At 53.1% G+C, this 57,671-nt stretch carries 53 protein-coding genes and 7 tRNA genes (1 of these 60 running past the window's edge); 37 read left to right on the top strand and 23 right to left on the bottom strand.

Going from position 1 to position 57,671, the window contains the following annotated elements; genetic code table 11:
• The 5 genes from lnt to miaB all read right to left on the bottom strand — a co-directional run.
• A protein-coding gene (gene lnt, locus J5067_RS08310; protein ID WP_264650882.1) for an apolipoprotein N-acyltransferase crosses the window boundary here: on the bottom strand, positions 1 to 857 show its 5' portion. The gene continues 673 nt to the left of window position 1, outside the view; 857 of the gene's 1,530 nt are visible here — the first part of the coding sequence; its start codon is at positions 855 to 857; its stop codon lies beyond the left edge, outside the window.
• Positions 858 to 864: 7 nt separating this feature from the next.
• Positions 865 to 1,743 (bottom strand): CNNM family magnesium/cobalt transport protein CorC, encoded by an 879-nt coding sequence (corC, locus tag J5067_RS08305; RefSeq protein ID WP_264645029.1) that lies wholly within the window; start codon positions 1,741 to 1,743, stop codon positions 865 to 867.
• Positions 1,744 to 2,033: 290 nt separating this feature from the next.
• Positions 2,034 to 2,501 carry an rRNA maturation RNase YbeY gene (gene ybeY, locus J5067_RS08300; protein WP_264645030.1) on the bottom strand — a complete coding sequence of 156 codons (468 nt, stop codon included), beginning with the start codon at positions 2,499 to 2,501 and terminating at the stop codon, positions 2,034 to 2,036.
• Complete coding sequence (locus J5067_RS08295) at positions 2,498 to 3,580, bottom strand: PhoH family protein (protein WP_264650881.1); 1,083 nt, start codon at positions 3,578 to 3,580, stop codon at positions 2,498 to 2,500. The genes ybeY and J5067_RS08295 overlap by 4 nt, the downstream gene beginning before the upstream one ends.
• A gap of 174 nt (positions 3,581 to 3,754) precedes the next feature.
• Positions 3,755 to 5,179: a tRNA (N6-isopentenyl adenosine(37)-C2)-methylthiotransferase MiaB gene (gene miaB, locus J5067_RS08290; RefSeq protein WP_264645032.1), complete on the bottom strand. Its 1,425-nt coding sequence runs from the start codon at positions 5,177 to 5,179 to the stop codon at positions 3,755 to 3,757.
• A 209-nt stretch (positions 5,180 to 5,388) separates the two neighbouring features.
• On the opposite strand from miaB, the gene ubiF reads away from it, so the two are divergent.
• The 3 genes from ubiF to dinQ all read left to right on the top strand — a co-directional run bounded on the left by ubiF (position 5,389) and on the right by dinQ (position 7,528).
• A complete protein-coding gene (gene ubiF / locus J5067_RS08285; RefSeq protein ID WP_264650880.1) occupies positions 5,389 to 6,570 on the top strand; it encodes a 3-demethoxyubiquinol 3-hydroxylase in 1,182 nt (393 codons plus the stop codon).
• An 82-nt stretch (positions 6,571 to 6,652) separates the two neighbouring features.
• Complete coding sequence (locus J5067_RS08280; RefSeq protein WP_264645034.1) at positions 6,653 to 6,982, top strand: SMR family transporter; 330 nt, start codon at positions 6,653 to 6,655, stop codon at positions 6,980 to 6,982.
• 306 nt (positions 6,983 to 7,288) lie between these two features.
• Positions 7,289 to 7,528, top strand: coding sequence for a damage-inducible type I toxin DinQ (dinQ, locus tag J5067_RS23285; protein WP_369076100.1), 240 nt, complete (start codon positions 7,289 to 7,291; stop codon positions 7,526 to 7,528).
• Between the two features lie 134 nt (positions 7,529 to 7,662).
• On the opposite strand, the gene J5067_RS08275 is transcribed toward dinQ, so the two are convergent.
• The 10 genes from J5067_RS08275 to nagB all read right to left on the bottom strand — a co-directional run bounded on the left by J5067_RS08275 (position 7,663) and on the right by nagB (position 13,738).
• Positions 7,663 to 7,737, bottom strand: a tRNA-Gln gene (locus J5067_RS08275).
• A 6-nt stretch (positions 7,738 to 7,743) separates the two neighbouring features.
• Positions 7,744 to 7,820 (bottom strand) — tRNA-Met (locus J5067_RS08270).
• Between the two features lie 69 nt (positions 7,821 to 7,889).
• Positions 7,890 to 7,964 (bottom strand) — tRNA-Gln (locus J5067_RS08265).
• 29 nt (positions 7,965 to 7,993) lie between these two features.
• Positions 7,994 to 8,068, bottom strand: a tRNA-Gln gene (locus J5067_RS08260).
• A 40-nt stretch (positions 8,069 to 8,108) separates the two neighbouring features.
• A tRNA-Leu gene (locus J5067_RS08255) sits at positions 8,109 to 8,193 on the bottom strand.
• A 9-nt stretch (positions 8,194 to 8,202) separates the two neighbouring features.
• Positions 8,203 to 8,279, bottom strand: a tRNA-Met gene (locus J5067_RS08250).
• A 244-nt stretch (positions 8,280 to 8,523) separates the two neighbouring features.
• On the bottom strand, positions 8,524 to 10,185 hold the full coding sequence (gene asnB, locus J5067_RS08245; RefSeq protein ID WP_264645036.1) for an asparagine synthase B: 1,662 nt from the start codon (positions 10,183 to 10,185) through the stop codon (positions 8,524 to 8,526).
• A gap of 280 nt (positions 10,186 to 10,465) precedes the next feature.
• Positions 10,466 to 11,689 (bottom strand): N-acetylglucosamine repressor, encoded by a 1,224-nt coding sequence (locus J5067_RS08240; RefSeq protein ID WP_264650879.1) that lies wholly within the window; start codon positions 11,687 to 11,689, stop codon positions 10,466 to 10,468.
• A gap of 78 nt (positions 11,690 to 11,767) precedes the next feature.
• Entirely contained in the window at positions 11,768 to 12,916 is a 1,149-nt protein-coding gene (nagA, locus tag J5067_RS08235) for an N-acetylglucosamine-6-phosphate deacetylase (protein WP_264650878.1), read from the bottom strand.
• 21 nt (positions 12,917 to 12,937) lie between these two features.
• Complete coding sequence (gene nagB, locus J5067_RS08230) at positions 12,938 to 13,738, bottom strand: glucosamine-6-phosphate deaminase (RefSeq protein WP_264650877.1); 801 nt, start codon at positions 13,736 to 13,738, stop codon at positions 12,938 to 12,940.
• A gap of 304 nt (positions 13,739 to 14,042) precedes the next feature.
• On the opposite strand from nagB, the gene nagE reads away from it, so the two are divergent.
• Positions 14,043 to 15,539, top strand: a complete 1,497-nt coding sequence (gene nagE / locus J5067_RS08225) for an N-acetylglucosamine-specific PTS transporter subunit IIBC (protein WP_264651098.1) — start codon at positions 14,043 to 14,045, stop codon at positions 15,537 to 15,539.
• Positions 15,540 to 15,766: 227 nt separating this feature from the next.
• Positions 15,767 to 17,425 carry a glutamine--tRNA ligase gene (gene glnS, locus J5067_RS08220; protein WP_264645040.1) on the top strand — a complete coding sequence of 553 codons (1,659 nt, stop codon included), beginning with the start codon at positions 15,767 to 15,769 and terminating at the stop codon, positions 17,423 to 17,425.
• Between the two features lie 76 nt (positions 17,426 to 17,501).
• On the opposite strand, the gene fur is transcribed toward glnS, so the two are convergent.
• Both fur and fldA read right to left on the bottom strand, forming a co-directional pair.
• Complete coding sequence (gene fur, locus J5067_RS08215) at positions 17,502 to 17,948, bottom strand: ferric iron uptake transcriptional regulator (RefSeq protein WP_264650876.1); 447 nt, start codon at positions 17,946 to 17,948, stop codon at positions 17,502 to 17,504.
• Between the two features lie 335 nt (positions 17,949 to 18,283).
• Positions 18,284 to 18,811: a flavodoxin FldA gene (gene fldA / locus J5067_RS08210; protein ID WP_264645042.1), complete on the bottom strand. Its 528-nt coding sequence runs from the start codon at positions 18,809 to 18,811 to the stop codon at positions 18,284 to 18,286.
• A gap of 454 nt (positions 18,812 to 19,265) precedes the next feature.
• On the opposite strand from fldA, the gene J5067_RS08205 reads away from it, so the two are divergent.
• Positions 19,266 to 20,942, top strand: coding sequence for a methyl-accepting chemotaxis protein (locus J5067_RS08205; protein WP_264650875.1), 1,677 nt, complete (start codon positions 19,266 to 19,268; stop codon positions 20,940 to 20,942).
• Between the two features lie 75 nt (positions 20,943 to 21,017).
• On the opposite strand, the gene ybfE is transcribed toward J5067_RS08205, so the two are convergent.
• Both ybfE and ybfF read right to left on the bottom strand, forming a co-directional pair.
• Positions 21,018 to 21,305 carry a LexA regulated protein gene (ybfE, locus tag J5067_RS08200; protein ID WP_222160012.1) on the bottom strand — a complete coding sequence of 96 codons (288 nt, stop codon included), beginning with the start codon at positions 21,303 to 21,305 and terminating at the stop codon, positions 21,018 to 21,020.
• A 174-nt stretch (positions 21,306 to 21,479) separates the two neighbouring features.
• Positions 21,480 to 22,253, bottom strand: coding sequence for an esterase (gene ybfF, locus J5067_RS08195; protein WP_264650874.1), 774 nt, complete (start codon positions 22,251 to 22,253; stop codon positions 21,480 to 21,482).
• Between the two features lie 233 nt (positions 22,254 to 22,486).
• Between ybfF and seqA the strand changes: the two genes are divergently transcribed.
• Positions 22,487 to 23,020: a replication initiation negative regulator SeqA gene (gene seqA / locus J5067_RS08190; protein ID WP_264645045.1), complete on the top strand. Its 534-nt coding sequence runs from the start codon at positions 22,487 to 22,489 to the stop codon at positions 23,018 to 23,020.
• Between the two features lie 39 nt (positions 23,021 to 23,059).
• The gene (pgm, locus tag J5067_RS08185; RefSeq protein ID WP_264645046.1) at positions 23,060 to 24,703 is read left to right on the top strand and encodes a phosphoglucomutase (alpha-D-glucose-1,6-bisphosphate-dependent); all 1,644 of its coding nucleotides are present in this window, start codon (positions 23,060 to 23,062) and stop codon (positions 24,701 to 24,703) included.
• Positions 24,704 to 24,864: 161 nt separating this feature from the next.
• Here the strand turns inward: pgm and J5067_RS08180 are convergent, their stop codons facing one another.
• The 3 genes from J5067_RS08180 to kdpE form a co-directional block, all read right to left on the bottom strand.
• The gene (locus J5067_RS08180; RefSeq protein WP_264645047.1) at positions 24,865 to 25,491 is read right to left on the bottom strand and encodes a response regulator transcription factor; all 627 of its coding nucleotides are present in this window, start codon (positions 25,489 to 25,491) and stop codon (positions 24,865 to 24,867) included.
• A 1,129-nt stretch (positions 25,492 to 26,620) separates the two neighbouring features.
• The gene (locus tag J5067_RS08175) at positions 26,621 to 27,049 is read right to left on the bottom strand and encodes an EamA family transporter (protein ID WP_264628601.1); all 429 of its coding nucleotides are present in this window, start codon (positions 27,047 to 27,049) and stop codon (positions 26,621 to 26,623) included.
• A gap of 111 nt (positions 27,050 to 27,160) precedes the next feature.
• Positions 27,161 to 27,844 (bottom strand): two-component system response regulator KdpE, encoded by a 684-nt coding sequence (gene kdpE / locus J5067_RS08170; RefSeq protein ID WP_264645094.1) that lies wholly within the window; start codon positions 27,842 to 27,844, stop codon positions 27,161 to 27,163.
• 380 nt (positions 27,845 to 28,224) lie between these two features.
• Here kdpE and J5067_RS08165 point away from each other — a divergent pair, with 380 nt between their 5' ends.
• From J5067_RS08165 to nei, 9 genes are all read left to right on the top strand, one after another.
• Positions 28,225 to 28,431, top strand: coding sequence for a YbfA family protein (locus tag J5067_RS08165; protein ID WP_264645048.1), 207 nt, complete (start codon positions 28,225 to 28,227; stop codon positions 28,429 to 28,431).
• Between the two features lie 195 nt (positions 28,432 to 28,626).
• A complete protein-coding gene (locus J5067_RS08160) occupies positions 28,627 to 29,583 on the top strand; it encodes a DUF523 and DUF1722 domain-containing protein (RefSeq protein ID WP_319801685.1) in 957 nt (318 codons plus the stop codon).
• A 22-nt stretch (positions 29,584 to 29,605) separates the two neighbouring features.
• Positions 29,606 to 31,060: a deoxyribodipyrimidine photo-lyase gene (phrB, locus tag J5067_RS08155; protein WP_264650873.1), complete on the top strand. Its 1,455-nt coding sequence runs from the start codon at positions 29,606 to 29,608 to the stop codon at positions 31,058 to 31,060.
• An 8-nt stretch (positions 31,061 to 31,068) separates the two neighbouring features.
• A complete protein-coding gene (locus tag J5067_RS08150) occupies positions 31,069 to 31,812 on the top strand; it encodes a type 2 GTP cyclohydrolase I (protein WP_264650872.1) in 744 nt (247 codons plus the stop codon).
• 166 nt (positions 31,813 to 31,978) lie between these two features.
• Positions 31,979 to 32,635, top strand: a complete 657-nt coding sequence (gene pxpB / locus J5067_RS08145; protein WP_264650871.1) for a 5-oxoprolinase subunit PxpB — start codon at positions 31,979 to 31,981, stop codon at positions 32,633 to 32,635.
• Positions 32,629 to 33,561: a 5-oxoprolinase subunit PxpC gene (gene pxpC / locus J5067_RS08140; RefSeq protein ID WP_264650870.1), complete on the top strand. Its 933-nt coding sequence runs from the start codon at positions 32,629 to 32,631 to the stop codon at positions 33,559 to 33,561. Before pxpB ends, pxpC begins: the two co-directional genes overlap by 7 nt.
• On the top strand, positions 33,551 to 34,288 hold the full coding sequence (gene pxpA, locus J5067_RS08135) for a 5-oxoprolinase subunit PxpA (RefSeq protein WP_264645054.1): 738 nt from the start codon (positions 33,551 to 33,553) through the stop codon (positions 34,286 to 34,288). The genes pxpC and pxpA overlap by 11 nt, the downstream gene beginning before the upstream one ends.
• 36 nt (positions 34,289 to 34,324) lie before the next feature.
• Positions 34,325 to 34,972 carry a pyroglutamyl-peptidase I gene (pcp, locus tag J5067_RS08130; protein ID WP_264645055.1) on the top strand — a complete coding sequence of 216 codons (648 nt, stop codon included), beginning with the start codon at positions 34,325 to 34,327 and terminating at the stop codon, positions 34,970 to 34,972.
• 38 nt (positions 34,973 to 35,010) lie between these two features.
• Complete coding sequence (gene nei, locus J5067_RS08125) at positions 35,011 to 35,802, top strand: endonuclease VIII (protein WP_264650869.1); 792 nt, start codon at positions 35,011 to 35,013, stop codon at positions 35,800 to 35,802.
• Between the two features lie 58 nt (positions 35,803 to 35,860).
• Here nei and J5067_RS08120 read toward each other — a convergent pair whose 3' ends face one another.
• Positions 35,861 to 37,147 carry a citrate synthase gene (locus J5067_RS08120; protein ID WP_264645057.1) on the bottom strand — a complete coding sequence of 429 codons (1,287 nt, stop codon included), beginning with the start codon at positions 37,145 to 37,147 and terminating at the stop codon, positions 35,861 to 35,863.
• A gap of 652 nt (positions 37,148 to 37,799) precedes the next feature.
• Here J5067_RS08120 and sdhC point away from each other — a divergent pair.
• The 20 genes from sdhC to J5067_RS08020 all read left to right on the top strand — a co-directional run bounded on the left by sdhC (position 37,800) and on the right by J5067_RS08020 (position 57,670).
• Positions 37,800 to 38,189 (top strand): succinate dehydrogenase cytochrome b556 subunit, encoded by a 390-nt coding sequence (gene sdhC / locus J5067_RS08115; RefSeq protein WP_264645058.1) that lies wholly within the window; start codon positions 37,800 to 37,802, stop codon positions 38,187 to 38,189.
• A complete protein-coding gene (sdhD, locus tag J5067_RS08110; RefSeq protein ID WP_264645059.1) occupies positions 38,183 to 38,530 on the top strand; it encodes a succinate dehydrogenase membrane anchor subunit in 348 nt (115 codons plus the stop codon). Before sdhC ends, sdhD begins: the two co-directional genes overlap by 7 nt.
• Positions 38,530 to 40,296, top strand: a complete 1,767-nt coding sequence (gene sdhA, locus J5067_RS08105) for a succinate dehydrogenase flavoprotein subunit (RefSeq protein ID WP_264645060.1) — start codon at positions 38,530 to 38,532, stop codon at positions 40,294 to 40,296. Before sdhD ends, sdhA begins: the two co-directional genes overlap by 1 nt.
• Before the next feature lie 18 nt (positions 40,297 to 40,314).
• Positions 40,315 to 41,031 (top strand): succinate dehydrogenase iron-sulfur subunit, encoded by a 717-nt coding sequence (locus J5067_RS08100; RefSeq protein ID WP_264645061.1) that lies wholly within the window; start codon positions 40,315 to 40,317, stop codon positions 41,029 to 41,031.
• Positions 41,032 to 41,343: 312 nt separating this feature from the next.
• Positions 41,344 to 44,151, top strand: a complete 2,808-nt coding sequence (gene sucA / locus J5067_RS08095; RefSeq protein WP_264645062.1) for a 2-oxoglutarate dehydrogenase E1 component — start codon at positions 41,344 to 41,346, stop codon at positions 44,149 to 44,151.
• A gap of 15 nt (positions 44,152 to 44,166) precedes the next feature.
• Entirely contained in the window at positions 44,167 to 45,390 is a 1,224-nt protein-coding gene (odhB, locus tag J5067_RS08090) for a 2-oxoglutarate dehydrogenase complex dihydrolipoyllysine-residue succinyltransferase (protein WP_264650868.1), read from the top strand.
• Positions 45,391 to 45,542: 152 nt separating this feature from the next.
• On the top strand, positions 45,543 to 46,709 hold the full coding sequence (sucC, locus tag J5067_RS08085) for an ADP-forming succinate--CoA ligase subunit beta (RefSeq protein ID WP_264645064.1): 1,167 nt from the start codon (positions 45,543 to 45,545) through the stop codon (positions 46,707 to 46,709).
• Entirely contained in the window at positions 46,709 to 47,581 is an 873-nt protein-coding gene (gene sucD, locus J5067_RS08080) for a succinate--CoA ligase subunit alpha (RefSeq protein ID WP_264650867.1), read from the top strand. The genes sucC and sucD overlap by 1 nt, the downstream gene beginning before the upstream one ends.
• A gap of 791 nt (positions 47,582 to 48,372) precedes the next feature.
• Positions 48,373 to 49,941, top strand: a complete 1,569-nt coding sequence (cydA, locus tag J5067_RS08075) for a cytochrome ubiquinol oxidase subunit I (protein WP_264645066.1) — start codon at positions 48,373 to 48,375, stop codon at positions 49,939 to 49,941.
• A 13-nt stretch (positions 49,942 to 49,954) separates the two neighbouring features.
• On the top strand, positions 49,955 to 51,094 hold the full coding sequence (cydB, locus tag J5067_RS08070; protein ID WP_264650866.1) for a cytochrome d ubiquinol oxidase subunit II: 1,140 nt from the start codon (positions 49,955 to 49,957) through the stop codon (positions 51,092 to 51,094).
• Between the two features lie 15 nt (positions 51,095 to 51,109).
• A complete protein-coding gene (gene cydX / locus J5067_RS08065; RefSeq protein ID WP_195314819.1) occupies positions 51,110 to 51,232 on the top strand; it encodes a cytochrome bd-I oxidase subunit CydX in 123 nt (40 codons plus the stop codon).
• Entirely contained in the window at positions 51,229 to 51,522 is a 294-nt protein-coding gene (gene ybgE, locus J5067_RS08060) for a cyd operon protein YbgE (protein WP_195314803.1), read from the top strand. The genes cydX and ybgE overlap by 4 nt, the downstream gene beginning before the upstream one ends.
• A 329-nt stretch (positions 51,523 to 51,851) precedes the next feature.
• Positions 51,852 to 52,256, top strand: coding sequence for a tol-pal system-associated acyl-CoA thioesterase (gene ybgC / locus J5067_RS08055; protein WP_264624109.1), 405 nt, complete (start codon positions 51,852 to 51,854; stop codon positions 52,254 to 52,256).
• Positions 52,253 to 52,936 carry a Tol-Pal system protein TolQ gene (gene tolQ / locus J5067_RS08050; RefSeq protein WP_264645068.1) on the top strand — a complete coding sequence of 228 codons (684 nt, stop codon included), beginning with the start codon at positions 52,253 to 52,255 and terminating at the stop codon, positions 52,934 to 52,936. Before ybgC ends, tolQ begins: the two co-directional genes overlap by 4 nt.
• A 12-nt stretch (positions 52,937 to 52,948) precedes the next feature.
• On the top strand, positions 52,949 to 53,371 hold the full coding sequence (tolR, locus tag J5067_RS08045) for a colicin uptake protein TolR (RefSeq protein ID WP_264645069.1): 423 nt from the start codon (positions 52,949 to 52,951) through the stop codon (positions 53,369 to 53,371).
• Positions 53,372 to 53,448: 77 nt separating this feature from the next.
• The gene (tolA, locus tag J5067_RS08040; protein ID WP_264645070.1) at positions 53,449 to 54,639 is read left to right on the top strand and encodes a cell envelope integrity protein TolA; all 1,191 of its coding nucleotides are present in this window, start codon (positions 53,449 to 53,451) and stop codon (positions 54,637 to 54,639) included.
• Between the two features lie 152 nt (positions 54,640 to 54,791).
• Complete coding sequence (gene tolB / locus J5067_RS08035) at positions 54,792 to 56,084, top strand: Tol-Pal system beta propeller repeat protein TolB (protein WP_264645071.1); 1,293 nt, start codon at positions 54,792 to 54,794, stop codon at positions 56,082 to 56,084.
• A gap of 31 nt (positions 56,085 to 56,115) precedes the next feature.
• On the top strand, positions 56,116 to 56,622 hold the full coding sequence (gene pal, locus J5067_RS08030; RefSeq protein WP_264624106.1) for a peptidoglycan-associated lipoprotein Pal: 507 nt from the start codon (positions 56,116 to 56,118) through the stop codon (positions 56,620 to 56,622).
• 9 nt (positions 56,623 to 56,631) lie between these two features.
• Positions 56,632 to 57,423: a cell division protein CpoB gene (cpoB, locus tag J5067_RS08025; protein ID WP_264650865.1), complete on the top strand. Its 792-nt coding sequence runs from the start codon at positions 56,632 to 56,634 to the stop codon at positions 57,421 to 57,423.
• Positions 57,424 to 57,594: 171 nt separating this feature from the next.
• Positions 57,595 to 57,670, top strand: a tRNA-Lys gene (locus J5067_RS08020).
• The last annotated feature ends 1 nt before the right edge of the window (position 57,671 follow it).

The following is a 57,671-nucleotide window of genomic DNA, read 5'->3' as shown; positions in this document are numbered from 1 at the left end:
TCGTCGATCTGGTGCAGGTAGTCTTGCTGACGCGTCTCCACATCTGGGATAGCCGATTCTGGCCAGATAACGATTGGCGCTTTATCCAGATAAGGTTGCGTGGCGTCGCGGTAGATATTCAGAATCTGTTGCAGTGCATTCGGATCCCACTTTTGCGCTTGGGCAATATTGCCTTGCACCAGCGCAACGTTGACCGCGCGCTCGGGCTGAGGTGTGAACCAGTGGATAAATTTCAGCGGCCACGGGAGCACCAGTAACGCGATAGCGCAATAAAGAGGGAGGGTTTTGCGTCGTGCGGTACCAAAGACCAGCAGTCCGGCAATGATCACCAACAAGAGATTGATACCGTCAACCCCTAGCAGCGGTGCCAGGCCTTGCAGCGGCCCGTCAATCTGGCTGTAGCCAAATTGTAGCCAGGGAAAGCCGGTGAGTACCCAACCGCGCAACCACTCAGTGAACTGCCACAGTACTGGCGCGACCACGATCAGGCGCACCAGCGTCGTTCGCGGCCAAATGCGCGTTAACAGCCCCGCGAAGAGCGCGGGATAAAGCGACAGATACAGCGCCAGCAGTACCACCAGAAATACATTAATGGCTTCCGGCATGCCGCCGAACTCGGCGATGCTGACGTACACCCAGTTCACTCCGCTGCCAAACAGGCCAAAGCCCCAGCTAAAACCAATGGCGGCGGATTGCCGCCAGGTTCTGTTCAGCGTCAGGGCTTGCAATCCGCACAGCGAAACCAGTGCGGCAGGCCAGAAATCAAACGGCGAAAATGCCAGGGTGCCCCAGGCACCGCAGAACAGCGCCAGCAGGATACGCACCCGCTGGCGTCGTAAAACAGACATGACAGACATTGTCGAATTAGGGTTCCAGTGTTGGTTGATGCGCTTCGTCAGGGATTCTGACATGAGCCTGAATAATACGTCGGCTGTCCGCCATGGCAACTTTGAACAGGTAACCGTTGATGTCGATGGTTTCACCACGCGCCGGCAGATGGCCGAAGGCTTGCATCACCAGCCCGCCGATGGTGTCCACTTCTTCATCGCTGAACTGCGTGCCAAACACCTCATTGAAATCTTCAATCGGTGTTAACGCGCGCACGGTGTAGGTGTGTCGGTTCAGTTGACGGATATCGCGATCTTCCTCGTCGTCGTACTCATCTTCAATTTCGCCAACGATCAGCTCAAGAATATCTTCAATGGTGACCAGACCAGAAACACCGCCAAACTCATCGATGACGATAGCCATGTGATAACGCAGCGAACGGAACTCGTGCAGCATGCGGTCCACGCGTTTGCTTTCCGGCACCACGACCGCGGGACGCAACACCTGTTCCATGCTGAACGGCGCGGCATCGCTGCGCATAAACGGCAGCAGATCCTTGGCCATCAGGATGCCTTCAATATGGTCCTTGTCTTCACTGATCACCGGGAAACGCGAATGTGCCGATTCGATAATCACATCCAGACACTCTTCCAGTGTCTGATTGTGCTTCAGCGTGATCATTTGCGAACGGGGGATCATGATATCTCGCACGCGCTGCTCTCCGATATCCATCACCCCTTCGAGCATGTCGCGGGTGTCGGGATCGATCAGATCGTTTTGTTCGGAATCACGAATAAAGGCGAGGAGGTCACTACGATCCTTGGGTTCACCATGAAAAAGCTGGTTAAGGATCAGTGAGAAGAATCCTTTCTTGGGACTGGGGCTATCGCTGTTTTGAGAATGGTCGTCGCTCATGGCGTTTTATTTACTGTCTCTCTGGTTAGTCAATCATCATCAACCACGCAAAAGGGGCATACGCCATAAGACCATCAGGGCGCGCGGGCGGGTTGACATTAAGGTGCACGGTGCTAACCGCGCGTGGCGTTATGTTTAACCATAACGCCGTGAAGCTATGATGACGGAAATGGCACCATAATGGAAAATACATCATCATGAAAAAGCCGAGGCTTGTCGTAATCTACTGTACTTTTCGCAATAACAGAACAACGTGTGCCCTAAATAATTCGAGTTGCAGGCCTGTTGGCTCACTCTTTTTCAGACAGATAAGGGTCCGCATAGCCCATTTGCTGCATGATCTCGGTTTCCAACGCTTCCATCTCTTCCGCTTCGTCGTCCTCGATGTGATCATAACCCAGCAGATGCAGACAACCGTGAATCACCATATGTGCCCAGTGGGATTCTGCGGTGATTTGCTGTTCAATGGCTTCCTGCTCCACCACCTGGCGGCAAATGATCAGATCGCCCAATAACGACAGCTCAACTTCCGGCGGCGCTTCGAACGGAAAAGAGAGCACGTTGGTGGGTTTGTCTTTGCCACGATAGGTGTGATTCAGTTCGTGGCTTTCCGCTTCATCAACGATACGAATGGTCACTTCCGCTTCTGGCTGAAACTGCGGCAGTACCGCCTCCAGCCAACGTTGAAAATCCTGTTCGCTGGGCAGCCCTGCGCTGTTGTCGCTGGCGATTTGTAAATCGAGAATAACCTGACTCATTGTGACTCCTGCTTATCACCCGCCTCTGATACGGCGGGTGCACTGGCTGCTTGTGCTTCGCGTTTGCGCTCTTCGGCCTGCGTGGCGCGACGTTTCTGATCGGCTTCTTCCCAGGCTTCATAGGCGTTGACGATGCGCGCGACCACCGGATGGCGTACCACATCTTCACTGTGAAAGAAGTTAAAGCTGATCTCTTCCACATTGGCCAATACGTCAATGGCGTGGCGCAACCCCGATTTCATATTGCGTGGCAGGTCAATCTGAGTGATGTCACCGGTAATCACTGCCTTGGAATTGAAGCCAATACGGGTCAGGAACATTTTCATCTGTTCGAGCGTGGTGTTCTGGCTCTCATCGAGGATGATAAAGGCGTCGTTCAGGGTACGGCCGCGCATATAGGCTAACGGTGCTACTTCAATCACGTTGCGCTCAATGAGTTTTTCCACGCGCTCAAACCCCAGCATTTCGAATAATGCATCGTAGAGTGGGCGCAGGTAAGGATCGACCTTTTGGCTCAAATCACCGGGCAGAAAGCCGAGTTTTTCCCCCGCTTCAACGGCCGGGCGCGTTAACAAAATGCGGCGGATATCCTGACGTTCGAGCGCATCCACCGCAGCAGCGACCGCCAGATAGGTTTTCCCCGTTCCCGCAGGGCCTACGCCGAAGGTGATATCATGGTCGAGGATGTTGGCGATATACTGCGCCTGATTCGGCGTGCGCGGCTTGATGATGCCACGTTTGGTGCGAATGTTGATTGCCTTGCCAAAATCCGGCACGCTCTCGGCGCTTTGCTCCAGTACGCCCGATTCTTTGATCGCCAGATGAATCTGCTCAGGATCGATATCGCCTTCCACGCCACGCACGGGCGCGGTATCAACATAGAGACGTTGCAGAATATCTGCCGCTGCCTCAATGCACAGGCCTTTTCCGACCAGTTTGAATGTGTTGTCTCGACGGTTGATTTCGATTCCGAGACGGCGCTCCAACTGTTTGATATTGCTATCAAAGGGGCCGCACAGGTTGAGCAGGCGTTTATTATCAGCGGGTTCGAGGGCAATCTCTTTTATCGTAACGTTCAAATTATTCCTCTTGGTATGTCAACGCTCGTCATCGTGAGTGATGAGAACAATAAGGTGCGAGATGATGATTGAATTATTTATCGGTAACAGGGAAAGGTGCAAGTGGCAATACATCTATGATGACGCGCGGCTAACAAGTGCACGGGCGAGTGCATCGCCCGTGCGGGTCATCCATCAGGGTTGGTAGATGCCGACGCCGATATCGTTCTCTTTACGGGTACGTGCAATCACGGAGGCCGGAGATTCACTGATGCGCAGGCCCATCTGGTCTTCTGTTTTGACAACCATGCCGCGCAGTGAATTCGGACGAACGTCGACAATTTCAACATCAACGAACTTACCAATCATATCCGGGGTGCCTTCGAAGTTAACCACGCGGTTATTTTCCGTGCGGCCTGACAGTTCCATCACGCTTTTACGTGATGTTCCTTCCACCAGAATGCGTTGGATGCTGCCCAACATGCGACGGCTGAACTGCATCGCCTGCTGGCTGATACGTTCTTGCAGAATATACAAGCGCTGCTTTTTCTCTTCTTCGCTGACATCATCAACCATGTCTGCGGCGGGCGTTCCCGGACGCGCGGAGTAGATAAAGCTAAAACTCATATCAAAATTGACGTCACCAATCAGTTTCATGGTTTGTTCAAAATCTTCCTGGGTTTCACCGGGGAAGCCGATAATAAAGTCGGAACTGATGTGTATATCCGGTCGCGCGCTGCGCAGTTTACGAATAATGGCTTTGTATTCCAGCGCGGTATGGCGGCGCTTCATCATGGTCAGAATGCGATCGGAACCGCTCTGCACCGGCAGATGAAGGAAACTCACCAGTTCAGGCGTATCTTCATAGACGCTGATGATATCGTCGGTAAACTCAATCGGGTGACTGGTGATAAAGCGGAGGCGGTCGATGCCGTCTATCGCGGCCACCAGACGCAGCAAATCGGCAAACGAGCAGATGCTGCCATCAAAATTTTCACCACGATAGGCGTTGACGTTTTGACCCAACAAGTTAACTTCGCGTACCCCTTGTGCGGCCAACTGCGCAATTTCATATAAGACGTCGTCGCAGGGGCGGCTGACTTCTTCACCGCGCGTATAAGGCACCACGCAGAATGAACAGTATTTGTTGCACCCTTCCATGATGGAAACAAACGCCGACGGCCCTTCGGCACGAGGCTCCGGCAGTCGGTCAAATTTTTCGACTTCCGGGAAGCTGATATCGACCACCGGACTGTGTGTGCCCTGAACGTGGTTAATCATCTCTGGCAGGCGGTGCAGCGTTTGCGGGCCAAAAATCAGATCGACATAACTGGCGCGTTCGCGAATATGCTCACCTTCCTGAGAAGCCACACAGCCGCCCACACCAATAATCAGGTCTGGATTGTTCTCTTTCAGCGCTCTCCAGCGGCCAAGTTGATGGAAAACTTTTTCCTGTGCCTTTTCACGGATAGAACAGGTATTCAGCAGCAGAACGTCAGCCTCTTCGGCCACCTCGGTCAGCTCATAACCGTGTGTACTTTCCAGCAGGTCAGCCATCTTGGATGAATCGTACTCATTCATCTGACAGCCCCAGGTTTTAATGTGCAGTTTCTTTGTCATCGACTTGTCATTACTCAGTGCGGGTGAAAAAGCGTATTACCAAATCATAGATGCCCGGAAATACGGACGGGGCACGTATTGTAATCTTTTGCTGCGGTTGTGACCAGAGCGCGAAATTTGTTGAGCGTTTTTTCGCAGAGTCAACGCGGTTGGCGAAAATCCAGTACACTGTGCCTATCAGTCACACAGTTTGAGTCGGTTTAGGCACGATGAACGGAATAAATCAACGGTATGATGCCATCGTGGTCGGTGGCGGGATGGTCGGTGCCGCAGTCGCGCTCGGGCTCGCGCGCAACGGTTTTCAGGTCGCGGTGCTGGAGCAGGCGGCCCCCGCTACCTTTATGGACGACAGTGCGCCGGATATTCGGGTTTCGGCGCTGGGATATGCCTCTGTTTCACTGTTAAAGTCGTTGGGGGCGTGGTCGGGCGTTGAGCAGATGCGCTGTGCGCCTTATCGCCGATTGGAAACCTGGGAATGGGATGATGCGCGCGTTGCTTTCAGCGCCGCCGACTTGCACCTGCCCGAATTGGGATTCATGGTGGAGAATCGGGTACTGCAACTGGCGCTGTGGCAATGCCTGGCCGAACAGCAGCGGTGTGATATCCGTTGCCCCGCGCAGATACGCAGCATGGTTCGCACGCCAGCGTGCTGGCAGATTACGCTGGAGAGCGGAGAGACATTGAGCGCGCCTCTGGTTCTCGGTGCGGATGGTGCCAACTCGCGTGTGCGCCAGTGGGCGGGCATTGGCATCAATGGATGGCAGTATCGGCAATCGTGCATGTTGATTGCCGTCGATACCCAGCAGCCTCAGCAGGATTGTACCTGGCAGCAGTTTACGCCTCAGGGGCCGCGCGCATTTTTGCCGCTGTTTGGATCGTGGGGCGCGTTGGCATGGTATGACAGTCCGCGTCGCATTCGTCAGCTTCAATCACTGTCGCTGCCGCAGTTGGACAACGCGATTGCAGAGACCTTCCCCGCGCGTTTGGGGCCCGTGAAGTCGGTTGCCGCCGGGTCGTTCCCGCTGGTGCGTCGTCATGCACAACGCTATGTGGCTGAGGGCGTCGCCCTGGTGGGGGATGCGGCCCATACCATTAATCCGCTCGCCGGGCAGGGCGTGAACCTCGGTTATCGTGATGCTGACGCACTGATTGAGGTTGTGACTGGCGCGCGGGATGCGGGGGAGTGCTGGCACAGTGAGGCCGTTTTGCTGCGCTATCAGCGCCGGCGTAAGGCCGATAATCTGTTAATGCAAAATGGCATGGATTTGTTTTATAACGCGTTTAGCAATAGTTTACCGCCGTTGACCTTTGCCCGAAATATGGCATTGCTGGCGGCTGAGCGCGCGGGACATCTCAAAACGCTGGCGCTGAAATATGCCATCGGTGTGTAATGTATTGGTGTTAGTGTGGTGATGGTGGTCGATTTCTAAGGCTAAGGCGCTCGGGCGCGATTTTGTAAGGTAGCGGTTGTTTATGACGTATCTGTTTCTTTCTCTCGCCATTGTGGCGGAAGTGATCGCCACTTCGGCGCTCAAGCTTTCAGATGGCTTTAGTCGTTTAATGCCCAGCATTATTACTGTGATATTTTATGGCGTGTCGTTCTATTGCCTTTCTCTGACTATGCGCACGCTGCCGACTGGCATCATTTATGCCATCTGGTCAGGGGTTGGGATTGTGCTGATTGCCACGGTCAGTTGGCTGTTCTACGGCCAAAAACTCGATTTGCCCGCGATGCTGGGAATGTTGCTGATTATCCTGGGCGTGATAGTGATTAACCTGTTTTCCAAGTCGGTGGCGCATTGATACGACATTTTTGATAGGGAAACAGAAGCGCTCTTCGTTTGTTGATTCGCGGTTCAACGTTCTCACCATGATCGTCTCTCTGGTAGAGTTGTCATCGGCCGATGGAGAAGGTAGACTCAATGTGTTAGTAACGATTGTCGCGCCGCGCTGAGGCCACCAACCTTGGCAAGCAAAAAACCCAACTTCGCTGTTGGGTTTTTTTTTGCCTGTTTACTGTGCGTTAATTGTGTTACTCAGGGCCGCTTTTTACTCTCTAGTTGTTGGTATGCGGTTGCGTTCTAGGGCTACGGTTATGTGGCACAAGTCATGTTGAGAGGTAAAGACCTGTCCGGGTTACAGGTGGTGCTGGTTCGGTGCCTTGACCTGAGCGCGACAATTGTTACTAACAAAGGCGATAATCCTTCGTGCAGGCAGCGTAAAGGTAACGATCAGGGGAATCGCGCTCCCAACCGGAGCAAACGGATGAGAGCGATTGTAGAATCGGCCATCATCGTTCTAAAGGCGCTAGTAGCGTTTTTGGAGCTGATCCGCATTTTCCTGACTTAATGCCGGAAACGTAACTAAGGCCACCGGGTTACCGCTCGGTGGCCTTTAATCGTTTATTGAATAACGAATAAAAGCAAACAGGGCGACGTCTTTCGACTGTCGCCCTGTTTCTCGCTGTGTTACCAGCGTTTTTTTGGCTGGGGTACGAGGATTCGAACCTCGGAATGGTGGAATCAGAATCCACTGCCTTACCGCTTGGCGATACCCCAAAAATGTGGTGGCTACGACGGGAATCGAACCTGTGACCCCAGCATTATGAGTGCTGTGCTCTAACCAGCTGAGCTACGTAGCCAAATAGTACATCTTGGTTTTTTGCTTTTCAACAAAAACTTTTAACTTCAATCACATAGCATCAATTACATGGCTGGGGTACCTGGATTCGAACCAGGGAATGCCGGTATCAAAAACCGGTGCCTTACCGCTTGGCGATACCCCAACAACGTGCAATCCGATGCGGCATTAAGGTGGCTGGGGTACCTGGATTCGAACCAGGGAATGCCGGTATCAAAAACCGGTGCCTTACCGCTTGGCGATACCCCAATACCCTAACATGCCTTGTTGCATAACAACCGTGAAGGAATGGTGCGGGAGGCGAGACTTGAACTCGCACACCTTGCGGCGCCAGAACCTAAATCTGGTGCGTCTACCAATTTCGCCACTCCCGCAAGAAAAGATGGTGGCTACGACGGGAATCGAACCTGTGACCCCAGCATTATGAGTGCTGTGCTCTAACCAGCTGAGCTACGTAGCCATCTTTTCCGCGTCACCTTCATCGGCGTTGCGGGGCGCATTATGCGTAGTTGGCCGAATTGCGTCAACACATTTTTTCCCTAAAAACGCCTGTGACGGTTCGTTTGTTTGGGTTGTGAACAGTATGATGAGAAAAGCGACAATAAAACAGGTTTTCCTGCGACAAAAGTAAAAAAACGGGCCCGCAAAGGGCCCGTTTTTATTCGAGACAATCACCATAAGGCAATGTTCTATAACGTTTGCTATCAGTAGGCTGATTGGTGAACGCCAACCGAACGGCCTGAAGGATCGTCCAGCTTTTTGAAGGACTCATCCCACTCGATCGCTTTTGCCGAAGAACAGGCGACAGAAGGGCCTCCAGGCACGCATTCTGCGGCGCTCGGTACCGGGAACAGCTCTTCGAAGATTTCACGGTACAGGTAGCCTTCTTTGGATGTCGGCGTGTTGTACGGGAAACGGAAGTGGGCGGTTTCCAGTTGCTGATCGGTAACCTGTTTTGCCGCTACCTCTTTCAGCGTGTCAATCCAGCTATACCCTACGCCATCAGAGAATTGCTCTTTCTGACGCCAGGCGACGCTGTGTGGCAGGTAGGATTCAAAACATTCGCGCAGAATGTGTTTTTCCATTTTCCCGTTGCCACACATTTTGTCCTGAGGGTTGATGCGCATTGCTACATCCAGGAATTTTTTATCCAGGAACGGCACACGTGCTTCCACGCCCCAGGCGGACATGGCCTTGTTGGCACGCGCGCAATCGTATTGATGCAGGGCCAGCAGTTTACGTACCGTTTCTTCGTGCAGCTCTTTGGCGTTTGGCGCTTTGTGGAAATACAGGTAACCGCCGAACACTTCATCAGAGCCTTCACCGGACAGCACCATTTTGATGCCCATCGCTTTGATTTTACGCGACATCAGATACATCGGCGTAGACGCACGAATGGTAGTCACGTCATACGTTTCGATGTGATAAATCACGTCACGAATCGCATCCAGCCCTTCTTGCACGGTGAAATGAATTTCGTGGTGCACCGTGCCCAAATGGCTTGCCACTTCCTGCGCGGCTTTCAGATCCGGCGCGCCTTCCAGGCCCACTGCGAAAGAGTGCAGTTGCGGCCACCAGGCTTCACTGCGTTCGTCGTCTTCCACGCGGCGTGCGGCAAATTTCTTGGTAATCGCGGAAATAACGGAAGAGTCCAGACCGCCAGAAAGCAGTACGCCGTAAGGCACATCGGACATCAGGTGGCTTTTCACCGATTCTTCCAACGCGTCACGCAGCGCTTCTTTATCAGTCACGTTGTCTTTGACGGCATCGTATTCGAACCAGTCACGGCGGTAGTATTCGCGAATTTCGCCGTCTTTGCTCCACAGGTAGCTGCCTGCCGGGAATTCCTTGATGGTACGGCAGACCGGCACCAGCGCTTTCATTTCGGAGGCGACATAGAAGTTGCCGAATTCATCGTGGCCCATATACAGCGGGATAATGCCCAAATGGTCACGGCCAATCAGGTAAGCGTCTTTCTCACTGTCATACAGCGCAAAGGCGAACATGCCGCGCAGGTCGTCTAAGAATTCCGGCCCTTTTTCTTGATACAGTGCCAGAATGACTTCGCAGTCAGAACCGGTCTGGAAGGCATAACGGTCGCCGTACTGCTGGCGCAATGCCTGATGGTTATAGATTTCACCGTTGACAGCCAGAATATGGGTGTGCGCCTGGTTGTAGAGCGGTTGGGCACCGGTGTTGACGTCAACGATGGAGAGACGTTCGTGGGCCAAAATCGCTTTTTCATTGGCATAAATACCAGACCAGTCCGGGCCGCGGTGGCGCATCAGGCGAGACAGCTCCAGCGCTTTTTTACGCAATTCAACCGGATCGGTTTTGATATCCAACACACCAAAAATAGAACACATAAAGAACTCCCTCTAGCTCACCTGTCTGTAGTGAAATAACACGGTTATGGCGTCAGCAACCTTGAGTGGGACAATACCACAACGCTTCGCGTTGCCTTTTGCTCTACCAATGACAATGATTTAGCATCAAAACGCCACTTGAATTCAATATCATTTAATGAAAAAAGCCTTTGGCATGTGTTTTATTCAATGCGAAAGGCTTGTTTATGAAAAAATGATAATCGGTGTCGCTATTGAGGGCGAATTTTTGCGGATTACATAATCCCGCAAACGAGCGCGATCAAGAGGGCTCCAGCAAATGTTGCAACAGCACGCCGTTAAGCATGGCGCGTTTTACCAGTGCGAAAGCCCCGATGGGAGAGAGGTGGTTCAGTGTGGACACTTCGATCGGCAGGTGCTGACGAAATTCTTTCAGCACCTGAGTGTTGATGCAGCGTTGAATGGCGGGCAACAGAATTTTCTCGGCATCGGTGATTTCACCGGCAATCACTACCTTTTGCGGGTTGAACAGGTTGATGGCGATGGCAAGCGCTCTGCCTAAATATTTACCCGCGTGCTCGAGCACATCTTGTGCCAGCGTATCACCCCGGTTGGCGGCTTTGCAGATGGCGGTGATGGTGCACTCTTCGCGTGTCAGTTTGCTGCTGAACCCTTGTGATAGCAGGTGAGCAACACGTTGCTCAATCGCACCGTTGGACACCACCGTTTCCAGACAGCCAAAGTTACCGCAGTGGCAACGCTCGCCGAGGGGATCGATCTGAATATGTCCGATTTCGCCCACGTTGCCGTTGCTACCGAGGAATATTTGACCGTTGACCAAAATGCCCGCACCGGTGCCGCGGTGAACGCGGACCAAAATGGAGTCGGGATAGTCGTGAGTGGCACCAAAATAGTGTTCAGCCAGCGCCAGGCTGCGAATATCATGGCCGACAAAGCAGGTAACCTTAAAGCGCTGTTGTAACAGTTGTACCAGCGGCCAGTTATCGACGCTGATATGCGGCATGTAATGCACAATTCCCGCCGAGGGATCGACCAGGCCAGGGAGCACCACCGAGATAGCGATCAATTCCCGAATACGGCGTTGATTGATGGCGATAAAATCGCTGATGGCGTCAAACAGCGAAGCTTCCAGCGTATCCTGAGTGCTTTCTGTCAACGGGTAGTGGGCATCGTTAAGTGATTTACCCTGAAGATCGTAAAGTGCAATCGTGGCACCGTGACGGCCCAAACGCACGGCAATCGCGTGAAAAGGCCGCGTTTCACAAATGATGGAAATGGCGCGCCGCCCGCCGGTAGAGGCCTGTTGGTCAACTTCTTTTATCAACCCACGCTCCAACAGTTGGCGCGTGATTTTTGTGACGCTGGCAGGGGCAAGCTGACTGAATTCGGCTATCTGAATACGGGAAATGGGGCCTTGTTGATCAATCAGACGATAGACAACGGCACTATTTAACTGCTTGACCAGATCAACATTCCCTATTTGTGCTTGTCCGCCTGTCGTCATTCTTGAACGCTCGCTTATCTTTTCGGCCTCGTTTTATATCCACCCTACCTCAGATAGCCTAAGCGTTTGCTACACGTGTTATCGCGTATAGACGCTGTTGCCATTCACGAAGGTCTGAAGGACGTGGTACCCATCATCAAATACTGTCAGGTTGGCGATTTTTCCACTTTCGATACTGCCTAACCGATCGTCGACATGCATGGCGCGCGCTGGGTAAAGGGTTGCCATACGCAGCGCTTCATCGAGCGCAATACCGACATGTTTCACGCTGTTCTTGACGGCATCGATCATCGTCAGTGCCGAACCGCTCAGCGTGCCGTTATCATCCACGCACAACCCATCACGGTAGTATATGGTTTTACCGGCAAAAGTGAACCTATCGATATCAGCGCCAGCCGGGGCCGTGGCATCGGTGACCAGCACAAGCTTTTCGCCTTTGATCCGTTTGCTGTTGCGGATATTGGCCCAATCAACGTGCATGCCGTCGGCGATGATGCCGCAGTAGATCTCAGGCGCATCATAAATAGCGCCCACCAAACCCGGTTCGCGTCCGCTAATATACGGCATGGCATTAAACAGGTGTGTGGCAAAGCGAATACCGGCAGCAAATCCGCGTTTCGCTTCCTGCCAGGTGGCATTGGAATGCCCGGCAGAAACCACGATCCCCGCCTGGCTAAGCTGTCGAATCATGGCAGGTGGCACCTTTTCCGGTGCCAGCGTGATTTGACCAATCACATCCGCATTGGCACAAAGATAGTCAACCAGCTGTTGCTCTGGCGCACGGATCAGGCGGGCATCGTGCGTACCTTTTTTTATTACATTCAGCCAGGGCCCTTCAATATGCAGGCCGAGCGCCTGATTGGCGTATGATGCGAGATAAGCGCGCATCGTTTCTACCGCGTGCTTGATAAAGGCATCACTGGAGGTGATAAGCGTAGGGAGAAAACTGGTGCAACCTGAGCGTTGGTTGGCATGCTGCATGGTTTCCAGCGTGGCAATGGAAATGGCATCAAGGCTGTCATTGAACTGGACGCCACCGCAGCCGTTAAGCTGTAAATCGATAAAGCCGGGGGCCACCGAGGCACCATTCAGACTGTGGCGTGGCAGGGTGTCGGAGAGATCGGATTCGAGACACACGCTTTCGATCGTGCCATCGTTGATAACGATAGCATGGTCATCCAGGATTTGGTGCCCGGTATAGATACGACAATGGGTTAACGCATACATCTTGAACTCCCGGCTTACAGATTAAAGACCGATAAGGCTTTCTGCTTCCAACTCGTGGAAGTATTTCACGGTTTTGACTTTCAACTCCATGGTAGAGGGCTCATCACAAACAATGATGGCCTTGGCATGCAGTTGCAAACAACTGATGGTCCACATGTGATTCACATTGCCCTCTACGGCTGCCTGTAACGCTTGTGCTTTGTTACGGCCAGACACCAAAATCATCACTTCCTCTGCATCTAGCAGTGTGCCGACGCCGACGGTAAGCGCATATTTGGGAACCTGAGACACATCACCGTCGAAGAAACGGGAATTGGCGGTGCGGGTCTCTTCGGTCAACGTTTTGATTCGCGTACGGGAGGCTAAGGATGAGGCCGGTTCATTAAACGCAATATGCCCGTCATTACCTACACCGCCCATAAACAGGTGAATCTTGCCATAGGCGGTCATTTTCTCTTCATAGCGTTGGCACTCGGCCATCACATCTGGGGCGTTACCGTTCAACAGGTTAATATTTTCCTGCTGAATATCAACGTGATTGAAGAAATTCTCATACATGAAGGTGTGATAGCTTTGCGGATGTGCGGCTGGCAGACCGACATATTCATCCATATTAAACGTCACCACGTGTTTAAAGCTGACCAGCCCCGCGTTGTGCATCACGATAAGCGCTTTATAGGCTTCTAACGGTGAGCTGCCTGTTGGGAGGCCCAGCACAAAAGGGCGCTCGGCGCTGGGGTTAAAAGCATTGATGCGCTGCACAATGTGTCGTGCCGCCCATTTGCCTACCTGCTCTGATGTGGCTACGGGAATAAGTCTCATACATAAATCTCCGGATAAGCGTTCCAAAACCAGTGAACCAATTTGCTGCTGTCTGGATGATAAAGACAGGTTATTAGTTAGTCTAGCCTGTTTTTTTTTATCTTGAAATAAGGTGAGTTAATCGATAGGTATAATGATTTAATATGCGGGTGTTTTGCGCGTTCTGTCACAGAATGCTAGGGATTAATTTGCGTGGCGAATTATTTTTTTTACACTTCAAGCACAAGCCGCCTTGAATGGGATGGCTGCTGTGAATGGGTTTAACGGGCAGTTTGGTATCCCCTGGCGGGAGAGAGAGGATAATGTGAGTGTTCTTAGCTATTTACAAAGGGTAGGCCGTGCGCTGATGGTACCTGTGGCGACGTTGCCAGCCGCCGCGATTCTCATGGGGATAGGGTACTGGATCGATCCCAACGGTTGGGGCAGTGAGAGCGCGCTGGCGGCGTTGCTGATCAAATCCGGTGCCGCAATCATTGAAAACATGGGGGTGCTGTTTGCGGTGGGTATCGCTTATGGCATGTCCAAAGATAAAGACGGGGCGGCGGCGTTAACCGGATTCGTCGGTTTTCTGGTGCTGACCACGTTGTGCTCTCCCGCAGCCGTTTCGATGATCCAGCATATTCCGTTGGCCGAAGTGCCCAAGGCATTCAGCAAAATCCAAAACCAGTTTATTGGTATTCTGGTCGGTATTATTTCGGCGGAACTCTACAACCGTTACAGCCATGTCAAACTGCCCGAGGCATTGTCGTTTTTCAGCGGGCGTCGACTGGTGCCTATTTTGACCTCATTCCTGATGATCGCTGTTGCCTTCATCCTGATGTATGTCTGGCCGGTGATTTATAGTGCGCTGGTCACACTGGGCGAGCATATCCAGCAGTTGGGATCGGTGGGGGCCGGCGTGTACGCGTTCTTCAACCGCCTGCTGATCCCTGTAGGCCTGCACCATGCGTTGAACTCGGTATTTTGGTTTGATGTGGCGGGCATTAACGATATTCCGAATTTCCTCGGTGGACAGCAGTCCATTGATGCGGGCAAAGCGGTTGTTGGCATCACGGGACGCTATCAGGCGGGGTTCTTCCCCATCATGATGTTTGGTTTACCGGGTGCTGCGTTGGCGATTTATCACTGCTCGCGTCCGGAAAACAAAAGCAAAGTGGCGGGGATTATGATGGCCGCCGCGTTTGCCGCTTTCTTCACCGGGATCACCGAGCCGCTTGAGTTTTCGTTTATGTTCGTAGCGCCCGTGCTGTATCTGCTGCATGCCGTGTTGACCGGGATTTCGGTGTTCATTGCGGCAAGCATGCATTGGATTTCCGGGTTCGGTTTTAGTGCCGGGCTGGTGGATATGGTACTTCAATCACGTAACCCGTTAGCTACCCAGTGGTATATGCTGATTCCGCAAGGGCTGATGTTCTTTGTTATTTACTATGTGACGTTCCGTTTCACCATCAAACGTTTCAACTTGCTGACGCCGGGGCGCGAGCCGTCGGTTGATGGTGGCGAAGCGGAGGGTGTGACGCTACATCAACGCGTTGCCGAAAAGAAGGTGAATGATACGACATCTCTGGCTCAGGGGTATTTGGCGGCGCTGGGCGGTAAAGCCAATCTGGTCGGGATTGATGCCTGTATCACGCGTCTGCGGCTGAATGTGGTGGATTCTGCGCAAGTGGATGAGGCCCAGGCGAAACGCCTGGGGGCGGCGGGGGTTATCCGCTTGAATAAACAGAATGTGCAAATTGTTGTAGGGACGCAGGCGGAGGCGATCGCCACGGCCTTGAAGCAAATTCACCACGAGCAGTGATGGTGTTGTGAGCGTTAAATGGTGCGGCGTGGGGTATTCCTCACGCCGCATTTTTTATCGCCGTTAGCATAACAGGACGCCCGTTTTAGATTACTTCATGCGTAATCATCCGTTGTTTTGCCTCTTTCTGTGTATTTCATAAGATTTAGTGCAAGTAACAGTTGTGTCCTGCCGTAGCTTGTTGGATCATTGCGGGTTATGTGTCGTTTTGCATCGAGGAATCAAGCATGAGTGAGGCCGAAGCCCGCCCAACCAATTTTATCCGTCAGATCATTGATGAAGATCTGGCGTCTGGAAAACACAGCCTGGTACAAACCCGTTTTCCGCCGGAACCCAATGGCTACTTGCATATCGGCCATGCCAAGTCCATTTGCCTCAATTTCGGGGTGGCGCAAGATTACAACGGTCAATGTAATCTGCGTTTTGATGACACCAACCCGGTGAAAGAAGATATCGAGTACGTCGAGTCCATCAAGCAGGATGTGCAATGGTTGGGTTTCACCTGGAGCGGTGAGATTCGCTATTCTTCTGATTATTTTGACCAGTTGCATCTGTATGCGGTCGAACTGATTGGTAAAGGGCTGGCCTATGTGGATGAACTCTCTCCCGAGCAGATCCGCGAGTACCGTGGCACGCTGACCTCCCCTGGTAAAAACAGCCCTTACCGCGATCGCAGCGTTCAGGAAAACCTGAACCTGTTTGAAAAAATGCGCAACGGCGGGTTTGCTGAGGGCACCGCATGTCTGCGCGCCAAGATTGACATGGCATCACCGTTCATCGTGATGCGCGATCCGGTCCTGTACCGCATCAAATTTGCCGAGCATCACCAGACCGGGAAAAAGTGGTGCATCTATCCCATGTACGATTTCACGCACTGCATTTCCGATGCGCTGGAAGGGATTACGCACTCACTGTGCACGCTGGAGTTCCAGGACAACCGCCGCCTGTACGATTGGGTGTTAGACAACATCACCATTCCTTGTCATCCGCGTCAGTATGAATTCTCGCGCCTGAACCTGGAATATGCGGTGACGTCCAAACGCAAACTGAATCAACTGGTGACGGAAAAAGTGGTTGAAGGCTGGGACGATCCTCGCATGCCAACCATCTCCGGCCTGCGCCGCCGTGGTTACACAGCTGCCTCCGTGCGTGAGTTTTGTCGTCGTATCGGCGTGACCAAACAGGATAATAATGTCGAAATGGCGGCGCTGGAATCCTGTATTCGTGACGATCTGAATGAGCATGCGCCGCGCGCCATGGCGGTGTTGGATCCGGTAAAAGTGGTTATCGAGAATCTGCCAGAAGGCCACGAAGAGTGGGTTTCCATGCCGAATCATCCGAATCAGCCGGAAATGGGAACGCGTCAGGTGCCGTTCAGCCGTGAGATTTATATCGATCGTGCCGATTTCCGTGAAGAAGCGAACAAACAGTACAAGCGTCTGGTACTGGGTAAAGAAGTGCGTTTGCGCAATGCGTATGTCATCAAGGCGGAACGGGTTGAGAAAGATGAACAGGGCGTTATCACCGCGCTGTATTGCACTTATGATGCCGAAACGTTGAGTAAAGACCCGGCTGACGGGCGTAAAGTGAAGGGCGTTATTCATTGGGTTTCTGCCGCACATGCGCTGCCGGCTGAGTTCCGCCTTTACGATCGCCTGTTCAACATGCCAAATCCAGGTGCGGCGGATGACTTCCTCGCAACCATCAACCCGGATTCGCTAAAAGTGGCTCAGGGATTTGTTGAACCGAGTTTGGCGAAGGCAGAAGTAGAAAAAGCGTATCAGTTTGAACGCGAAGGGTATTTCTGTGCCGATCGCCGCTATTCGAGCGAAACGCATCTGGTGTTCAACCGCACGGTAGGTCTGCGTGATACCTGGGTTGGCTGAGGCCAGCGTTTGACTGAAATGAAAAAACCGCCTGTTTGGGCGGTTTTTTTATGGCATCAATCAGAAAAAACCTGACTTATTTTGGGTCGTGGAGCGTTTCTTCTTCGCGGCAGTCGCCCGTAGCGCAATGGCCATAGAGGTACAAACTGTGGTTAGTCAGTTTGATACCGTGTCTGTCTGCGATTTCGCGCTGACGCGCTTCGATAGATTCATCACGGAATTCAATAACGCGTCCGCAATCCAGGCAAATAAGATGGTCATGGTGGTGTTGCTGTGTCAGCTCGAACACTGACTTACCACCTTCAAAATTATGACGGGTGACAATACCGGCATCATCAAACTGGTTAAGCACGCGATAAACGGTCGCAAGACCGATCTCTTCGCCCATATCTATCAGTTTTTTATACAAATCTTCCGCGCTGACGTGATGACACTCCGGATCCTGCAACACTTCCAGAATCTTCAGTCTTGGCAGAGTGACTTTCAAGCCGGCCTTCTTTAATGCGGTGTTATTGTCAGTCATGCGGGTTTAGTCCTGTTGCTTTCTCGTCGATGGGGGCAATTAAGCCTATGACATCGGTCGGCTCAAAAATTGTAATGGCGTCTCAATTATAGAACCGCGCATTAAAAATGAAAACCATGGGATGTTAACAATACCGTCTCCATAAAGAAAGTGTGCATTCGCGCGCAATCTCTTGTTGTAAAATGGAGAAAATTGATAAACGTACAAAACCGATGGGTACTATTGTACAGGCTTAGACCAGGAAGTTAAAAAAATGTTTCTATTAATTTAATCGGTTTTATCTATTAATAAAGCCCTGACATTGCTATCAGGGCTTTTATGTAAAACAGTGGCGATCAACCGGCCAGTGATTTCAGGTTGAGCTCTTCGCTGATTTGTTTGACCCAGGCACTCACGCGTTCACCGGTCAGTTCAGGTTGACGGTCTTCATCAATCGCCAGACCGATAAAGTGGTTGTCGTCTGCCAACCCTTTAGAGGCTTCGAAATAGTAACCTTCCGTTGACCAATTGCCGACAATCGTTGCCCCGCGCGGTTCAATAATGTCGCGCAGCGTTCCCATCGCGTCACAAAAGTATTCGGCGTAATCTTCCTGGTCACCACAGCCAAACAGGGCAACGATTTTTCCATTGAAATCAATTTCTTCTAATGTCGGGAAGAAATCGTCCCAATCGCACTGGGCCTCACCATAGTACCAGGTCGGAATACCCAGCAGCAGGATATCAAACGCTTCGATATCTTCTTTGCTGCTCTTGGCGATGTCATGAACCTCTGCAACATCACTGCCCAGTTGCTGTTGGATTGTCTTGGCAATGTTTTCGGTATTGCCGGTGTCACTGCCAAAGAAAATGCCTATGAGTGCCATGGATAAAATAACCTCTTTATTCTTAATGGTATGGTGCGGTTTATCACCTACATATCAAGTAATAATATCAGACGCAGGGGGTAGGAGAAACTTGTATCTTTTCCCTGACCCAAAGCGAAAATAACCGCTATTAAGTCAGGGTTTTTATCACATAGCTCATTTGCGCAATTCCGCCAGTTTTTTTAATTACTTTAGCGGCGGCATTGTTATCACCCGTTTCCCTATCTTTGTGAAAAATATGAGTAATAACTAATTTTTAGTCACAGCGTGCTGTAGATCACGGAGGGAAACTACTAAATATTCTTTTAATATTGACGATGAAAGTAGAAGGTTCGCTGTGTGCTTGCAAACGTGAAGCATCGCGTGTTTTTCCCGTTAGGGATTGTTTCAAACCTGATGATTTTTTTAAAAATAATAACCCTACCGTACGTTATTTTATATCTGGAGCTGGCTTATGCAATTTTTTAGAAACATCGCCATCAGAACGGCAATGTTATGGGTTTTAGGGGTTTTCTGTGTGCTTTGGGGCGGTGTTTCCGTCTACACCATTTTCTCCTTCAAAGAGATGACCACGACCTCACAGACCAGTACCTTACTGGTTCATAACATGAATTTAGTCAATCAGGGCAACGATCAATATTTTCGCATGGTAACCCGTTTGGCACGGGTAGTGGATTGGCGTCGTAACGGTGAAAACACCCTGGCGGATAAAGAACAGGCGTCAGCATTGACGGCATTGAACAACCTGAAATCCGATCTGGCCACCTTTAGCAGCATCGATCATGCGGGATTGGATGCCGCGCTGGCTGAAGCGGTGGTCCGCGATTGGGGCAACCTGATTACCCAAGGCGTTGATCCGATGTTTCAAAAGGCGCAGGCCAACGCATTGGATGAATATCAACGCTATGCCAAGGAAACGGTGCCTGCCCTCAGTCGTCAATTCGGGGCCTCGGTAAACGCGTTTAACAAGGCAGGCTCCGATAAGTTTGCCGCAGCGGGCGTGCGTTTTCAGCAAATCACTGCCGTTGGTCAAAATATTTTGCTGACGGGATTGATTGTCGGGCTGCTGCTACTGTTTTTCACCGATCGCTATCTGGTGGCCTGTTTGGTGAAGCCACTCGATACGCTACGCGATCACTTCAGCGCTATCGCTTCCGGGCAACTCGGCAAGCCGATTCATGATTTTGGTCGTAACTGTGTGGGGCGGTTGCTGCCTCTGCTGCGGAATATGCAAACCAGTCTGGCGACGACGGTAAGCACCATTCGTTCCAGCACCGATGCCATCTACCTTGGCGCATCCGAGATTGCTTCCGGCAATAATGACCTTTCATCGCGTACTGAACATCAGGCTTCCGCACTGGAAGAGACGGCGGCCAGCATGGAGCAGTTGACCGCAACCGTCAAACAGAATGCGGAAAACGCCAATCACGCGAGCCAATTGGCGTTGCAAGCGTCCAATACGGCGAGAAAAGGGGGCGAGATTGTCGATAACGTGGTGAAAACCATGGCGGAGATTTCAGGAAGTTCAAAACGCATCGCCGAGATCACTACGGTGATCAACGGTATTGCGTTCCAGACCAACATCCTGGCGCTTAATGCCGCCGTTGAAGCGGCGCGGGCCGGTGAACAAGGGCGCGGTTTTGCGGTGGTCGCGGGTGAAGTACGCAGTCTGGCGCAGCGCAGTGCGCAGGCGGCAAAAGAGATCGAAGGGTTGATCGCCGAATCCGCCCACTGTGTGGGCACTGGCTCTCAGCTGGTCGAAGATGCTGGCGTGACCATGAGTGACATTGTTCGTGCCGTGACCAATGTGACGGACATCATGGGGGAAATTGCCTCGGCATCCGGTGAGCAAAGCAAAGGTATCGCGCAGGTTGGACAAGCGGTGGCGGAAATGGACAGCGTGACGCAGCAAAACGCGGCATTGGTGGAGCAGGCTTCTGCGGCCGCGCTGTCGTTGGAAGAGCAGGCTGCGGTACTCAACCGGACAGTGGCCGTGTTCCAACTGTCTGAGTCCTCCGTGCCGGTGGCCGCTCCTGCTGCGGCGCCAGTCGCTGCCCTGGCGCGTGCTGGCAGTGCGACAACCGTCAAAAAGGCGTTGCCACCGGGAAACGATAACTGGGAAAAATTTTAACCGAGCGGTTTATCGAACAATGCCGTTACCAGGGAGGGAGACAGGGCGTCATGGATGACGCCGGAAATCAACGTATCAGGATGAAAGGTCTTTGTCCGCCAGTTGCGCCAGCAACATGCGCTCAATGAGTTCACTACGGCTGATGTTCTGCATTTCAGCCAGGCTATTGAGTGCTTCCACGGCTTCTTCATTAATTTTCAATTCGATGCGACGCAAACCTCGCACCTTGTCACGACGCAATTGATTGCGCTTGTTAATGCGAAGCTGTTCGTCGCGTGAAAGCGGGTTGGTTTTGGGACGACCAGGCCGACGTTCATCCGCGAACAGATCCAACGTGGTACGGTCCGTTTGTTCTTTTGCCATAGGTAGTGCTGCTGCAAGGAAGTCTGACCAAAATGCACGCATCGGTTCAGCGTGACATTTTGATGATGTGGTTACGGTGCATAAGGCTGATTCAGCCGTCCCTCTACTGCGGGCGCCATCATACCCCAGCGAGGCTGGCGGCGACAATGGGTAACTGCCGCCGATCGCTACGGATTATGCGGGGGACACCTCAAGAAAACGGTGGATAGCGCGCAGAACCGCATCGGGCTTTTCTGCGTGAACCCAGTGACCACTGCCTGCAATCACATGCGCTTTCGCATTGGGAAACTGCTGCAACAGCGTTTCCCGATAGCGGTCGTCCAAATAAGAGGATGCGGCACCGCGAATAAACAGGATAGGTTTGCGCCAGGCGGGTACGGTTTCCCAGCCAACGATGTGCTCATACTGCTCCCACAGCACCTGGACATTGAAGCGCCACTCCCCCTGCTGAAAGGATTTCAGTAGAAATTGCACCACGCCCTCTTCCTTAAGGTGGTGACGCATGATGGCGGCGGCTTCGGTGCGACTGGTGACGCCCGCAGCGCTAACCGCCCGCAGTGCCGCAAAAACGTCATCGTGGCGACGCAGTTGATAATCGACCGGTGCAATATCAATGGCGACGATTTTCTCGATGCGGTCAGGAATCTGTGCACTCAACGCCATCGCGGTTTTCCCCCCCATGGAGTGCCCGATGATAATCACCTTATCGATAGTTAACGCATCCAGCAGTTCTTTCACATCGCTTGCCATGGCGGAGTAGTTCATTTCCGGCGTGCGCGGTGATAATCCATGGTTACGTAAGTCGACCTGAATGACATCGTGCTGCTTTTGCAGGTCACGCGCCAGAACGCCCAGATTATCCAGATTACCAAACAGGCCGTGAATCAATACGATAGGCAGTGTATGCGTGGGGTGTTGCGCATTTTGCAGGCGATAATTCAATTTCATGGTGAAGTTCATTCAGAGACACAGACGCTTAGGGTATCATGACCGCTGCCGATGATGTTGCCCTGTGGGAAATGAAGGCTATGCTTTTTGCAGGTTGCAGGTAATGGGGCGAGGGAGCAGATGGGAGATCGTCTGACTTTCGATATTGTTTGTGTTATGCCGCTGTTCGGTGGTATTGATTCGCCTATATACTTCTTGCCGATTAATTAGAGTAAAAACAGTACTGGATAAAGATGAAAACTATTGAGGTCGACGAAGAGCTGTATCGTTATATTGCCAGCCACACGCAGCACATTGGTGAAAGCGCCTCGGATATTCTGCGTCGCATGTTGAATTTCCGGGCAGGACAGGTCGTCACCGCTTCTGAGGCTGCGCCAACCAAAGCGCAGACGTCAGCGAGCGTAGCTACAAAACCGCGTGATGGCGTCAGGGCGGTGCGTGAACTGCTGTTGTCCGATGAATATGCCGCGCAAAGTAAAGCCATCAATCGCTTTATGCTGGTGCTCTCCACATTATATTGCCTCGAACCGAATGCCTTTTCTGCGGCAACCGAGCAGCTTCATGGCCGCACGCGCGTGTATTTTGCTGGCGACGAACACACACTGCTTCAGCATGGCGTCCATACCAAACCCAAACATATACAGGGCACGCCCTACTGGGTCATCACCAATACCAATACGGATCGCAAGCGCAGCATGGTTGAACAAATCATGCAGTCGATGCAGTTCCCAACGGAACTTATCGAAAAAGTGTGCGGTACTATTTAGCAAATAGCGTCTTAACGAATAGCGTCAGGGAGAACGCCGATGGCTAATCACCCCAGAGCCGGACAACCCACCCGGCAAAGTGATTTGATTAATGTGGCGCAATTAACGTCACAGTATTATGTATTAGTTCCCGATGTGGAAAACGCCGCGCACGCGGTGAAGTTCGGGACCTCTGGCCACCGCGGCAGCGCGGCGCGCCACAGTTTTAACGAGGCGCATATTCTGGCCATCGCTCAGGCGATTGCCGAAGAGCGCAAAAAGCAAGGGATCACCGGTCCATGCTTCGTGGGTAAAGACACCCATGCACTGTCGGAACCGGCCTTTATTTCGGTGCTGGAAGTGCTGGCAGCGAACGGCGTTGACGTGGTGGTGCAGCAGGACAATGGTTTTACGCCGACACCCGCTATCTCCAATGCCATTCTGGTGCATAACCGCAAAGGCAATGCGCTGGCCGATGGGATTGTGATTACACCGTCTCACAACCCGCCGGAAGATGGCGGTATCAAATATAATCCGCCTAATGGCGGTCCTGCTGATACCAATGTCACCAGCGTTATCGAAAAACGCGCCAACGCCCTGTTAGCCGATGGGTTAAAAGCGGTGAAACGCCTGACGTTGGATAAAGCCTGGCAAAGCGGTCATGTGCATGAGCAAGATCTGGTGCAGCCTTATGTCGAGGGATTGCGTGAGGTCGTGGATATTCCCGCCATTCAGAAGGCAGGGTTGACACTGGGTGTCGATCCGTTGGGCGGTTCGGGCATTGCCTACTGGCAGCGCATCGCAGAGCACTACCAGTTGAATTTGCGGCTGGTCAACGATGCGGTCGATCAGACTTTCCGCTTTATGACCTTGGATCATGACGGCGTTATCCGCATGGACTGCTCCTCAGAGTCAGCGATGGCTGGGTTACTGGCGCTGCGTGATAAATTTGATCTGGCCTTTGCCAACGATCCGGATTATGACCGCCACGGCATTGTGACACCTGCTGGCCTGATGAACCCGAATCACTATCTGGCTGTCTCCATCGATTACCTGTTCCGCCATCGTCCGCAGTGGGGGCAATCTGTTGCTGTCGGCAAGACGCTGGTTTCCAGCGCCATGATTGACCGTGTGGTGGCCGACCTTGGGCGCAAACTGGTGGAAGTACCGGTCGGGTTCAAATGGTTTGTTGATGGGTTATTCGATGGCAGCTTTGGTTTTGGCGGCGAAGAGAGTGCGGGAGCATCCTTCCTGCGCTTTGATGGTACGCCATGGTCAACGGACAAAGACGGTATCATCATGTGCCTGCTGGCGGCTGAGATCACCGCGGTAACCGGCAAAAATCCGCAACAACACTATGATGCGCTGGCGGCCCGTTTTGGCGCACCGAGTTACAACCGTATCCAAGCCTCTGCAACCCACGCGCAAAAAGCGGCACTGTCGCGCTTATCACCCGAACAGGTTGCGGCCAGTACGCTGGCGGGCGATCCGATCACCGCACGTTTGACGGCTGCGCCGGGTAACGGTGCCTCTATTGGCGGATTGAAAGTGATGACGGATAACGGCTGGTTTGCGGCACGTCCGTCGGGCACGGAAGAAGCCTACAAGATTTACTGTGAAAGTTTCCTGGGCGCGGAGCATCGTGCGCGCATTGAGAAAGAAGCGGTAGATATTGTCAGCGCCGTGCTGGCGAATGCCAAATAAGCGTTGCTCGATTGAGCCCTCTCTGGGGGGCCGCTGACCAACAGCACTACGCCCACCGTCATTCCCGCGAAGGCGGGGATCTCTTGCAGAAGAAACGCGTTTATTCTTACAGAGATCCCCGGCTTTCGCCGAGGATGACAAAGGGGAAAGTGACGTAGTCATCAGACTGAGGACGCCCTGTGCGTCCTTTGTTTTTTCTGCTTGAAATAGCAGGAAAGGTTCTCGGCGGCGATGCTATGTAACCACTCATGGAGGTCGGCATGGTTTTTCAGCATCAACTTTTGCATGGCGTGATTACGGTATGCGCTGATGGCTTTGATGGATATTCCGGATAGTTCACTGATTTTACTGTTGTTGAGTCCCTGTTTGTAGCCCCATAATACCTCCCGTTCGCGTGGGCTGAGGCAATGCACGATATTATATCGCTGTACGTGGGAGGGAATCCCAGGCGATGAAGGGCTGGCAACGAAAGTATTCAATAACGCTGACAGCGTTTCTGGCGGATCGTTTAGTGCCAACTGTCCGTCTTCGTAACCACAGCAGAGTGTGTTCTTCTGCTTTACCAGCAAGAAAAGTAAGGTAGCACGCCGTTTGCGGCGAAATTGACGCCACCAGCGCGGTGCATGCTGCGTCGGGGTGGTGAAAATAATATCCGCGTGTGCAAGCTGCTCAGCGCTATGTTGAATATTAACCTCAAGTTTTTGGGTATGGAACCATTGATGGATGAGGTGTTCAAGGCCGACAGTAAAATAGCGATCAAAATGAAGGAGCACAACAGTTCTTTCCATCGTCTAGTACCTATTTAACAGGTTGTTCCCGAAAAAATGTCTGCCTGGGCAAATGCACCTGGATCCTATGTAGGGTGAATACATTCATCGATGGTGAGTTAATAAATGATTGATGTAAAAATTTCCTTGTGTTTATTTTATTATCTGGTTTTATGAGGGTTTATGTGTGCGGATACATCTTCCTCTTGGTGGTTCACGTTTTGTATTAATATTTAATAGCATGGTTTTCTCTAATGTCCATTTTTTTTGTTTAGTTGTTGTGTAACTGTTATCATTTGAAATGACACCCATTGTAACCGTGCGATATCCGTAGCAAAACATATGAATAGTAATCATTTTCTTAAAATGAAAACGAGTGTGAGAGTTATATCCTTTTTGTTCTGTGATGTACTTTTAATTTATCTAAACAGGTAAAGGTGAAAGATATTCATTGAGATTTTTCAATGGTAATCGTTTGCTCAGTCGATTGATAATCTTTTTTTATCGAGTATCGCTACTAATAGCAGGGGCGTTTTTTTATTGGTTTGCCTTTCGTTTATCGTTTATTGGATATTATCATTGCGTATACTTGTAACCACTAACGGTGAAACCGACGCTCTCAGTGTTGAGCAGGCTTTTAGTTGCGTATGCTTAGTACACCGCGCTGTGTTCGTGCTGCGGCATCCCGCTTAAGCCCGCCCCCCTCAATAAGGTCAATTGCAGGCAGGTCAGAGTAACAACAATTGGGTATATGACAGCGTTAACCTGTTATACCTCAGAGTACTTTTTAATTCTTATCTCATGGGATAGCGATATGGACAGAAAAAATGTTTTTCTTCAATATAAATCATGTGCGGCTCGTTCATTGAAAAAAATCAATACTAAGCGAAAGAGTGATTCTGTTTATTTAATGATGACTCATGTTTATAAAGAAAAAATAAATTGCTTGAGGAATAGGTATGACCTCTATTTCTATTTCAGTGGCAGGGATAAACAGCATTCTGAATTCATATTTTATTCAATATGCTGCTTGCATGAAAAGAGAAAGAGCCTTGGTTGCCATGTGATGCGATTTTCATAACCTGAACCTGTTGCTAACGGCCTGTTGTTTCTTCTTTTTATAAGCCCTCGGCAACGCCGAGGGACACCCTTAGCCTAATGCGACCAGTAGCGCACCAACGGATATCATGGCCACACCCACGCCGCCTAATAGCGATATTTTCTCTCCCAGGAGAACGGCCGCCAAAATAACAGCAAACACAACGCTGAGTTTATCAATGGGGGCAACCTGAGCTACATTACCATTTTTTAATGCCAAAAAATAAAACAGCCAGGAAAGCGCTCCTGCAATCCCGCTTAACACAATAAATGCCAGTGCTTTTTTATTGGCAAGCACTTCACCGATCAGGGTGGTTTTCCCTTGCACCACCACAACGCCCACCAAAAACAGCGCCATCACCACGGCACGAACAGCGGTCGCCGTGTTGGCGTCAAGATTTTGCAATCCCACTTTACCGAACAGGGCCACCGCAGCGGCACACAGGGCGGAGAGCAATGCATAAAGTAACCAGCTACTCATGATGAGCCTCAGCATTAAAATCAGGATGGAGATCAATAGAATGAGCGTGGGATGTTACGCCTGCTCGGGGGGGATAACCAGTGTTATCCGCTGTTTAATCAGCACGGTGGCTCAAGGCATAAAACGGTAACCTACCGCGGTTTCAGTGATAAAGTGGCGAGGCCGTGTGGGATCGTTTTCCAACTTTTGTCGCAGGTGTCCCATATAGATGCGCAGGTAATGGCTGCTTTCCACCGCATTGGGTCCCCAAACGTGCACCAGCAGTTGGCGCTGCGTCAGCACTTTGCCCGCATTCGCCAGCAGCAGCGCCAGGAGTTTGAATTCGGTGGGCGTCAGATGTAGCGTTTCGCCGTCCCGGCTGACCAAACGCTGGCTGAGATCAACGGTAACGCTGCCGAATGTCACCAACGGGCTTTCCATTGCGTTAGCCCCGTGGCGGCGTAATGCCACGCGCACACGGGCCAGTAATTCACCAATCCCGAACGGCTTGGCGAGATAATCGTCAGCACCCGCATCCAGCGCGTCGATTTTATCCCGTTCATCACTGCGTGCGGACAGCACAATAATCGGTATGCTGCTCCACTGGCGAACGTCACGCAGGTAAAGGGTGCCATCACCATCAGGCAATCCGAGATCGAGAATCACCAGATCGGGCTTGCGGGTAGCGGTTTCCAGCAGGCCACGTTGCAAGGTCTGTGCATCAAAAACGCGCAGCCCTTCGTTTTCCAACGCGCTGCGTACAAAGCGCTGGATCTCTTTTTCATCTTCTACGATCAAAACGCTAGCGGGTAACAGGGTATTTACTCCTTCTGTCTCGTTGCTGCTGGCATTGAGCCGTCTGCACGACGTCGAACGCTACTCTATGACGCTATCATATATTTCCGTGTGCTTGCGACAAAAGCCTTTCGGGTGACGGAAAGCGAGCAGCGCGGCGGTAGCGGATAAAAAAGCCAATAAACGCAACATGAATTTATACATTAAATGTAATTCATTAACCATTATGTAACTCAATAACAGAATATTCGGGAAAATTGACGAAAACACGATCTTTTTCTGGTCCGATGAGTAGTAAAGTTTCAACAAAAGCGGTACTATTTTGAGCAGTTATTCATCGTTATGTTGATTTTGTGAGCCAGGTCGTTGCAGTGGCCGCTCACTGATGAAGGAGGATCGCTATGTCGATTTATACTGCTTATCCCTTGTATCGCGTTCTCCTACGTCGCGTTGCTGTTGTTGCTTTCGGATTACTGGCGTTGCCTGTAATGCTGTTTCGTACCGATCGCGCCCGCTTTTACAGCTATTTGCACCGTGTTTGGTTGAAAACCAGCGATCAGCCGGTCTGGATGGCACAATCTGAAGCGGCAGCCGGTGATTTTTTCTAAGCCTCTCAGCAATTCAGTAACCAACATCGTTGTGCGCTACTGACCTCAAATACGCCTCGGTCAGTAGCTCTGTCTTTTTATTCCCTTTGCTCTTCCCTCTGATACGCCTTGGTTTTTGTTTTCGCTCGATCTGCTCCGTAACCGCTTGAAATCCGCTATGCTGAGGGAATGTTGACGAACGGGAGAGCGTTTATGATGTCAGCTCCTATTCCTGTTGGAATAAGTGCATGTTTGCTCGGTGCGCCAGTGCGGTTTGACGGTGGGCATAAGCGTCTTGAGTTTGCTGTTGATCAATTAGCCCCTTATTGCCATTTTCAGCCAGTATGTCCCGAAATGGCGGTCGGACTGCCTGTGCCGCGCCCGGCGCTGCGGCTGGTCAACGAGGGGCAGCAGGGGATTCGGCTCTGTGCCAGCAACGGTTCTGGCATCGATGTCACGGATAAAATGCTCGCTTTTTCCGAGCAAAAAATGGCATCGTTGCGCGATCTGTGCGGTTTTATCCTGTGTGCCAAATCCCCCAGTTGCGGGATGGAACGGGTCAAGGTCTATGACAGTCAGGGAAAAAATGCCCGGAAAAGCGGGGAAGGGCTGTTTGCACAAGCGCTGAAACGGCACATGCCGTGGTTGCCGTTAGAGGAGAATGGCCGCTTGAGCGATCCTGTGCTGCGAGAGAACTTTATTGCCCGGGTTTATGCCTTGCATGAATTGCAGCAAATCTGGCAGCAGGGGCTGTCGCGTGGCGCACTGATGGCGTTCCATAGCCGCTATAAATTGTTGTTACTGGCGCACTCGCAGCCCGAATACCGAGAGCTGGGCCCTTTTGTCGCAGGCATGGCGCAATGGCCGACGTTGGAAGCCTTTGCCACGGAATACCGGCTGCGTTTTATGCGATTGTTGTCGCACCCGGCATCGCGTCGTAACCATACCAATGTATTGATGCACGTTCAGGGTTATTTTCGTCCCCACCTGACCTCCCAACAGCGTCAGGAGTTAGCCAATCTGATCGATCGTTATCGGCAAGGTGTGCAACCGCTGCTGGCACCGATGACGCTGTTGCGTCATTACATGACCGAATACCCTGATGATTACCTGGCGCAGCAGCGCTACTTTGACCCCTATCCTGAAGCTTTGCGTTTACGCTATGGCCACTAATATTTTCCAGTAAGGAACAGTTATGACCACGCATCTGGTCTGGTTTCGCCATGATTTACGGATCACCGATCACTCCGCGCTGCATGCTGCTTGTCAGAACGCCGATGCCAAGGTCATTGCGCTTTATATTGCTACGCCAGGCCAATGGCAGGCGCACGGCATGGCGCCGCGTCAGGCGACGTTTCTGCTACAGAATCTCCAGGCATTACAACAGTCGTTGGCAGATAAAGGGATTCCGCTGTTTTATCAACAATGTGAGGACTTTCATCTGGCGGTTGACGCCGTTGATGCGTTTTGCAAAAAGCAGCATGTTTCCCACCTGTTTTATCATTACCAGTACGAAATCAATGAGCGCGAACGGGATCGTGCGCTGGAAGCCAAACTGCACGGGCAGGTGGTGTGTCAGGGGTTTGATGACAGCGTACTGCTAGCGCCAGGCAGTCTGGTGACGGGAAAACAGGAGATGTACAAAGTCTTTACGCCGTTTCGCAAAGCGTTTATCCAGCGTTTGCTGGAGATGGAGGTTACCTGCTTCCCCGCGCCGAAAAAGCGTGCCAACGCAGACGTGGGAAAATGGGCGGCGTTGATCCCCTTCGATTACCCTCAACAGGCGGTGGACGAGACGCTGTTTCCGGCAGGAGAACAGGCCGCGTTGGCGCGATTACGCCAATTTTGCCAATCGAACGCGGCTGATTATCACCAACAGCGTGATTTTCCCGCACAGCAAGGCACCAGCCAACTTTCGCCTTATCTGGCATTGGGCGTCATCTCACCGCGTCAGTGCCTCAATCGTCTGCGTGCAGAGCATCCCACTCTGTTAGAACAGTCTGACGGTGGGGCGTTTACCTGGTTGAGCGAACTGGTATGGCGTGAGTTTTATCGCCATCTGCTGGTTGCCTGGCCGCGCTTGTGTAAACACCACCCGTTTGTAGATTGGACGCAGCAGGTGCAATGGCGGCAGGACGAAAAAGCGCTGGCAGCCTGGCAACAGGGTAAGACTGGCTTTCCGATTGTTGATGCCGCGATGCGCCAATTGAACGGCACCGGATGGATGCATAATCGGCTACGCATGATCTGCGCCAGTTTTCTGGTAAAAGATTTGCTTATCGACTGGCGGGCAGGGGAGCGCTATTTTATTTCTCAACTGCTGGACGGCGATTTGGCCGCGAACAATGGCGGCTGGCAGTGGGCTGCCTCTACCGGTACCGACGCGGCACCCTATTTTCGTATTTTTAACCCGACCACGCAGGGCGAACGTTTCGATCCGCAAGGGACATTTATCCGCCATTGGGTGCCCGAACTGGCCGAGGTGCCAGACGGCGATATTCACCAACCGCATCGCTGGGCGCAGCGGCAAGGGCGCACGTTGGATTATCCGACGCCGATGGTCGATCATAAACAGGCCAGGCTGATGACGCTGGAAGCCTTTGAGGCCGCGAAAGCGTCGCAGGAAAAAGGCCAGAATCAGGCATATTAAGGAGCGTTATGCGCAACAGCGAATTGGAAACAGTGATCAACCAGCAACTGAATGTGGCCGCGTTTCAGGATTACGCGCCCAACGGGTTGCAGGTTGAAGGGCGTGAAAACGTGCAGCGGATTGTCACCGGAGTGACTGCCTCGCAGGCACTGCTGGACGTAGCCGTTGCTCAACAGGCTGATGCCGTGCTGGTTCACCACGGCTATTTTTGGAAAAACGAGTCTCCGGTGATTTCCGGCATGAAGCGGCGTCGCTTGAAGACATTGCTGGCGAACGATATCAACCTCTATGGCTATCATTTGCCGTTGGACGCCCATCCCGAGTTAGGTAATAACGCCCGTCTGGCGGCGCTGTTAGACATCCGCGTGCTGGGTGATATTGAGCAACTGCTGCCTTATGGCGAACTGTCTCAGCCTGTGAGTGGCGAGGCGTTACGTGAGCGTCTGGAGGCGCGATTGGGGCGTTCCGTGCTGCATTGTGGGGATAATGCACCGTCGCAGATAACGCGGTTGGCCTGGTGCTCCGGTGGCGGTCAGGGCTTTATTGAGCAAGCGGCGCGCTTTGGCGTCGATGCGTTCTTCACCGGAGAAGTATCGGAACAGACGATTCATATCGCCCGTGAGATGGGGCTGCACTTCTATGCGGCAGGCCATCACGCGACAGAGCGTGGTGGCATTAAGGCGCTGGGGGAGTGGTTGGCGCAGCAGCACGGGTTTGATGTAACCTTTGTGGATATCCCTAATCCCGCCTAGTGCTAATCAACTCACTGTTTTTTAAAAATAATATAAAAATTTTAGTGAGAGAAAGTGGCATCTTTATTGCTTGTCTATTAACAAACCTTATCGCTCGTGGTGTCGGGCGAAGTGCGTATCAAGGCGGCATGGCAGAGTAATGCCCTACCGCGATGGGGAGAAGAGCGTGCAACGAGCGCGGTGCTACTTATTGGGCGAGCGGGCCGTGGTGCTGGAACTGGAGCCGCCGCTGTCATTGCAAAGCCAACAGCGTATCTGGGGGCTGGCTGAACGTCTTCATCAGCATGAAGCGGTGGAGGCGGCGATCCCTGGGATGAATAACCTGACGGTGGTGTTAACCCATCCGCAGCAGGCGGCGCGCGATGCTATTGAGCGTTTGCAGCGCTGGTGGGAAGAGAGTGAATCGGTAACGATTGAAGCGCGGGACATCACGATTCCGGTGGTGTATGGCGGCGACGCTGGCCCGGATTTGTTGCAGGTGGCGCAGCATTGCCAGCTCTCTCCGCGTCAGGTGGTGGAGGCGCATGCAGCGGCGCACTATGTGGTGTACTTTCTGGGTTTTCAGCCGGGATTTCCTTATCTGGCAGGATTGCCAGAACCCCTGCATTCGCCACGGCGTGCAGAGCCGCGCCTGAGTGTGCCCGCTGGCAGTGTCGGTATTGGTGGTCGGCAAACCGGCATTTACCCGCTGGCAACCCCCGGAGGCTGGCAGTTGATTGGCCGAACGTCGGCAACGCTGTTCGATCCGCGAGCGGAGCCACCCACGTTGCTGCGTCCCGGTGACAATGTGCGCTTCGTGCCGCAGCCGGAGGGCCTATGCTAAAGATAACTCATGCCGGGCTGCATACCTCGGTGCAGGATGCCGGGCGGCATCATCTGCGTCATCTGGGTATCAGCCAGTCTGGTGCGCTGGACATGCCAGCATTAAGCATTGCCAATTTGCTGGTGGGCAACGCGATGTCCGAAGCCGGGCTGGAAATTACGCTCGGAAAATTCGCGGCGACCTTTACCTCATCTTGCTGGATTGCATTGACCGGGGCTGATAGCCACGCCGAGCTCGATGGTAAGCCGGTCTGGACCGGTTGGCGTTTTCATGTGAAAGCGGGGCAAACGCTCAGGCTGCGCATGCCGCGTCGGGGCATGCGCAGTTATCTGGCTATTTCCGGTGGCCTGGGGCTGCCAGAGGTGCTCGGATCGCTAAGTACTGATTTGAAAGCCGGGTTTGGTGGCTATCTTGGTCGACCGCTCCAAGATGGCGATATCCTTCCGCTGAAAAAAGCCGCCTACCGCAAGCCGCATAAGCCTGTCGGCATCAAGCAGATTCTGTTCAGCAATCGGGTGCGGGTGCTTCCCGGGCCGGAATATCATGAATTCAGTGAAGAGGCGCGCGACACGTTTTGGCGCACCGGTTGGCAACTGAGTCCGCAGAGTAACCGTATGGGATATCGGTTACAGGGACCGGCGTTGACACGCATAACACCGCGAGAGCTTTTTTCTCACGGCGTACTGCCGGGGGTGATTCAGGTGCCGCACGGGGGTCAACCGATCCTGTTACTGGCCGATGCGCAGACCACCGGTGGTTACCCACGCATTGCTTGTGTGATTGAGGCGGATTTATTCCATCTGGCGCAGATTCGGCTCGGTGAACCGATACATTTCATTCCCTGCACGCTGGATGACGCCTTGCGTGCGTCAGAGGCGCAAAGGCGTTATCTGGAACAACTGGCGTGGAGGCTCAATGATTATTGATTTAAATGCCGATCTGGGCGAAGGCGGCAACAATGATGAAGCGCTATTACAGTTAGTCACGTCTGCCAATATTGCCTGTGGGTTTCATGCGGGGGACGCTCAAACCATGCGCCAGTCGGTGCGTTGGGGGATGCGCTACGGCGTGGCGCTGGGGGCCCATCCCAGCTTTCTCGATCGGGAAAACTTTGGCCGCAAGGCGATGTCGGTATCCGCAGACACGGTCTTCGCTCAGGTGGTGTATCAACTGGGCGCGTTAAGCGCGATTGTGGCAGTTGAAGGCGGCAGGCTGACGCATGTCAAACCGCACGGCATGCTGTATAACCAGGCCGCGCGCGATCCCATGTTGGCCGATGCGATTGCGCGTGCGGTGCAATCGGTGAATCCGGCGTTGCGGCTGGTCGGGTTGGCGGGAAGTGAACTGATTCACGCGGGTCAGCGGTTGGGATTGGCAACACGGCAGGAGGTGTTTGCCGATCGCGGTTATCTGCCGGACGGCACGCTGGTGCCGCGCGACCAGCCTGCTGCGTTGATCAAAAGCGATGAGCTGGCGCTGGCGCAAACGCTGGAGATGATCAAACGTCGCCGGGTGCGTGCCAGCGATGGCACTTGGGTTGATGTGGAGGCCGATACGGTTTGTCTTCATGGTGATGGCGATCATGCCCTGCTGTTTGCGCGCAAGTTGCGTCAGTGTTTCAATGAGCACCAGATTCAGGTTAGGGCGGCGTAAGTTACGCCACACCAGCAAAATGAGTGAAAATCAAGCATGAAAACCGTATTGGTGACGGCGTTTGAGCCCTTTGGCGGGGAAACCATCAACCCTTCCTGGGAAGCGGTAAAGGTATTGCAAGGGCGTGAGATTGCCGGTGCGCGGGTGGTGACTTGCCAGTTAGCCTGTGTGTTCGACCTGGCGTTGCAGCAGCTCAATGCCGCGCTGGCTGAGCATCAGCCCGACTGCACGATAGCCGTTGGACAAGCGGGAGGGCGCGCCGAAATCACCGTCGAGCGCGTCGCCATCAACATCAACGATGCGCGTATTCCCGACAATCACGGCAAGCAACCCATCGATACCTCGGTGATCCCAGGGGGACCGAGCGCCTATTTTGCCACTTTGCCGATCAAATCGATGGTCAATGCGTTACGCGAGCAGGGGATTCCCGCCTCGGTGTCCCACACCGCAGGCACCTTTGTGTGCAATCATGTGATGTACGGCTTATTGCACGCGCTGGCGCAGCGCTCCGGCGCAGTCAGTGGTGGGTTTGTTCATATTCCCTATGCACCGCAACAGGCGGCGCGCCATCCTGGGGAGCCATCAATGCCGATTGCTATGGTGACGCAGGCGCTGGTCGCCATGATTGCCGTCGCGCTGACTCAGCAGCAAGATGCGATTATTTCTGGCGGCACTACGCATTAGCGTCCGGGGCACATTCCCCGACGAGAAAGGAGAGATTGATGCCTGAAGGGCCAGAGATCCGCCGCGCCGCCGACGCGTTAGCCGCGGCGGTGGTGGGGGAGCCGTTAACCGGGGTTTGGTTTGCTTTCCCTGAATTAAAACCTTACGAAACGGAGCTTACCGGGCAGACGATTGAAAAGTTGGAAACGCGCGGTAAAGCGCTGCTTACCTACTTTTCTACTGGGCGGATTCTTTATACCCATAACCAGCTTTATGGCCTATGGCGCGTGGTTGATGCGGGCGTGATGCCGGATACCAAACGCGATTTGCGCGTTCGCTTCGAAACGCAACATCGTGCGATTCTGCTGTATAGCGCCTCGGATATTGTCATGCTCACGCCGGATGCGCTGGCCACACATCCTTTCTTGCAGCGCATTGGCCCTGATGTGCTTGATAGGTCCGTTACCCCGGAACAGGTGCGAGCCAGAGTGTTGAGTAACAGATTCTGCCGTCGCCGTTTGAGTGGCTTGTTGCTCGATCAGTCTTTTTTGGCCGGACTGGGCAACTATTTGCGCGCGGAGATTTTATGGCACGCTGCGCTGTCGCCACAGCACAGTGCGACGACGTTGGATGAAGAGCAACTGAGTGCACTGAGTGACGCGTTATTATCACTGCCGCGCCTTTCCTATCACACGCGGGGAACGGTAGATGACAATCGCCATCACGGCGCGTTATTCCGTTTCAAGGTGTTTGACCGTGAAGGGGAACCCTGTGAGCGCTGCGGGCACCCCATCGTGCGCACCATGCTCTCTTCGCGTCCGTTTTTCTGGTGTCCACATTGCCAGCATTGAGGCGTAAAAAAGCCGGGAAAATCCCGGCTTGTCGGTGTGGCTGCCTCGCGGATGACGCTTAGCGATTGTTGAGCGAAGAGGTGAAGTCGCGTTTGTCGTAGCCGGTGTACAGCTGGCGCGGACGCGCAATCTTCAAGCCGTCGTCGTGCATTTCGTTCCAGTGGGCAATCCAGCCGACGGTGCGTGCCATCGCGAAGATCACGGTAAACATGGAAGACGGAATACCCATCGCTTTCAAAATGATACCGGAGTAGAAATCCACGTTGGGGTAGAGTTTTTTCTCGATAAAGTAGGGATCGTTGAGCGCAATGTGTTCCAGCTCCATAGCCACTTCCAGCAGGTCATCTTTCATGCCCAGCTCTTTAAGCACTTCATGGCAAGTTTCACGCATCACGGTGGCACGCGGGTCATAGTTTTTATACACCCGGTGGCCGAAGCCCATCAGGCGGAAGGAGTCGTTCTTGTCCTTGGCGCGTCTGACGAATTCAGGAATATGCTCAACCGAGTTGATCTCCTCCAGCATTCGCAGACAGGCTTCGTTGGCACCGCCGTGCGCCGGTCCCCACAGAGACGCGATGCCCGCAGCGATACAGGCAAACGGGTTTGCACCGGAAGACCCTGCGGTACGCACCGTCGAGGTGGACGCGTTCTGTTCATGGTCGGCATGCAGGATCAGAATGCGATCCATGGCGCGTTCCAGTACCGGATTCACCACATACTCTTCGCACGGCGTAGCGAACATCATATGCAGGAAATTACCGGCGTAGGACAGGTCGTTGCGCGGGTAAACGAACGGCTGACCGAGTGAGTATTTGTAACACATGGCGGCCACGGTCGGCATTTTGGACAGCAGGCGATACGCGGCGATTTCGCGGTGACGCTCAATGCTGATATCCAGTGAGTCGTGGTAGAACGCCGCCAGCGCACCGGTTACGCCGCACAACACCGCCATCGGGTGAGAGTCGCGACGGAAACCGTGGAACAGACGCGTAATCTGTTCGTGGATCATGGTGTGACGGGTTACCGTGGTTTTGAAGGTGTCAAACTGCTCGGCGGTTGGCGCTTCGCCGAACAGCAGAATGTAGCAGACTTCCAGATAGGTGGATTTCTCCGCCAATTGGTCAATAGGGAAGCCGCGATGCAGCAGCACCCCTTTATCACCGTCAATGTAGGTGATTTTGGATTCGCAAGACGCCGTGGAGGTAAATCCCGGATCGAACGTAAAAAAGCCTTTGGAACCGAGGCTACGGATATCGATTTCGTCTTGTCCAAGCGTGCCGGACAACACATCAAGCTCGATGGGCTCTTTACCATTTAGGGTAAGTGTCGCTTTCTTATCAGCCATTTACAGTCTCCTTAGCGCTTTAATTTTAAAAATTTATCACCGAAGAAATACCGTTATGCCTGTACACCGAACGGAGAAACTCGGCCAAAACGCCGAGGTCTCGGCATTTGCACCTATCAGGGTACAGCATCGGGCAGTGGCCGGGCTCACCACCCCATCAAAGGAAAACCGTGTTCTTCTGGTTAGTAACGATTCTCTAAATTCTAGTCTACTCTAGTCATTAACATGACTTTATACGTGGAATTCGACTTTCCACTGTTACACAAGTCATGTCACTTGGGAAAGCCTATCTTGAATTCTTTAACGGATGACTTTCAGATTACAGCTCTATTTGTAATTTAATTGTTTAATATATGTCAAATGAGATGGTTAATTTTATATAAAATGTGAAATAAGTGATCTCACTCACTGTTTAGCTGAAATGTCACTAAACAATTTGTGGGCTAATTGTAATAAGATTGTGAAGTACTTATACTCGCCTCAGGTCTCCGGAACCCCCTGAAGTAGGAGCACCCAGCGTGAATAAGTCATGTGCCGTTTAACATGGGATGTTGACGTTAAGGCCAACGTATCACCCGGAAGCATGTGGCTGCATTCTTCGCGCTGTCTGACCTAGTTACAGGTCCGGAGGAACGAAAAATAATAAAGGTGTGTGGGCAAATCCGTGAAAAAACAAAGACCTGTCAATCTGGATCTGCAAACGATCCAGTTTCCCGTAACTGCGATAGCCTCAATTCTTCACCGTGTCTCTGGCGTAATTACCTTTGTGGCCGTCGGCATTCTGCTGTGGCTGCTCGGGCACTCTCTTGCCTCAGAAGAGGGATTCCTGTACGCCGCGGCCATTCTGGATAGCGTGATTGTTAAATTTATTCTGTGGGGCATCCTCACCGCGCTGGCCTACCACATCGTTGGCGGATTACGCCACCTGATGATGGACTTTGGCTTTCTGGAAGAAGATCTCGCGTCGGGAAATCGTTCCGCAAGGCTCTCTTTTATCATTACTGTCGTGCTTTCACTACTGGCTGGAGTCCTCGTATGGTAAGCAATGCTTCTGCATTAGGACGTAATGGCGTTCACGATTGGCTGCTCATTCGCGCTTCTGCCATTGTTATCGTGCTCTACGTGATTTATCTCATCGGTTTCATCGCGACGGCGGGGGATATCACCTATCCGGTCTGGCGCGGTTTCTTCGCGATGCCCCTTACCAAAGTGTTCACGCTGCTGACGCTGTTCGCCATCCTGGTTCACGCCTGGATAGGAATGTGGCAGGTGCTGACTGACTACATCAAGCCGCTGGCGCTGCGTCTGATATTGCAACTCGCCATCGTGGTGGCGCTGCTGGTGTACGTTATTTATGGAACCGTTGTGGTGTGGGGTGCGTGATGAATTTACCAATTAGGCAATTTGATGCCGTTGTTGTCGGCGCAGGCGGTGCAGGTATGCGCGCTGCGTTACAAATCTCCCAAATGGGGCTTTCCTGTGCCCTGCTGTCCAAGGTATTCCCGACGCGCTCGCACACGGTGTCTGCGCAGGGCGGTATTACCGTCGCACTGGGCAATACCCATGAAGATAACTGGGAATGGCACATGTACGATACCGTAAAAGGGTCGGACTACATTGGCGATCAGGATGCCATCGAATACATGTGCAAAACTGGCCCGGAAGCCATTCTGGAACTGGAACATATGGGGCTGCCTTTCTCTCGTCTGGATGATGGCCGCATCTATCAGCGTCCGTTCGGCGGGCAATCGAAGAATTTCGGTGGTGAGCAGGCGGCGCGTACGGCCGCAGCGGCTGACCGTACCGGCCATGCCCTGTTGCATACGCTTTATCAGCAAAACCTGAAAAATCACACCACCATCTTCTCTGAATGGTATGCGCTGGATCTGGTGAAGAATCAGGATGGCGCAGTGGTCGGCTGTACCGCTATCTGTATTGAGACCGGCGAAGTGGTCTATTTCAAAGCGGGTGCAACGATACTGGCAACCGGTGGTGCAGGCCGCATCTACCAATCCACCACCAACGCCTACATCAATACCGGTGACGGCGTCGGCATGGCGCTGCGTGCCGGTGTGCCGGTGCAGGATATGGAAATGTGGCAGTTCCACCCGACCGGAATTGCGGGCGCGGGGGTGTTGGTGACCGAAGGCTGCCGTGGTGAAGGGGGCTATTTGCTCAACAAGCACGGTGAGCGTTTTATGGAGCGCTATGCGCCTAACGCCAAAGATCTGGCTGGCCGCGATGTGGTTGCGCGCTCCATCATGATTGAAATCCGTGAAGGGCGCGGCTGCGACGGCCCGTGGGGCCCGCACGCCAAGCTGAAACTGGATCACTTGGGTAAAGAGGTGCTGGAATCACGCCTGCCGGGCATTCTGGAGCTGTCTCGTACTTTTGCTCACGTCGATCCAGTGAAAGAACCGATTCCGGTCATTCCCACCTGCCACTATATGATGGGCGGTATTCCCACCAAGGTGAGCGGTCAGGCGTTGACGGTCAATGAAAAGGGCGAAGATGTTGTGGTGCCGGGGCTGTTTGCCGTCGGGGAGATTGCCTGCGTTTCCGTACACGGCGCTAACCGTTTAGGCGGTAACTCGCTGCTCGATCTGGTGGTGTTTGGCCGCTCTGCCGGCATGCATTTGCAAGAATCGCTGCAAGAGCAGGGTGAACTGCGCGATGCCAGCGACAGCGATGTTGAAGCGGCGTTGGAACGTTTGAACCGCTGGAACAACAATCGCACTGGGGAAGATCCGGTGGAAATCCGCAAGGCATTGCAATCCTGCATGCAGAACAACTTCTCGGTGTTCCGTGAAGGGGATGCGATGGCGAAAGGGTTGGAAGAGCTGAAGGTGATTCGCGAGCGTCTGAAAAATGCGCGCCTTGATGACACCTCTACGGAGTTCAATACCCAGCGCATTGAGTGTCTCGAACTGGATAACCTGATGGAAACTGCCTATGCAACGGCCGTCTCCGCCAATTACCGTACCGAAAGTCGTGGGGCGCACAGCCGCTTCGACTACCCGGATCGCGATGATGAAAACTGGTTGTGTCATTCGCTGTATTTGCCGCAAAACGAGAGCATGACGCGCCGTGAGGTGAACATGCAACCTAAATTACGTCCGGCGTTTCCGCCGAAAATACGTACTTACTAATGTCGCGGAGATGGCACGATGAAACTTGAATTTTCAATTTATCGCTACAACCCGGATGTTGACGACGCGCCGCATATGCAGGAGTACACGCTTGAGGCGGAGGAAGGGCGCGACATGATGTTGCTTGACGCGCTGATCCAGCTGAAAGAGCAAGATCCTACGCTGGCGTTCCGTCGCTCTTGCCGTGAAGGGGTCTGTGGTTCTGACGGCCTGAACATGAACGGCAAAAACGGGCTGGCTTGCATCACGCCTGTCTCGGCGCTGCAACGGGCTAAAGGTAAAATTGTCATCCGTCCATTGCCGGGATTACCGGTAATCCGCGATTTGGTGGTGGACATGGGACAGTTCTATGCCCAATATGAGAAAATAAAACCTTACTTGTTGAATAATGGACAGAATCCACCGGCACGTGAACATTTGCAGTCGCCGGACCAGCGTGCCAAGCTGGATGGATTGTATGAGTGCATCATGTGCGCCTGCTGTTCCACGTCTTGTCCGTCGTTCTGGTGGAACCCGGATAAATTTGTGGGCCCGGCGGGGCTGCTGGCGGCTTACCGTTTCCTGATCGACAGCCGTGATACGGAAACCAAGCCGCGACTGGATGCGCTGGATGATGCCTTCAGCGTATTCCGCTGCCACAGCATCATGAACTGCGTCAATGTCTGCCCGAAAGGACTCAACCCCACGCGGGCGATTGGGCACATCAAATCGATGTTGTTGCAACGCGGGGCCTAAAGTACCGCGCGAAACCGCGTAAGCGCCGCCGCGCAGAGAAATTACGGCGCGGCGCAGAGGTAAAACTGCCGTAGTGTGCAGTGGTAAGACGTAACATGATTATCCCCCCGGCAGTTAGCGGGGGGATGATAGGAAACCTTTAAAAACGGGCTTGTGCGCCAAACCGGTTTTTAAAGGTTCCTTAAAGGGTAAGGATACCCTGGCCCTGCGTATCTGACAGGGAAATGAACCGTTTACGGTGCCTGGTTTTTTTACGGCACAGGACATGTTAACCACGGCGAAAACTGAAGCTTATTAGCTTAAGGGATCACAATGCAGAACGGCGCAATGAAGGCCTGGCTGGATTCCTCCTATCTGGCGGGCGCGAACCAGTCCTACATAGAACAGCTCTATGAAGATTTTTTAACCGATCCGGATTCTATCGATCTTAGCTGGCGGTCTATCTTCCAGCAGTTGCCTACGGCGGGGGTCAAACCCGATCAACTGCACTCCAAAACGCGCGACTATTTCCGCCGTCTGGCGAAAGATGCCTCGCGCTTTAGCTCCTCTGTGACCGATCCTGACATTGACGCCAAGCAGGTCAAAGTATTGCAGCTGATTAACGCGTTTCGTTTCCGTGGACATCAGCAAGCCAAGCTGGACCCGATCGACTTACGCCCGCAAGCCCCGGTTGCTGAACTCGATCTGGCCTACCATAACCTGACGGCAGATGACCTTCAGGATTCCTATAACGTGGGCTCTTTTGCCATTGGCAAAGAGACCATGAAGCTCGGTGAATTGTATGACGCCTTGAAGCGCACCTACTGCGGTTCTATCGGTGCGGAATACATGCACATCACCAGCACCGATGAAAAACGCTGGATTCAGCAGCGTATCGAATCCATCACCGGCCAGCCTTCTTTTAGTTTGGAAGAGAAGTATCGCTTCCTGAAAGAGCTGACGGCGGCGGAAGGGCTTGAGCGCTACTTGGGTGCCAAATACCCCGGCGCTAAACGCTTCTCGCTGGAAGGTGGCGATGCGCTGGTGCCGATGCTCAAAGAGATGATCCGCCACGCGGGCAACAACGGCACGCGCGAAGTGGTGTTGGGCATGGCGCACCGTGGCCGCCTCAACGTGCTGGTTAACGTACTGGGCAAAAAGCCGCAGGATTTGTTCGATGAGTTTGCCGGTAAGCACAAAGAGCATCTCGGCACCGGTGATGTGAAATACCATCAGGGCTTTTCGTCTGAATTCGCGACTGAAGGCGGTCTGGTGCATCTGGCGCTGGCGTTTAACCCCTCGCACCTTGAGATTGTCAGCCCGGTGGTGACCGGTTCCGTGCGTGCGCGCCTCGATCGTCTCAGCAGTGAGAGCGGCCCACGCGTGTTGCCGGTGACCATTCACGGCGATGCCGCCATCAGTGGGCAGGGCGTGGTGCAGGAACTGCTGAACATGTCCACCGTGCGCGGCTACGAAGTGGGCGGTACGTTGCGTATCGTGATCAACAACCGCATTGGTTTCACCACCTCCAACCCGCTGGATATTCGTTCCACGGAATATTGCACCGACATTGGCAAGATGGTGCAAGCACCGATTTTCCACGTCAACGCTGACGACCCGGAAGCGGTCGCCTATGTGACGCGTCTGGCGCTGGATTTCCGCAATGAGTTCAAACGCGATGTGTTTATCGATCTGATTTGCTACCGTCGTCATGGTCACAACGAAGCGGATGAGCCAAGTGCCACGCAGCCGATGATGTACCAGAAGATCAAAAAACACCCGACGCCGCGCAAGGTGTATGCCGATCGCCTGGAACTGGAAAAAAGCATCACGCTGGAAGATGCCACCGTACAGGTTAACCTGTATCGCGACGCGTTGGACGCGGGCGAATGCGTGGTGGAAGAGTGGCGTGAAATGGACATGCAATCCTTTACCTGGACGCCTTACCTGAACCACGAGTGGGATGAACCCTATCCACACAAAGTGGAGATGAAACGCCTGCAAGAGTTGGCAAAACGCATCAGTGAAGTGCCGGAAGCCATCGAGACGCATCCGCGTGTTACCAAGGTGTATGCCGATCGTGCCGAAATGGCGTTGGGTAATAAGCCCTTCGATTGGGGCGGCGCCGAAACCCTGGCTTACGCCACGCTGGTGGATGACGGTATTCCTATTCGAATTTCCGGTGAAGACAGCGGTCGTGGCACTTTCTTCCACCGCCACGCCGTGGTGCATAACCAAAAGAATGGCTCGAGCTACACGCCGCTGGAACACGTGCATAACGCGCAGGGCACGTTTAACGTGTGGGACTCGGTGTTGTCCGAAGAGGCGATTCTGGCGTTTGAATACGGATATGCCACGGCAGAGCCGCGCACGTTGACCATTTGGGAAGCGCAGTTCGGCGATTTCGCCAACGGTGCGCAGGTGGTGATCGATCAGTTCATCAGCTCCGGTGAGCAGAAGTGGGGACGCATGTGCGGCCTGGTGATGCTGCTGCCGCACGGCTATGAAGGTCAGGGTCCGGAGCACTCCTCCGCGCGCCTCGAGCGTTATCTGCAACTGTGCGCTGAGCAAAACATGCAGGTGTGCATTCCGTCGACCCCGGCGCAGGTTTACCATATGTTGCGTCGTCAGGCGCTACGCGGTATGCGGCGTCCGCTGGTGGTGATGTCACCGAAATCGTTGTTGCGCCATCCGTTGGCGATCTCCTCGTTGGAAGAGTTGGCAAACGGCGCGTTCCAGCCGGCTATCGGTGAAATTGACGAACTTGATCCGCAAGGAGTGAAGCGCGTCGTGCTCTGTTCCGGCAAGGTCTACTATGATTTATTGGAACAGCGTCGTAAGAATGAACAGAACAACGTGGCGATTGTGCGCATCGAGCAACTCTACCCGTTCCCGCAGCAGGCGGTACAAGCGGCGTTAGCGCCGTTTGCGCATGTGCATGATTTTGTCTGGTGTCAGGAAGAGCCGCTTAATCAGGGAGCATGGTATTGCAGCCAGCACCATTTCCGCGAAGTGATTCCCTTTGGAGCGTCTTTGCGTTACGCCGGACGCCCGGCCTCCGCCTCTCCGGCGGTCGGTTATATGTCTGTGCATCAGAAACAACAGCAAGATCTGGTTAACGACGCGCTGAACGTTGATTAAATAAAAGGATAGATAATGAGTAGCGTAGATATTCTTGTCCCTGACCTTCCCGAATCGGTAGCGGATGCTTCCGTGGCGACCTGGCATAAAAAGCCGGGTGACAGCGTCCAGCGTGATGAAGTGCTGGTCGAAATTGAAACCGATAAAGTGGTGCTGGAAGTGCCGGCGCCTGAAGCGGGCGTGCTGGATGCCGTGCTGGAAAGCGAAGGCGCTACGGTGACATCGCGCCAAATTCTTGGGCGTCTGCGTCGGGGCGACAGCTCCGGTAAAGAAACCAGCGAAAAATCGCAGAGCAAAGAGTCTACGCCTGCCCAGCGCCATACCGCCGGGTTGACCGAAGAGAACAACGACGCGCTCAGTCCGGCAATTCGTCGTCTGATCGGTGAGCACGGTCTGGATGCGGCTGCGATCAAAGGCAGCGGCGTCGGTGGCCGTATCACGCGTGAAGATGTGGAGAAGCATCTGGCGGCGCAGACGCAGGCTGCCAGCGGCAGTGATAAAAAAGCGGAGAAAGCGCAAGCTGCACCCGCTTTGGCCCATCGCAGCGAAAAACGTGTGCCGATGACACGCCTGCGTAAGCGTGTTGCGGAACGCCTGCTCGAAGCGAAAAACAGTACCGCCATGTTGACGACCTTTAACGAAGTCAACATGAAGCCGATTATGGACCTGCGTCAGCAGTACGGCGATGCGTTTGAAAAACGCCACGGTGTGCGCCTGGGCTTTATGTCGTTCTACATCAAAGCCGTGGTGGAAGCGCTGAAACGCTACCCCGAGGTGAACGCCTCCATTGACGGCGAAGATGTGGTGTACCACAACTATTTTGATGTCAGTATCGCGGTCTCCACGCCGCGCGGTCTGGTCACGCCAGTGCTGCGCGATGTCGATGCGCTGGGTATGGCTGATGTTGAGAAGAAAATCAAAGATCTCGCGGTGAAAGGGCGCGACGGCAAACTGACGGTAGAAGAACTGACCGGCGGTAATTTCACCATTACCAACGGTGGCGTGTTCGGCTCCCTGATGTCCACGCCAATCATCAACCCGCCGCAAAGTGCGATTCTGGGCATGCATGCCATCAAAGACAGGCCGATGGCCGTGGAGGGGCAGGTGGTGATTCTGCCGATGATGTATCTGGCGCTTTCTTACGATCACCGGCTGATTGATGGTCGCGAATCCGTGGGCTTTTTGGTCACGGTAAAAGAGATGCTGGAAGATCCAACACGCCTGCTGCTGGATGTATAGCGTGTGATGACGTAGACCGCCGCCGCCTGCCGAGCGGCGGTCATACGGGAGTATTGGTTTACTTTGTGCTATGCAGCCGCCCCTGGCGGCGTTATCCAATAATATCAAGAAAGTCATGCGACTTATCTTCAAACCGAGATGGATAGAACATCATGAATTTACATGAATATCAGGCAAAACAGCTCTTTGCTCGATATGGCCTGCCGGCGCCGACCGGTTATGCCTGCACCACGCCGCGCGAAGCAGAAGAGGCCGCCTCGAAAATTGGCACCGGTCCGTGGGTGGTGAAATGCCAGGTGCATGCGGGTGGCCGTGGTAAAGCGGGCGGCGTAAAAGTGGTGAGCAGCAAAGAAGATATTCGCGCGTTTGCGGAAAATTGGCTGGGCAAACGTTTGGTTACCTACCAAACGGATGCGCAAGGTCAGCCTGTACACCAGATTCTGGTGGAAGCTGCAACCGACATCGATCAAGAACTCTATCTCGGTGCTGTGGTCGATCGCGCTACGCGTCGCGTGGTGTTTATGGCCTCGACTGAAGGCGGGGTGGAAATTGAAAAAGTCGCGGAAGAGACGCCGGAACTGATTCATAAAGCCGCGCTCGATCCGTTGACCGGCCCGCAGCCTTATCAGGGCCGTGAGCTGGCCTTTAAACTGGGCCTGAGCGGCAAGCAAGTGGCGCAGTTCACCAAGATTTTCATGGGACTGGCGACGCTGTTCCTGGAGCGCGATCTGGCGCTGGTAGAGATTAACCCGCTGGTGATCACCAAGCAGGGCGATCTGATCTGTCTGGACGGCAAACTCGGCGCTGACGGCAATGCATTGTTCCGTCAGCCGGAACTGCGCGAAATGCGCGATCCGAGTCAGGAAGATTCCCGCGAAGCGCACGCGGCGCAGTGGGAACTGAACTATGTGGCGCTCGATGGCAATATCGGCTGCATGGTGAACGGTGCGGGTCTTGCCATGGGCACCATGGACATCGTCAAACTGCACGGCGGCGCACCGGCCAACTTCCTGGATGTGGGCGGTGGCGCAACCAAAGAGCGCGTAACGGAAGCCTTTAAAATCATTCTCTCCGACGACAACGTGAAAGCGGTACTGGTCAATATCTTTGGCGGTATCGTGCGCTGCGACCTGATCGCTGATGGCATCATTGGTGCGGTAGCCGAAGTGGGCGTTAACGTACCTGTGGTGGTGCGCCTGGAAGGAAACAATGCGGAACTGGGTGCCAAGAAACTGGCGGACAGCGGCCTGAATATCATCGCCGCCACCAGTTTGACAGATGCGGCTCAGCAGGTTGTGAAGGCAGCGGAGGGTAAATAATGTCTATTTTGATTGATAAACACACCAAAGTCATTTGCCAGGGATTTACCGGCAGCCAAGGCACCTTCCACTCTGAGCAAGCACTCGCTTACGGTACGCAACTGGTGGGCGGCGTGACGCCCGGTAAAGGCGGCACAGAACATTTGGGTTTGCCGGTGTTTAATACCGTGCGCGAAGCGGTGGAAGCGACCGGCGCTACGGCTTCGGTGATCTACGTACCGGCACCGTTTTGCAAAGACTCGATTCTGGAAGCGATTGATGCGGGTATTGAGCTGGTTATCTGTATCACTGAAGGTATCCCGACGCTGGATATGCTGACCGTGAAGGTGAAGCTGGAACAGAGCGGTGTGCGGATGATTGGGCCGAACTGCCCGGGCGTCATTACGCCGGGTGAATGCAAAATTGGCATTATGCCCGGCCATATTCACAAGCCGGGTAAAGTGGGGATCGTTTCACGTTCAGGAACGCTGACCTACGAAGCGGTTAAACAGACCACGGATACCGGGTTGGGTCAGTCAAGCTGTGTCGGTATCGGCGGCGACCCGATTCCAGGCTCCAACTTTATCGATATTCTGGCGCTGTTCGAGCAGGATCCGCAAACCGAGGCCATCGTGATGATCGGTGAAATCGGTGGCACGGCGGAAGAAGAAGCGGCAGCCTATATCAAAGCGCATGTTACCAAACCGGTGGTAGGGTACATCGCCGGTGTGACGGCACCGAAGGGCAAGCGCATGGGCCATGCGGGTGCCATCATTGCCGGTGGTAAAGGCACGGCGGATGATAAATTCGCTGCGCTGGAAGCCGCTGGCGTGAAAACGGTACGCAGCCTGGCGGATATCGGCGATGCGGTGAAAGCTGCGTTGGCACGCTAGTACCGGCTACTACCGTCATTCTCGCGAAAGCGGGAATCTCTTGCAGGTGAAACGCGTTTCTTCTCACAGAGATCCCCGGCTTTCGCCGAGGATGACGAGGAATAAAGTGCAGTTTGGGGGCCATCTTTGGATGGCCCTTTTTTATTGTCTGTACAGTAATAAAAGAAGAATACAAAAATAATTAAGACCCGTTATTAATCCAGTGCTCAATATATTAACCATGGCAACATTAAATTAACAATTTAAACAATGTGGTTATGGTTAAATCATCTACGCTTGATAGGGCAGAAAATTAACTCTGCGCGAGCAAGTCAAAAATTGGTTTGCTAATTGATGCCGTTGTTACGTTTATTTCTACATTTATTTAACAACTAATAGCATGGCGAAAACCTGGTAAACCAGAAATTAACATTAGCGGCGCTATTTGCGCCAGATCAAAATCTTAAGCTGGCTATAAACAGGGAAATACGCTTAAATTGCGCCACATCAATTTTCACCGAAGGTGCGCCGAAAGGGTAAAGTTGATTTGAAACCAAAAACACAATCTGTGTCACGTAAAAACCTATTTATTGTAGGGGATTACAAGCGTAATATAGCCGCTACCCTGTTTGTGGTATCGTTTTAAGCTATTTTTAACGTGTTTTCTTTGGCTTGTTATTGGTTTAACGGTGAACTCTCGCTGTTTATAAAAGCCGGTTCTGAAGCAATTTTCTGTTGTGTTCTTTTTGGGTGTTTAGCGGCTTGTTGGCATTGACAAGCTAAAACCTTCCTGCGAGGAGCAAGGAGTCAAGATGTTTGATATAGTCGAACTGTCACGTTTACAGTTTGCCTTAACCGCGATGTACCATTTCCTTTTCGTACCATTAACGCTGGGGATGGCGTTTTTGTTGGCGATCATGGAAACGGTCTATGTGCTAACGGGCAAACAAATCTACAAGGATATGACCAAGTTCTGGGGCAAATTGTTTGGTATCAACTTTGCACTGGGCGTGGCCACCGGGCTGACCATGGAGTTCCAGTTCGGTACTAACTGGTCCTATTTCTCTCACTATGTCGGGGACATTTTCGGCGCGCCGCTGGCGATTGAAGGCCTGATGGCGTTCTTCCTCGAATCAACGTTTGTTGGCTTGTTCTTCTTTGGCTGGGATCGCCTGGGCAAAGTGCAACACATGGCTGTGACCTGGCTGGTGGCGTTGGGGTCCAACTTCTCCGCGCTGTGGATTCTGGTCGCGAACGGCTGGATGCAAAACCCCATCGCGTCCGAATTCAATTTCGAAACCATGCGCATGGAAATGGTGAGTTTCTCTCAACTGGTGCTGAATCCGGTTGCGCAGGTGAAATTCGTCCATACCGTGGCCGCAGGTTACACCACTGGTGCCATGTTCATTCTGGGTATCAGTGCTTACTATCTGCTCAAGGGCCGTGATTTGGCCTTTGCCAAACGCTCATTCGCCATCGCTGCCAGCTTCGGCACTGCGGCTGTGCTGTCAGTTATCGTACTGGGTGATGAATCTGGCTATGAAATGGGCGACGTCCAAAAAACCAAGCTGGCCGCTATTGAAGCCGAGTGGGAAACCCAACCGGCACCTGCCAGCTTTACGCTGTTCGCCATTCCTAATCAGGACAAAATGGAGAACCAGTTCGCGGTGCGCATTCCGTTTATGCTGGGGCTTATCGCCACGCGTTCGACGGATGGCGTGGTGCTGGGGCTGCGTGAGCTGATGGATGGTCATCAGGTGCGTATTCGCAACGGCATCAAAGCGTATGAGTTGCTGGAACAGCTGCGTGCGGGTAATACCGATCCGGCGGTGCGTGAAGCCTTTAACCAGACCAAACAGGATCTGGGTTACGGCATGCTGCTCAAACGATACACGACGGACGTTGCTAACGCGACAGAAGCGCAAATTCAGCAGGCGACCAAGGATTCAATTCCTCGCGTTGCGCCACTCTACTTCTCGTTCCGCATCATGGTGGCCTGTGGCGTACTGATGCTGCTGATTATCGGCCTGTCGTTCTGGAGCGTGATCAGAAACCGTATCGGTAAAAACAAGCTGCTGCTGCGTGCGGCCTTGTTCGGTATTCCGTTACCGTGGATTGCGGTTGAAGCCGGTTGGTTTGTTGCTGAGTACGGCCGCCAACCCTGGGCTATCGGTGAAGTGCTGCCAACGGCGGTGGCGAACTCTTCGCTCACGGCCGGTGACATCCTGCTGTCGATGGGCTTGATTTGCGGTTTGTATACGTTGTTCCTGGTCGCCGAAATGTATCTGATGTTCAAATTCGCGCGCCTCGGCCCAAGCAGCCTGAAAACAGGGCGTTATCACTTTGAACAGCCGTTGACGCTGGCTCAGGACGCACGGTAAACAGGAGTCCACTATGTTTGAATATGAAGTATTACGTTTTATCTGGTGGCTGTTGATTGGCGTGCTGATGATTGGTTTCGCCATCACTGACGGCTTTGATATGGGCGTTGGCGTGCTGGTGCGCGTGATGGGGCGTAATGATGTAGAACGCCGTATCATGATCAACAGCATCGCTCCGCACTGGGACGGTAACCAGGTGTGGCTTATCACCGCGGGTGGGGCATTGTTTGCTGCCTGGCCGATGGTGTATGCCGCCGCGTTCTCCGGTTTCTATATCGCGATGATTCTGGTGCTGGCATCGTTGTTCTTCCGCCCGATCGGTTTTGACTACCGCTCCAAGCTGGAAGACCCGCGCTGGCGCAACATGTGGGACTGGGGCATCTTCATCGGTAGCTTTGTGCCACCGGTGGTGATCGGTGTGGCGTTCGGTAACCTGTTGCAGGGCGTGCCGTTCCATATCGATGCCAGTGCCAGGTTGTTCTACACCGGTAGCTTCTTCCAACTGCTCAACCCGTTTGGCCTGTTGGCGGGCGTTGTCAGCCTGACCATGATCCTGACTCAAGGGGCTACCTACCTGATGATGCGCACCAACGGCGATCTGCATGTGCGTTCCAAAGGTGCAGCTCAGTTGTCGGCGTTGGTGATGATGGTGACCTTTGCGTTGGCTGGCGTGTGGGTGATTTACGGTATCGATGGTTACACCATCACCTCCGTGCTGGACAAGGCGGCAGAGTCTAACCCGTTGCACAAAGAAGTGGCGCATCAGGCCGGTGCCTGGTTGGCTAACTTCACGGCGCATCCGGTGCTGTGGGCGATCCCGCTGTTGGGCGTGGTGTTGCCGCTGCTGACTATCGCGACGGCGCGTGCTAACAAGGGCGGCCTGGCCTTCCTGTTCAGTTCGCTGACTATCGCCTGCGTTATCCTGACCGCTGGGGTTGCCATGTTCCCGTTTGTGATGCCTTCCATCACACAACCGAACGTGAGCCTGACCATGTGGGATGCCACCTCGAGCCTGTACACGCTGAAAGTGATGACGATCGTCGCGATTATTTTTGTACCCATCGTGCTCTCTTACACGGCATGGTGTTACTACAAAATGTTCGGTCGTATTACCAAAGAGCATATTGAACAGAACACCCACTCTCTGTACTAAGTAAGGAGCTTAATGATGTGGTATTTTGCCTGGATACTCGGAACGCTTCTTGCTTGTTCGCTGGGGATTATTACCGCTCTGGCGTTAGAGCAGAGTGAAGCGACCAAAGCGAAAGCGGCAGAAGACAACGCGCAATGAGTAGTCTGGTTGATAAACTCTACCAGCTTATGGACAAGGGCCCGTTACGGGCTCTTGCCCTGCTCATGGCATTGCTGATGGCAGGCTGTGTGATGTGGGACCCGACACGCTTTGCCGCGCGCACCAGCGCGTTGGAAGTGTGGCAAGGCCCGTTGCTGGTGTGGGCGGTGTGCACCGGTGTGATATACGGGGTAGGGTTTCGCCAACAGCGCCTGCTGTGGCGCGTGATTTTTGCGCCTTTTCCTGCCTTTGTGATCCTGCTCGCAGGGCTAATTTACTTCTTTCGCTAGTATCTACCCTAAATAATTCGAGTTGTAGGAAGGCGGCAAGGGAGCGACAAATTTGTCTGGAACAAATTTGAGCAGCGCTTGCGCTGACCCGTAGGGTGAATCTCAGGATGAGATTCATTAATCCCGGTGAACTTACTTAGGTAAGTGATTCGGGTGAGTGAGCGTAGCCAACGCACCTACAGCTTGAAGTATGACGGGTATGTTCTATTCCGTTTGGTTATGGGTTGCGCGCAACCCATAATTATTTTATTTCCCTCTAAGCTAGCCATTCCAAACCTCATTTCTCTTGCGTATAGTAGCGGTGTTTCGTTGTATTACCGGGATGTAGAGTGAGCAATACGTTGTTTCGTTGGCCTGTGCGTGTCTACTATGAAGACACAGACGCCGGTGGCGTGGTGTATCACGCCCGTTATATCGCCTTCTATGAGCGTGCGCGGACAGAAATGTTACGCCAGCACGGCTTTCATCAGTGCGCCTTGCTGGAAGAGCATGTGGCTTTCGCTGTGCGCCGTATGGCGGTCGAGTATTTTTCTCCGGCCCGTCTGGATGATTTATTGAACGTAGAGAGTGAAATCACAGTGATACGCGGTGCTTCTCTCACGTTTGCTCAGCGTATTCTCAATTCTCACGGCGATCTGTTGAGTCAGGCCGACGTATTGATCGCTTGTATCGATCCACATCACATGAAGCCCATCGCGCTTCCTAAGTCTATTGTCGCGGAGTTTAAGCAGTGACTGACATGAATATCCTTGATTTGTTCCTGAAAGCCAGTCTTTTAGTGAAACTTATCATGCTGGTTTTGATTGGTTTTTCCATCGCTTCTTGGGCGATCATCATCCAACGCACGCGCATTTTGAATACCGCTACGCGTGAAGCTGAAGCCTTTGAAGATAAATTCTGGTCAGGCATTGAACTCTCCCGGCTGTATCAGGAAAGCCAGACGCGCCGCGATTCGCTGGCAGGTTCAGAGCAGATCTTCTATTCCGGCTTCAAAGAGTTTGCCCGGTTGCATCGGGCTAACAGCCATGCGCCGGAAGCCGTGGTGGAAGGGGCTTCTCGCGCCATGCGTATCTCCTTTAACCGCGAGTTGGAAATGCTTGAAACCCACATCCCGTTCTTGGGAACCGTCGGCTCTATCAGCCCGTATATCGGCCTGTTCGGTACCGTGTGGGGGATCATGCACGCCTTTATCGCGTTGGGTGCGGTTAAGCAGGCCACGTTGCAAATGGTTGCTCCGGGTATTGCCGAGGCACTGATTGCGACCGCCATTGGTCTGTTTGCGGCGATCCCGGCGGTAATGGCCTATAACCGTCTGAATCAGCGCGTGAATAAACTGGAGCAGAACTACGACAACTTCATGGAAGAGTTCATCGCTATCCTGCATCGTCAGGCCTTCACTGAAAATAGCAAGTAATCAGGAGGCAGCATGGCTCGTTCACGTGGTCGCCGGGATCTAAAATCCGAAATTAACATCGTTCCATTGCTGGACGTGCTATTGGTGTTGTTGCTGATTTTCATGGCAACGGCACCCATCATCACGCAGAGTGTGGAAGTGGATTTGCCTGATGCGACAGATTCCAAAACCGTCTCCACTAACGATAACCCGCCTGTTATCGTTGAGGTGTCGGGCGTAGGCCAGTACAGCTTGGTTATCGAGCAAAAGCGGATGGAGCAACTTCCCGCAGAGCAGATTGTGGCGGAAGCCCAGGCGCGTATGGTTGAGAATCCCAAGTCAGTGTTTTTGATCGGTGGCGCGAAAGATGTGCCCTATGAAGAGATCATCAAGGCACTGAACTTGCTGCGTCAGGCCGGGGTTAAATCAGTAGGTCTGATGACTCAGCCTATATAATCAATGCGTTGCAGTCAAAGCGTGACGTTTTTTCTGGCAATCGTTAATTACAGCAACACAGTATTTGGGAATCGCTTGTGCTAAAGGCCACCGAAAAACCTGATAAGTTAAAACGCGCTATTATCGTCTCGGCCGTTTTGCACATCATACTGATTGCTTTGCTGGTTTGGAGCTCATTCCATTCCTCTATGGATGCCAGTGGCGGCGGTGGCGGCGGCTCGGCAATCGATGCGGTAATGGTTGATCCCAATGCCGTTGTCGAACAGTACAACCGCCAGCAACAGCAGCAGAGCGATGCAAAGCGTGCTGAACAATTGCGCAAAAAGCAGGCTGAACAGCAGGCTGATGAGTTACAGCAAAAGCAGGCTGCTGAGCAACAGCGCTTAAAAGAGCTAGAGAAAGAACGCCTGCAAGCGCAAGAAGACGCCAAGCAGCAGGCGCAAGAGCAGGCCGAGCAGCGTAAGCAGTCAGAAGCCGCTGCCGCTAAGGCCAAAGAACAGCAGCAGCAGGCGGAAGCCGCTGCGGCGAAAGCGAAAGCAGAAGCTGAACAACAAGCCAAAGCCACCGCTGACGCGAAGAAAAAAGCTGAAGAAGAAGTGAAGAAACAGGCAGCCGCTGCTGCTGCCGCGAAAAAGCAGGCTGAAGAAGAAGCCAAGGCCAAAGCGGTAGCCGATGCAAAAGCCAAAACCGATGCTGAAGCCAAGGCGAAAGCGGAAGCCGATGCCAAAGCGAAGGCCGCAGAAGCCAAGGCGGAAGCGGATGCCAAGGCCAAAGCGGAAGCCGATGCCAAAGCAAAAGCCGCTGCTGATGCGAAAGCCAAAGCCGCAGCAGACGCAAAGGCTAAGGCGGCTGCGGATAAAAAAGCCGCAGCGGAAGCCGCGGCACAGTCTGATTCAGTCGACGATCTGCTCGGTGGTTTGGCGTCGTCGAAAAACGCGCCTAAATCGGGTGGCGGTGCGCCAGCCGGCGCCGGTGCGGCGAAAAAGAGCGGTGCCTCCGGCGCCGCCCTGGACAGTTATGGCGGTCAGGTGCGCGCGGCGATCCAGAGTAAATTCTATGATTGGCAGCTTTATCGGGGTAAAACCTGTACATTGCGCATCAAGCTGGCACCGGATGGTCTGCTCGTGTCCGTTGATGCGGAAAGTGGCGATCCGGCACTGTGTCAGGCGGCGATTGCCGCAGCGAAGCAGGCAAGAATACCGAAGCCGCCAAGCACGGATGTGTATGAAGCTTTCAAAAACGCACCGATTGATTTCAAACCGCAATAATCGTGGCGTGCAGTACGAGGCTAAAGGTGCCGCTATAGCACCTTTAGGACAAGGATGATGGCACCACCCACGGGTATTGTGTTTTGGTGATACCGGTATGTTAAAATTCTGCTAATTTATCCGAGGCGATACCTCTGGATAAGGGAGATGAAATGAAGCAGGCATGTAAAGTTGCACTAGGGTTTTTAATGCTGTGGGTCACAGCGCTGCACGCCGAAGTGCGTATCGAGATTACCCAAGGGGTTGACTCGGCACGTCCAATCGCCGTGGTTCCGTTTAAGTGGGCTGGCGGCGGTGCGGCTCCGGAAGATATTGGTGGTATCGTTGGTGCGGATCTGCGCAACAGCGGTAAATTCAATCCGATCGATCCCAGCCGTATGCCGCAGCAGCCGGGTTCTGCCTCGGAAGTCACCCCTGCGGCCTGGACGGCGCTGGGTATTGATTCCGTTATCATCGGCCAGGTTCAGCCTGGTGCGGACGGCAGCTACGTGATCTCTTACCAACTGGTTGATACCTCGGGTAACCCGGGCAGCGTATTGGCGCAAAACCAGTTCAAGGTCACCAAACAGTGGCTGCGTTATGCCGCGCATACCGCCAGTGATGAAGTGTTCCAGAAATTAACCGGTATCAAAGGTGCTTTCCGTACCCGTATCGCCTATGTGGTGCAGACCAACGGCGGTCAGTTCCCTTACGAACTGCGCGTCTCTGACTACGATGGCTACAACCAGTTTGTGGTGCACCGCTCTCCTGAGCCGTTGATGTCACCGGCCTGGTCGCCGGATGGCAGCAAGGTGGCATACGTCACCTTTGAAAGCGGTCGTTCTGCGCTGGTGATTCAAACGTTGGCCAATGGCGCAATCCGTCAGGTTGCGTCCTTCCCGCGTCACAACGGTGCTCCGGCGTTTTCCCCGGATGGCAGTAAACTGGCCTTCGCGCTTTCCAAAAGCGGCAGCCTGAACCTGTATGTCATGGACATCGGCTCCGGTCAGATCCGTCAGGTGACGGATGGTCGCAGCAACAATACTGAGCCAACCTGGTTCCCCGACAGCCAGACTTTGGCATATACTTCGGATCAGGCTGGACGTCCACAAGTCTACAAAATTAACGTCAATGGCGGAGCTCCGCAGCGTATCACCTGGGAAGGGGCGCAGAATCAGGACTCAGAAGTCAGTGACGATGGCAAAATGCTAGTAATGGTGAGCTCCAACGGCGGCGCTCAGCATATTGCTACACAAGATCTGGTGACGGGGGCCGTTCAAGTCATTACGGGCACCTATCTGGACGAAACGCCGAGTATCGCACCGAACGGCACGATGGTGATTTACAGCTCTAAACAAGGGCTGGGCTCAGTGCTGCAACTGGTGTCTACTGACGGACGTTTCAAAGCGCGTCTTCCGGCAACTGATGGACAGGTTAAATTCCCTGCCTGGTCGCCGTATTTATAAACATAAATAATTTTTTCAAAGGACATAAGAGATGCAATTCAATAAAGTACTGAAAGGCCTGATGTTGGCTCTGCCGGTGCTGGCTATCGCCGCATGTAGTTCACACAAGAAAGACGGCAATGACCAGTCTACCGTTGGCACTGCAGGCAGCGGTTATGAAAACGGCAATATGTCTTCTTCTGAGCAGGCTCGCCTGCAAATGCAAGAACTGCAACGCAACAACATCGTATACTTCGATCTGGACAAGTACGATATCCGTTCTGACTTCGCTCAGATGCTGGACGCGCACGCTTCCTTCCTGCGCAGCAACCCGTCCTACAAAGTGACCATCGAAGGTCATGCGGATGAACGCGGTACGCCGGAATACAACATCGCCCTGGGCGAACGTCGCGCAAGCGCTGTTCAGATGTACCTGCAAGGCAAAGGTGTTTCTTCCGATCAGATCTCTATCGTTTCTTACGGTAAAGAGAAACCTGCGGTTCTGGGTCATGACGAAGCGGCATGGTCCAAAAACCGTCGTGCGGTCCTGGTATACTAAGAGCATTGCATGAACAGTAACTTCAGACGTCATCTCGTGGGTCTGTCGTTATTGGTTGGCGTAGCGGTCCCTTGGGCCGCTACTGCCCAAGCGCCAATCAGTAATGTCGGCTCTGGCTCGGTGGAAGACCGTGTCACCCAAATGGAGCGTATTTCCAACGCTCACAGCCAGCTTTTAACTCAACTTCAGCAGCAGCTTTCTGATACGCAGCGCGATATTGACAGTTTGCGCGGGCAGATTCAGGAAAATCAGTACCAGTTAAATCAGGTTGTTGAACGCCAGAAGCAAATCTATCAGCAAATGGATAGCATGGGCTCTTCGTCGTCAACGCCGTCGGCGTCTTCTGCGCCAGCAACCGATACCGGTGCTTCCACCGCCAGCCCCGCCAGCAATGGTGCGGGCGCGGCCGTTGCACCGGCCAGTACGGGTGACGCCAACAGCGACTACAACGCTGCGGCGGCATTGGTGCTAGAGAAAAAGCAGTACGATCAGGCTATTGCTGCCTTTCAGGCATTTATCAAAAAATATCCTGATTCAACCTACCAGCCGAATGCCAACTATTGGCTGGGCCAGTTGAACTACAACAAAGGTAAGAAAGACGACGCCGCTTACTACTTTGCGAACGTGGTCAAGAATTACCCCAAATCCCCCAAAAGTTCCGAAGCCTTACTCAAGGTTGGGGTGATCATGCAGGAAAAGGGGCAGACGGATAAAGCGAAGGCTGTCTACCAGCAGGTCATCAAACAATATCCCAACACAGAAAGCGCCAAGCAGGCACAAAAACGACTGACTGGGCTTTAACCCCTTTCCAGGCACAAAAATTGCGCGTCATGAGCGATTTTTGTGCTTTGTCGTTTGATGATTAAGCAGTTGAACAGTTTTTCAGGAAAATAGGTTGCACTGAGCGGATAAGTTAGTAATATATGCCGCCGTTGCCAAGGCAAGGTGAAAACGCCGAAGTAGCACCATGATGGGTCGTTAGCTCAGTCGGTAGAGCAGTTGACTTTTAATCAATTGGTCGCAGGTTCGAATCCTGCACGACCCACCAT

The sequence above is a fragment of the Candidatus Symbiopectobacterium sp. NZEC151 genome (assembly GCF_025962655.1).
Taxonomy (GTDB): domain Bacteria; phylum Pseudomonadota; class Gammaproteobacteria; order Enterobacterales; family Enterobacteriaceae; genus Symbiopectobacterium.
This window is presented reverse-complemented; position numbering and strand designations above follow the sequence as displayed.

Coding starts and splice junctions, on each gene's coding strand:
- corC (WP_264645029.1), bottom strand. CDS start 1,743: ATGAGCGACGACCATTCTCAAAACAGCGATAGCCCCAGTCCCAAGAAA.
- ybeY (WP_264645030.1), bottom strand. CDS start 2,501: ATGAGTCAGGTTATTCTCGATTTACAAATCGCCAGCGACAACAGCGCA.
- miaB (WP_264645032.1), bottom strand. CDS start 5,179: ATGACAAAGAAACTGCACATTAAAACCTGGGGCTGTCAGATGAATGAG.
- ubiF (WP_264650880.1), top strand. CDS start 5,389: ATGAACGGAATAAATCAACGGTATGATGCCATCGTGGTCGGTGGCGGG.
- J5067_RS08280 (WP_264645034.1), top strand. CDS start 6,653: ATGACGTATCTGTTTCTTTCTCTCGCCATTGTGGCGGAAGTGATCGCC.
- dinQ (WP_369076100.1), top strand. CDS start 7,289: ATGTTGAGAGGTAAAGACCTGTCCGGGTTACAGGTGGTGCTGGTTCGG.
- asnB (WP_264645036.1), bottom strand. CDS start 10,185: ATGTGTTCTATTTTTGGTGTGTTGGATATCAAAACCGATCCGGTTGAA.
- J5067_RS08240 (WP_264650879.1), bottom strand. CDS start 11,689: ATGACGACAGGCGGACAAGCACAAATAGGGAATGTTGATCTGGTCAAG.
- nagA (WP_264650878.1), bottom strand. CDS start 12,916: ATGTATGCGTTAACCCATTGTCGTATCTATACCGGGCACCAAATCCTG.
- nagB (WP_264650877.1), bottom strand. CDS start 13,738: ATGAGACTTATTCCCGTAGCCACATCAGAGCAGGTAGGCAAATGGGCG.
- glnS (WP_264645040.1), top strand. CDS start 15,767: ATGAGTGAGGCCGAAGCCCGCCCAACCAATTTTATCCGTCAGATCATT.
- fur (WP_264650876.1), bottom strand. CDS start 17,948: ATGACTGACAATAACACCGCATTAAAGAAGGCCGGCTTGAAAGTCACT.
- fldA (WP_264645042.1), bottom strand. CDS start 18,811: ATGGCACTCATAGGCATTTTCTTTGGCAGTGACACCGGCAATACCGAA.
- J5067_RS08205 (WP_264650875.1), top strand. CDS start 19,266: ATGCAATTTTTTAGAAACATCGCCATCAGAACGGCAATGTTATGGGTT.
- ybfE (WP_222160012.1), bottom strand. CDS start 21,305: ATGGCAAAAGAACAAACGGACCGTACCACGTTGGATCTGTTCGCGGAT.
- ybfF (WP_264650874.1), bottom strand. CDS start 22,253: ATGAAATTGAATTATCGCCTGCAAAATGCGCAACACCCCACGCATACA.
- seqA (WP_264645045.1), top strand. CDS start 22,487: ATGAAAACTATTGAGGTCGACGAAGAGCTGTATCGTTATATTGCCAGC.
- pgm (WP_264645046.1), top strand. CDS start 23,060: ATGGCTAATCACCCCAGAGCCGGACAACCCACCCGGCAAAGTGATTTG.
- J5067_RS08180 (WP_264645047.1), bottom strand. CDS start 25,491: ATGGAAAGAACTGTTGTGCTCCTTCATTTTGATCGCTATTTTACTGTC.
- J5067_RS08175 (WP_264628601.1), bottom strand. CDS start 27,049: ATGAGTAGCTGGTTACTTTATGCATTGCTCTCCGCCCTGTGTGCCGCT.
- J5067_RS08165 (WP_264645048.1), top strand. CDS start 28,225: ATGTCGATTTATACTGCTTATCCCTTGTATCGCGTTCTCCTACGTCGC.
- J5067_RS08160 (WP_319801685.1), top strand. CDS start 28,627: ATGTCAGCTCCTATTCCTGTTGGAATAAGTGCATGTTTGCTCGGTGCG.
- phrB (WP_264650873.1), top strand. CDS start 29,606: ATGACCACGCATCTGGTCTGGTTTCGCCATGATTTACGGATCACCGAT.
- J5067_RS08150 (WP_264650872.1), top strand. CDS start 31,069: ATGCGCAACAGCGAATTGGAAACAGTGATCAACCAGCAACTGAATGTG.
- pxpC (WP_264650870.1), top strand. CDS start 32,629: ATGCTAAAGATAACTCATGCCGGGCTGCATACCTCGGTGCAGGATGCC.
- pxpA (WP_264645054.1), top strand. CDS start 33,551: ATGATTATTGATTTAAATGCCGATCTGGGCGAAGGCGGCAACAATGAT.
- pcp (WP_264645055.1), top strand. CDS start 34,325: ATGAAAACCGTATTGGTGACGGCGTTTGAGCCCTTTGGCGGGGAAACC.
- nei (WP_264650869.1), top strand. CDS start 35,011: ATGCCTGAAGGGCCAGAGATCCGCCGCGCCGCCGACGCGTTAGCCGCG.
- J5067_RS08120 (WP_264645057.1), bottom strand. CDS start 37,147: ATGGCTGATAAGAAAGCGACACTTACCCTAAATGGTAAAGAGCCCATC.
- sdhD (WP_264645059.1), top strand. CDS start 38,183: ATGGTAAGCAATGCTTCTGCATTAGGACGTAATGGCGTTCACGATTGG.
- sdhA (WP_264645060.1), top strand. CDS start 38,530: ATGAATTTACCAATTAGGCAATTTGATGCCGTTGTTGTCGGCGCAGGC.
- J5067_RS08100 (WP_264645061.1), top strand. CDS start 40,315: ATGAAACTTGAATTTTCAATTTATCGCTACAACCCGGATGTTGACGAC.
- sucA (WP_264645062.1), top strand. CDS start 41,344: ATGCAGAACGGCGCAATGAAGGCCTGGCTGGATTCCTCCTATCTGGCG.
- odhB (WP_264650868.1), top strand. CDS start 44,167: ATGAGTAGCGTAGATATTCTTGTCCCTGACCTTCCCGAATCGGTAGCG.
- sucC (WP_264645064.1), top strand. CDS start 45,543: ATGAATTTACATGAATATCAGGCAAAACAGCTCTTTGCTCGATATGGC.
- sucD (WP_264650867.1), top strand. CDS start 46,709: ATGTCTATTTTGATTGATAAACACACCAAAGTCATTTGCCAGGGATTT.
- cydA (WP_264645066.1), top strand. CDS start 48,373: ATGTTTGATATAGTCGAACTGTCACGTTTACAGTTTGCCTTAACCGCG.
- cydB (WP_264650866.1), top strand. CDS start 49,955: ATGTTTGAATATGAAGTATTACGTTTTATCTGGTGGCTGTTGATTGGC.
- cydX (WP_195314819.1), top strand. CDS start 51,110: ATGTGGTATTTTGCCTGGATACTCGGAACGCTTCTTGCTTGTTCGCTG.
- ybgE (WP_195314803.1), top strand. CDS start 51,229: ATGAGTAGTCTGGTTGATAAACTCTACCAGCTTATGGACAAGGGCCCG.
- tolR (WP_264645069.1), top strand. CDS start 52,949: ATGGCTCGTTCACGTGGTCGCCGGGATCTAAAATCCGAAATTAACATC.
- tolB (WP_264645071.1), top strand. CDS start 54,792: ATGAAGCAGGCATGTAAAGTTGCACTAGGGTTTTTAATGCTGTGGGTC.
- pal (WP_264624106.1), top strand. CDS start 56,116: ATGCAATTCAATAAAGTACTGAAAGGCCTGATGTTGGCTCTGCCGGTG.
- cpoB (WP_264650865.1), top strand. CDS start 56,632: ATGAACAGTAACTTCAGACGTCATCTCGTGGGTCTGTCGTTATTGGTT.